Source organism: Eubacteriales bacterium mix99 (assembly GCA_038396605.1).
In the GTDB taxonomy this organism is placed as follows: domain Bacteria; phylum Bacillota; class Clostridia; order Caldicoprobacterales; family DTU083; genus UBA4874.
Genome location: CP121690.1, coordinates 173,015 through 230,685, shown reverse-complemented (window position 1 = coordinate 230,685; position 57,671 = coordinate 173,015). Strand labels below are relative to the sequence as shown.

Genomic DNA, 57,671 nt, shown 5'->3' with positions numbered 1-57,671 from the left:
AGCTGAAAAACGATTCCGGTCTCCCGGACAGCGTGCAGAAGAAGGCTATGGTGATCTATCAGCAGAGTCAGCGAATGAGCAATCTGATCTGGGATCTGAATCTTGCTTCCAAACTGGAATATAATATGCAGCCTGTAAAGCAGAAAAGAGAAAACGCTGTGGCACTGGTCCGGCAGGTGGTTGTGGATTTCATGAATGCCGATATTGAAAAGAAATACCCGATGGAATGGGAAACGGAGGATACCCTGTCTTCCTGTTTTGTCAATGCGGACCGGGACTTACTGAAGCGGGCCGTATCCAATCTGATCCAAAACTGCATCAACCATAATGAGAGTGGCTGTACAGTGTATGTTTCGGTTCAGTCAACGGAAAAGAGCTGTAACATCTGTGTGGAGGATGACGGGATCGGGATTTCCGAAGCAGAAAGGAAAGTGCTGAATACAGCACCGCATTATGTGGTCTGTGATACCAATACAACGGGACAGCGTCATGGGCTTGGTCTTAAGATCGTAAAGCAGATCGCAGCTTCCCACGGAGGCAAAACCCTTGTGGAGCACAGTTCCCATGGCGGTCTCGCCGTAAAAATGATCCTGCCACGGCTGCAATGAAGGGCGGGGGTGGAGGATTGTATAAATTCAAAGGGGTGGGGACACTCACATATCTTTTCTTTCTGTGCCATTTGAAAAGGACTATTGCCTGATGATTTACACCAGTATATAATACTTGCCAGTATACACCAGTATATAATGCTTGCCTGGCAGTACAAACCAGTATATAATGGGCCATGTAAATACAGGCCGGTCATACAAGCTATGCAGGATATCAATCCCGGGACAGCGGTAGATGATACCTGGTCGGATCCAATGAGTCAGTATCTGGCCTATACCGCGGCGGATGAAGTTTACCGGTTTCTTGGGAAGGAGGGCTTTGTCCATCGGGTATCACACATACGGAAAAGAAAACTTTGCACGCGGGGCAAGAATTATCCGGCTGAGAGAGGGACAATCGGAGGTGGAATCCTGGCTGAGACTGGAGGATGGCACGGTTCTCCGGAATCAGCCCATGCATCGGCCGGAATTACCGGAATCCTGAGAAGCAGCAGATGTCTGCCGGAGCCTTGGAAGAAAACGCATCGGCCCGGATTGACTTTCTTATGATTTGGCTATTTCAAAAAACGGCTCATCCGGAGAGGGATGGGCCATTTTATAAATTTTAATTGGAGTTTTAATCGGTCCGGATTTTGTCAGGGAATTCCCGGAAGCCTATATTGCGCTGGAAGGATCACAATCAGTCAATCCCATGAATGGTATGGGTAAGGTCCTGAATCGATTGATCCAGGTTCTTCAGCTGGTTTTCGATCCGGACCAGCAGATACACAGAAATCACAATGGGAAACCCTACATTGGCAATCAAGCCGACCAGTTCTTCCATATCCTTGCCTCCTTTCCATACAACGGCTTACGGGTTTGTCAGGAATGGAAAAGGGGGAAAAGGCGACTCCCCCCTTGTTTCGTCAGGCAAATTCCAGGACTTCCGTCTGGGTGGTTACGAGCTGCGCACTGTCGATTTCCGCCAGGCCGCCTTCCACTTCAAAAACGTCCTTGCCGATAACCGTTTCCATGGCTGCCTCGACTTCGGCAGGGTCCAGATCTTCCCTGGGACTGTCAAAGGTGACCCGGAATTTCTTACCCAATCCGGTTGCAAAAATCATCTCCAGCATCGTTTCCATACTTTCATCTCCTTTCCTCTGAAGTTGGGCCTTTCATTGGCTGCTGCGGATCCGTTACCCATTGATCAGGTCGGACTGTTCCACTTTGCGGATTCCGGCAACCGGGTAGCTCTGAAGGGCTGCCAGTGCGGAAGCCACATCAAAGATATCCTGATCAGGGGCATCCGTTTTGATGTTGTTCAAAGACTTTGCCCTGGTCCGTTCCCTGCCGTTTTCACCCAAGCCAAGGCTCAAACGAATCTGCACCCTGGTGCTCAGCGGCTTTTTTACCAATGCCATACGAAACACCTCCTTTCCCGATGAATTGGCAAGGCAATCAAACATTTGTTCGCCTTACACTATATAGATTTCATCGGAACAGGAGGAGTGGACACGGAAAAGAAAAAAGCTTGACTTTCCCTGAAAGGAGGTCAGGAAATGAGCCTGTCCAGCGCCAGGGCCACCGAGCCCATAATGGGAGCGCTTTCGCCAAAATCGGAAATTTCCACAGGCACATATTTATATTTACTGCTGAGTGTTTTGTCCTTCAGATATGCTTCCAGTGCTTCCGTTGCCAGACTGCCGGCAAGTGCTATATCATGACCCAGGTAAATGGTGTGGGGATCAAACAGATTGATCAGGTTCACAAGCCCGATGGAGAGGTATAGGCACTGCTTGTCAATGAGCTTCCGGGAGAGTGAATCGCCGGATTTTGCCTGTTCCACGATATCTGTCCATTCGATCCGGCCGATCCCTGCAAGGGAGGAATCCATGCCCAGCGAAATGGAGTTTTCTGCCTGGGATACCACTTCCGGGATACCGGCATAAAGCTCCAGGCAGCCGGTATTGCCGCAGGCGCATTTCGGGCCTTCAAAGTTGATCGTCGTGTGACCGATCTCGCCGCGGAACCCCATATCGCCGTGAAAAATGGCGTTGCCAGAGTCAGGAAAAACAATTGGCATGTCACTGCTGGCTACGGATCAGGACGGGAACGGCAACTGGGGCCAAATTATGTGGCATGGGGATGGTGACGACCAGGCTAGGTGGGCGGCTATGTTAATTCAAAGGAATTATATCGCCATAGATCTGATGTCATCTTCAGACTTCTGCAATAGTATTGGGTTCCAGAGTGATCGTTATCTCTTTTCCGTTTCGATCTGTTATCTTTCGGGTCACTTTGCCATCTGTTACATTCAACAGAAGCTTATGGTCCTCCATTTGCGCTGCATAAATAAAATCAAGCACGCCATCCATAACATGGTATTCGTTTTGTTGCAGGAATTTCGTCATGGGATCGCATAAATTCTGTTGATAGTATTCCATGTCCTTCACAAGCGGTTTGTCGGGAAGTTCAGAGCGTGATATGACATCCAGTAAGTGATCCGAATTTATCACAACAGGAAGGTACAGAGATTTTCCCGCTCCGATTTTTTTCTCACCGCCTTTTCTGTTGAAGAATTTATCCCAATAATTCCTGTTGTCCTCCAATGCCCGGAGTTCCTGAACCTGATATCCGATCAATAGTCCGCCCTTTTGTAACCAGTTCCATAGGATATCCAGTGTTTTCCTGCGGAACATTTCTCCCGTACCAATGATCAGATAGTGTAAGTCTTCCAGTATGCCATCTCCCACTGTTCTGTCGTCAATGAACCGAAAATCCGAATAGTCTCTTAGCAGTCCAAAGTTGATCATGACTTCCGCTGGAGTTACTGTGTCGAGGACAATAGAAACATCCGGATAAAAGACGCCTATATCTTTTCTGGGCCTGCGTTGATGCAGGTATTTCAGATTTTTTATAAAGAGATCCGCTTTTTCTTCTCGATCGAACAGGTTTTCTTCATAGAAATGCAGTTCTTCTGCTCCTGTGGCCGCCGCGTTATATATCCGGCAGACCACTCCTTTCTCTGTCACCTTGCCTGCCGGCTCAAACCCAAAGGCTACCTGGTAAAAGCTGCCGGCGGAAGAAATCCAATTGGTCAGGCAGAAGTTTTCGGCATATATGGAAGCTTCGTTGGTGATTCGTATACCGCAATGGCAGCGGGCGGCGGTTTTACATTGGTCCGCAAAATTTGATCCGTGATTCGATACCGCGTTCCCACCGGTACATAAATAAATAGGATGGTCAGGAAAATATTTTCTGGCAGTCTTCATCCAAATTCCCGCATAGTCTGTCATCGAACCCCTGTACCAGTCAATAAAATCCACCCAGCGCTTTCTGGATGAATTACTGTTTTTTTTGAACTTGCCGGCTTCGGTATGCTCGTCAACACGAAAACCTTCCAGCCCATCCACGGTAATTTCGGGGAAGGAAACAGAGGAAAAGGCAGGGAAATTCGTCTCCCATGTCCGATTCAACCGGGATATTTCCTGGTATTTTTCATTCATTTTTTTCCGGAAATCTGCTAAAGCAAATTTGTCATTACACCAATAGCCCGCATGGGAATGGTATAAACCCGGTATCTGTGTTGGCCAATTGCCATGCCAATCAGGGAAAATAGCCTCTCCGAAATCTCCGGTAATCCCAAGCAGCAAGGATTCGATCACACCGGAATCCCTGTATCGGTCCGCGAACTTTTTCAGGAATCTTTCGATATAATAATAGAATTCATGATCCCATATGCTCTGAATCTTTGTCTCAATATTATGCTCAAGACATCGCAACCCTTCAAAATGCCTGCTCTCCCGGTACCAATCCGGTAGTGCGTAGGCTGGACCTGCAATAAGAAACGGGACCCATTTCAAACCAGCTTTTTTTATGATTTCCACTTGTGCATCCCATACCGAGAAATCCCAGGAATTTTCTCCACAATTTTCCACAGTTTCCCACGTTACATATTGTTCCACACTGGTAAATCCCAAATTTCTGATGTGAAGCGCACGTTTCTCTGTCAGCATCTTTACCCCTAAACAAAGCTTTGTGTCATCCTTCAAAGCAACCTGTACCGTATCCAATTTCCTTGTCCAATCAGGGGATTGCGTCTCTTCTTCCGAAGAAATTGCAATTGCGTGGACGTCTTCCGAAGCGATTACCGGTTCATGACAGGCTTCAATATCCTTTACGCATCGGAATCCTATGCTGATCAGGCCCTGCCCGCCCAGAACCTTTCTTCGCCTCGATATCCGTAAGTCGAATATACTGCTGTGATAGCAACCACCGCGGCAAACCCTGTATCCTCCCCATCCGTCCCGGAAGGATTCCGTATCTTTTATTTTGTCGGTGTAGTCAAAGAACCAGTCTGCCGTCCATTCCCATATATTACCAGCCATATCATATAATCCATAACCGTTCGGCTCGTAGGACCCTACAGGGGAAGTGTATGGATAGCCGGTGGAATGGCGAAAATCCCTCCAGGCATATTCGGTATTCCGATCGGCATAATTTGCTTTATTCTCCCGGGGCTCTTCCCTTCCCCATGGATAATCGGCTTCTTTCAGGCTACCGCGGGAAGCATATTCCCATTCTTCTTCGGTGGGAAGTCTTTTTCCTGCCCACTCTCCGTATGCCTTTGCCTGTTCCCATGATATGTTGATCACCGGGTACTCGGGATAATTCGTGAAATAGTTTGGCATGTTCGGCCATCTGGGATTTTCCGGATAACCTGTTCCGGAAGCATCACAATACGCCTTATATTCTTTGTTTGTGACGGGGTATTTGTCAATATAGTAGCTTTTCAGGGAAACCTTATGAACAGGCTTTTCTTCGTGATATCCGGATTCACTTCCCATAAGGAATTCCCCGGCGGGGATAAGTACCATTTCTTTATTGTCTCTCGCCCTTATCTCATTCACTTTCTCATTTGTCATATGGATTTCCCCTTTCGGATGATCTCTCATATTTTGCGGCATGTCCAGGCAGGATATACTCCGCTGTGCCTGTTTGCTCATTTGCTGTAAAAAGCAGATTCCGCGTTAAGATGCCCACTTATACAACCCTTTCAATCGTAGGCTGAACATGGGAAATAATAAGTGGTTCCGGATAATGATCCGATATTCACGCTGAAACACTGTTTCGGGCTCCAGTGTCTGAATTCCTTCTTTCCTGATCAAATCATAAGAATTCCCATGGAAGGAACCATGCCATACCTGGCTTCCATGCAAACAAAGGGATTTTTATATTCCCGGCGAGGTCTATTCTGTGTAACATAATTCATTGCAATATATTTGTCGGAAATTGTCCATGTGTCGGGCAATTTGGGATAGAATAGAGGAAGAGCAACAGAAACAGTAAAAACAGTGGGAGGGACAGTATGCCTGTGCATGTAACAAATGAAATCGGAAAATTGAGAAAAGTCATGCTTCATCGTCCGGGTGAGGAACTGGAGCACCTGGTGCCGGGAGAGCTGGAACGGTTATTGTTTGATGATATTCCCTATCTGAAAACGGCCCGGCAGGAGCACGATGTTTTTGCGGACATTCTGAGGGATCAGGGGACGGAAGTGGTATATCTGGAGGACCTGGCGGCAGAAACATTGCGGATTGGACCGAAGGTCCGTGAAAATTTTATCTGGCAGGTGATTGCGGAAGGCGGAAGCCTGGCAAAGGAATACAAAAACGAGCTGTTTGATCTGCTGAATGGGATCGAAGATGAAAAGGATCTGGTGCTGAAAACCATGGCGGGAGTCAGCACGAATGAAATGAAGGATGCGACTTACAGTCCCCTGGCAGATCTGGTGAAGTCCGGCGGCCGTTTTGTCCTGGATCCCATGCCCAATCTTTATTTTACCAGGGATCCGTTTGCCAGCATTGGCAGGGGGGTCAGCTTAAACCGAATGTATTCCGGGACCAGAAGGCGGGAAACGATTTATGGGAAGCTGATTCTGGAAAACCACCCGGATTTTGCAGGCAAAGTGCCTTTCTATTACAGGAGAGAGGATCCGTTTCACATGGAAGGCGGAGACGTTCTGAATCTGAGTCCCAGGTCTCTGGCCGTGGGCATTTCCCAGCGTACCACTCCGGAAGCCATTGAAAAGCTGGCACAAAACATTTTTGCGGACAGGGACTCGGAGATAGAGACCATCCTGGCACTGGATATTCCAAATGTCCGGGCCTATATGCATCTGGATACGGTACTGACGCAGATTGATTATGATAAGTTCACCATTCATCCTGAGATTCTGGGCAGTCTGAGGGTATACGAAATCTCACGGGGCGACGGGAAAGATTCTCTGTCTGTGAAGGAGCCGGATGGCACCCTTTCCGAAATATTGGGGGACCATATGGGCCGGGATCCGGTCACCATGATAAGTTGCGGCGGTCAGGACCGGGTGGTTTCGGAACGGGAACAGTGGAACGACGGATCCAACACTCTGTGCGTTTCTCCCGGAAGGGTCATTGTATATGACCGGAACTACATTACCAACCGGATTCTCCGGGACTGCGGCGTGGAAGTGCTGGAGATGCCTGGCTCCGAACTGGCCAGGGGCAGAGGCGGTCCGAGATGCATGAGCATGCCGCTGATTCGGGACGATATATGACAACCTGATGTTTGGGTGCTGCAGGTTTGTGTATTAATAGCTGTATGTACTGCGCCGGCTGATCAGATGGGGCGGGCAACTTGACAGAATCCACAGCCCTTCCCGGAAAAAGGATAATGGGTGCCTGAAGGCAAGGAGGACGCGTATGCAATATATTATGCTGTTTTTGGAAGGAATCGTTACTTTTATATCGCCTTGTCTTTTGCCTATGCTGCCTGTCTATATTTCCTGTTTCGCAGCAGGCGGGATCAATAAAAGAAAAAAATCCCCTAATGCATAGTGTTGCTTTTCTGTTGTTCGTATGATATGCTTTCGTCATACGGAAATGCAGGAGGGATAGAATGGAACGGGCGAAATCACGCAGGAAAACGCCATGGGAAGGGACTGAAAACATGACTGCGACACAGAAATTTTTGCAGGGACGCTACATTGCCAGCTACGAAAGCCGCCATCAGAAGGTTGCCGATAGTTGCGAAGCCGAGATGATTAATTCCCACATCCCCGCTAAATGCCCATACTGCGGGGCGGAAGGCTTTAAGAAGAGCGGCCATACGCGCAGCGGGGTGCAACGCTATATGTGCATCTGCGGCAAAACCTTCCTGCCCACTACGGGCACGATTTTCGATGAACACCGGATCCCAATCAGCGAATGGACTGACTACTGCTTAAATTTATTCCACCACGTAAGCATCACCGCTGACTCCTGGAACAACAAAAACGCATTCAGAACGTCCAGATACTGGCTTCAGAAGCTCTTCTTGACGCTCGAAGGGGTGCAGGACGGGGTCGTCCTGTCGGGCGACATCTGGCTCGACGAAACCTTCTATTCCGTCCGGGCGGAAGACATGGTGCGGAAGGACAACGGCGACAAGCTGAGAGGGCTGTCTGTGAACCAGCTCTGCATTGGCGTTGCCACAGACAAGAAAAACAGTGTGGTTCTGCTGGAGGGCACGGGCAAACCTTCGCAAAAGAGGACATTTGAGGCATTCGGGGAACATATCAGACAAGGGTCGCTCTTAATCCATGACGGCGACACCTCGCACAGCCGCCTGATTAAGAAGCTTTCGCTGAAAAGCGTAGTGCATCCTTCTAAATCCTTAAAAGGGATGCCTGACAATGTGAACCCTATGAATCCGGTCAACCGCGTTCACGCCATACTTAAAAACTTCCTGAATTCTCACAGCGGCTTCAAACGCGAGGACATACAAGGATATCTGAACTTGTTTGCGTTTGTCACAAACCCGCCAGCCGAATTGTTGGAAAAAGTAGAGCGTGTGATAAATTTGGGATTTCAAAATCCCAGATTGCTAAGGTATAGAGAATTCTATGCTACTAATACTGATGTTGAAACGTAATCAAGCAACACTATGCATTAGGGGATTTAAAGAAAAACGCTTGCCAATTCCATCGGCTTTGTCCTGGGTTTCACCATTGTCTTTCTTGTCATGGGCGCCTTCATGGGATCGATTGGGAAGCTGCTGCGGGAATACGCAGTGGTCCTGAATCTTGTGACAGGACTGATTGTCATGATATTTGGACTGAATTTCATGGGCGTTTTCCATATAGAATTCCTGAACAGGACCTATCAGAAAACCGCGTATGTCGAAAGCCCTGGCTTTTTGTCCTTTGTGCTTCTGGGGATTGTTTTTTCCATCAGCTGGACCCCATGCGCAGGGGCATTTCTGGGTTCGGCCTTACTGACTGCTTCCCTGGGCGGCTCGACCCCGCAGGGTATTTTCATGTTGCTTGCTTTTTCCATGGGGTTGGGGATTCCGTTTGTTTTCAGTGCGCTTTTAATCGATCAGATGAAAGGGACATTTGACTTCATTAAAAGAAATTACAGGATCATCAACAGGATATCCGGCGGGCTGCTTGTTATTCTCGGAATTCTCATGGCAACGGGAACGATGGGTCATTATCTTTCCAATCTGGCGGTTTAGGAGGTACAGGCATGAGTAAGAAAGCAAAAACAATGGTATCCTTCCTGGCATTTGCATTGTTTATCGGAATTGCAGTTTTTGCATACAACCGACTCAGCAAGGAGGTCGCTCCCCAAAGCAGGCATGATAAAGTGGAGGAAAAGGGAGAATCAGAGCCATCTCCCCATTCCCAGGAATCCCGGGTTTCCCAAAATCCCCCCGAAGTCTCACGGAAGCCTTCCCAGACACCGTCTCGGACGTCCCGGCAGCAGCAAGCCCCTGATTTTACAGTGGAGGATATGGAGGGAAATTCAGTAAAGCTGTCCGATCTGCCTGGCAAACCTATTGTTTTGAATTTCTGGGCAAGCTGGTGTCCGCCATGCAAAAAGGAAATGCCCGAATTTGAGCAGGCCTATAAACAGATGGGAGAAGACATTACATTTATTATGGTGGATCTGGTGGATGGAAGAGATGAAACCAAAGCAAAGGGAGCGCAATATATAGAGGAGAAAGGCTTTTCCTTTCCTGTATACTTTGATGTGGAACAGGAGGCGGCGTATGCATACGGCATTTCGTCCATTCCCACCACCTTGTTTATTGATAAAGACGGCTTTATCGTGACAGGCGCCTACGGAATGCTGGACAGCGAAAGGCTGCAGGAGGGCATCAGCCGGATCAGATAGTTCTGCCTTGAAAGTTACAAATCAGGATTTTCCGTAAATGGGAATTTATGCTTTAGGCCGCATCAATATCGCCCCCATATTTTTTCAAATACTTATCCCGGATATTGCCACATATACATAAAGGAGAGAAAGCTGCGATTTCTTACAATGATATGGAGGTGTAAAAAGTGAAAAAGAGCCGATTGGTTTGCCTGATTGCCATTGTTCTGGCTGCTGTTTTGCTGTTGGTCGCCTGCGGGGAAAGCGGGTCCGATAAGAAATCCCCGAAAAGCACTGACAAAACGAAAGCTTTCGACTCCACGGATTCGAAAACAAAGGACAAAGCAGGGGAAGAGGATCTTACGCCTTATACTTTTACTCAATATTACAATTATGAGGGCTGGAACCTGAAGGAATGGGGCAAGGATGAAGTATCCAAATATCTGAAGGATAAGTTTCAGATCGATATTGAATTCTCCAAACCGGATACGGATGCACAGGCAAAATTGAATACCATGATTGCTTCCGGGGATTTGCCGGATTCCATTTTCATGGATCGGAATCCGGACTATCTGAGGATGATTGAGCTGGGCTTGCTGCAGCCTTTGGAGCCCTATATGGGAAAGAATCCGGCGATGGAGCAGAATCTACTGGAATCCACCCGCGAAATGCTGAAGGTGGACGGCAAGCTCTATATTATTCCGCAATGGGTCGATTCCTATCACACCGGAGGAAACATGGCGTGGATGTATGTGGACAGCATCTATAAAAAGCTGGGCAGTCCCAAACTGGAAACCTTTGATGATCTGTATCATTATGCCTGCAGGGTGCGGGACGAAGTACCGGAGACGGAGGACGGTCTGAGCGTGACCCCGGTACAGTTCTCGGCAGGCGGAAACGGCGGAGTATTGCTCAATGCCTTTTACCGGTCCTTTGGCGGCGTGCGAACCGGATGGTATACCGTGCTGGACGGCAAATATCAATTGGTTTTTCGGGATCCCCTATTACGGGAAGTTGTTATGGAAGTCAACAAATGGTGGAGAGAGGGCCTGATTTCCGAAACCCAGTTTACCGACAGCAGCGATCAGGTTCTGGAAAAAATGGCAGCCGGACGAAACGGACTGTCCTTCTATGATCAATCCATGGATGATGAGAACAAATTCCGAAAAATCTATATGGAAAATCATCCGGGAGACTCCTATGAAATGGTCGTGCCCAATCTGTTCCCGCCGGCAAAGGGATTATCGCCTGACGACCTTTACGGGGAATGGAGCAATACGATTGGCTCAAGCGGTATCGTCATTACCACAAAAGCGGAAAAGCCTCAGAGGATATTTGACTTCCGATCGTTCTTTTATACACCGGAAGCAGCGCAGTTGTTAATGTATGGTCCCCAGGGACATTTGTGGGACGAACTGGACGAAGACGGCCTGCCCATTCTGAAAAAAGCGGAGAATGAGCTGACGCCGGATGAAGTCAATGCATTGGGTTTATGGTTCTGGATGGAGCCGGGGTTTGCCGATACCATTGACAAGCTGAAATTTGCCATGAATGAGAAGATGCCTCCGGACAGGCAAAGCTGGGTTGTCAGCAACCAGGCCAACCTGCAGACGCCAACCAAATGGAGCACGGATGAATTTGTCGGAGTGACCGATGGCATCAAGCCTACGGACCCGGAAGGGATCAATAAGACCCTGGTGGAGGATTATATCGACGAACAGCTGCCAAAAGCGATGATGGCGGACTCCGAAGAAAAAGCGGAGGCCATGTTTGATGATATCCTGAAGTTTGCCGAGGATAACGGAATTGCAGCCGTGGAGGAAACAGCAGATACTGTCTACCAGGCCAATGTGAAAAAAATCGGAACGCAGCTGACAAAAGGCCGGTATGCCCAATAGCCGATCCGGTCCCGTTACCATATAAAGGGAAGGCAGCAGCAGGACATGCCGGAAGACAGCGTCTTGTCAGAAGTAATTTATCAAACAGTAATAACCGCAATGACATCCTTGCCGGTCCGGCCGTTTATGGTGTCATTGCGGTATATCCCATGGTTGTTGTCTTACGGAAACAGATCTGTCTTTATGCTTTCAAAGTCTGTGTATCCAGGAAGCCAACACGGTTCAGCCACTGAAATATCAAAGGCACTTGATCCTGTCCCGGAAGCGTTCCATAAAGCGGTTGTTCCACTCATCCCCGCCGGGTGCGTTGCCGCTCATCCAGACAGGAGGCTTGATTCCTTCGTTGTTCAGGATATTGATGGTTTCGATCACCATGCTGTTGAGCACATAGGCATTGGCAAAAGTGCTCAGTGCGCCGATCTTCTGTTCAAAGCCAGGCAGTTCGATAACAGCGTCTCCCACCTTTACCTTGCAGTCCACGGTGTAGTCCACGATTTCGTGGAGATTCCTTTTGGACGGATGCCTTGCCACATGATCTTTCGGACAGTTGTTGGCGTGTTCATGGGAACTGACGCCGATTACCGCTGCCCCGTTTTCCTTTGCCTGCAGGGCGGCATCGATGGTGGCGGAGTTGATGCCGTATGCGTTGACAACGATCAGCAGATCCCCTTCGCCGATACGGTAATCGTTTACTACGATACGTCCATAACCGGGCAGCCGTTCGGTCTGCATGGATTTCAGCGCCCCTGCACTGAGCATGGTTTCCTGATTCAGCATCGCGCTGACGTGCATTAAGCCGCCGGCACGAAAGAAAATTTCCATGGCAGCCAGGTTGGAATGCCCGCCCGGCCCGAAAATATAGATCAGTCTGTCTTTCTTGATCTGCTCCGCCATAACGTGAGCCGCAGCGAGAATGTGATCCTTTTCTTCATCGTGAATTTTCTGGATGATACCGAATACCTCCGTCAGGTATTGATCCATAACTTTGCCTTCCTGCATAATGATAAAAGCCTCCTTTAATGGCACTGGTTCAATTCGGATGCGCTGTCTTTGTCAAGATACATCCGGCAGCCTTTTTGCTGTCTCAGAATACTTGCAGGGCAGCTTTCACTGATTTCTCCGGTCAATGCTGCTGCCACTGCCCTGGCTTTCAGCTTTCCGGGAACAATACAGAACTGGTAAGGAGCATGGACCAGGGTGGGTATGGTCAGGGTGAAGGCCTGCTTTGGCACATCTTCCAGCGAGGGGAAGCATTTATCATGTACCTGCTGTAGCCGGCAGGTTTCGTCCAACGTTACCACTTTTATGATCCTGGGGTCATGAAAGTCGGCGACACTGGGGTCGTTAAAGGCAATATGGCCATTTTCCCCGATGCCCATGAAAATAATATCCGGTGGTGCGGCCTTCAGCAGGGCAGTGTAATGCTCACATTCCTGACTGGGATCAGCATGACCGTCAATCAAATGAACCGATGCAAACGGAACGCGGCGGAAGATTGCTTTGCTCAGGAATTCATTGAAGGATTGGGGGTGCCCCACTTCAAGTCCCACATATTCATCCATGTGATACGCGTGAATTTTTTTCCATGGGAGGTCTTCCCGGGTCAGAGCGGCAAGGAACTCATTCTGGGACGGGGCAGCTGCAAACACACAATGGATCTCGCTTTTTTGCTGCAGCAGCGTGCGGATTTGCTTTGCTGCTTCGTGAGCTGCAGCTTCTCCCATTTTCTCCCGTGTTTCAAAGATCTTTACTTTCATTTTTCCGTATGTAGTTTCCTGCATATTATAGCACTTCTCCTTTTTGGATATTGTAATGGATTGGATTTTTGATGATTGGGCCGAAACCGTACTTTTGAGTTTTTGTGTGGCCACCTCACTATTTAGAGTTAAGGAAACCTAATGAAAGACAAATTACAATTCATAGATTATCAGAGGGCTTATTGCCTGTCAAGATGCAATGCGTGCCATGCGCAGAAATGGATGCAGCAGACCGGAAAAGTTGTCCGTAAGCAGACAGTTGTTTTAGTGAAACAGGAAAGGTTATATATAGGCGTTATAATGAGTGTCGTACCGAAATAATGATGAAGCTTTTGATGAAAGCAGAGAAAAGTTGACCGGCACACTAAACTTACTGAATGGATAACCGATAGATATAATATGGGCAATGATATCTTTGATGGAAACCACTAAGTTAGGAAAGGGAAGAACATGAAGAAACGAAACGGGAAAGCAGAGAAAATTAACATTCCTACCGACAAGGAAATATTGGAGACAATTTATCGTTTTTATTATGATGATTTTATGAAGTATACAAAGGAAAATCCGGTACAACACACAAGGATTTATGTGCCTATTGATATTCAGCGTATTGCAAATGAGCTGAGCGTGGACAGAGAAGTGATTTTTGGAATCCTGTATTACCATATGGAAGACAAATATGGCTATACCGATTCGGACGGCAGCAGGGTTCATTTCTTTGCACTGCAGGCCGATAAGGAGAAGGATTGTGTCAATTTTCCCTATCTTTCTTCTGTCCTGGCCGAATTGCGGGATCGGGAGGAGAAATGCCCATACGGCAAAAAGGTGAACACATGCAGCAGGATTCTTATAATTTTTTCCCTGGTGTTCTCCATTGTCGCGGTTCTCGTATCCCTGAATTTATAGATTATCTTTTGCAACCCCCAAAAGATAAAAAACAGCAGAAACGCTTCAGTGTATACTGGAGCGTTTCTGCGTTTTCCGTGGATCCCTTTGTCTTTCAGGATAGACATTCTGCTTCCCCTGATCCATTTTCAGACTGTCATTTCGGATGTTCCGTTCGTGTGTTTTGGATAGCAGCAGAGTTATTATAACTTTTCCCTTTTGTTCTTCATTGCCTCAGTTCCCATATACCTGTTACGGGCTGTCTTTTGCAATTCGCACCTGGTATTCCGAGGGCGTGCAGCCAACCTGCCGGGCAAATATTTTTGAGAAATGTCTTACGCTGAGATATCCTACCAGATTCGCCACCTTACTCACAGTGATGCCGGGGTCCTGACAAAATAGTCGTTTGGCGTTTGTCACCCGGATCTGTATGAGATAGTCCATGAACTTGCAGCCGACCCGTTCATGGAAGAGGCGGCTGAGATAATTAGAGGAGATGCCTAAAATGCGGGCGATGGATCCGATATTAATATCTTTCATGTAATTCTTCTGAATATAGGACTTGATCCATTCAATTTCGTTTTGCTGGATATTTTGCTTTCCGCTTTGATACATTTGATCTGCACAGGCCTGCAGGCCAGAGTATAGGTCGGAGAAACGATCCGTGTGAATGTTGCAGCCCAGATATAGATTGAGATATCGGTTGAGGCTGTCCTGCCCGATAAGAGGGTAGAGCCCGGAATACGATTCTGTATCCATGTGTTGAAGAACTTCACGATAATTCAGTTCCTTGCAGTGGGAAAAGGCATCACACAAATTCTGGACATCGATAGCGAACGGCACAAGTTGATTCATCTTTCCTTCCAGAGTTGTATTCCAGTGAATGAATTGACCACAGCCACAAAACATGCGGGTTTTTACTGCCAGATCCAATCTGTGACAGTAAGCAGGAAAGTTACGGATCGCAATATTCCGTGCGTGGATGCAGGTCACACATTCGTGTTTTTTTGGTATCAAAGTATACAAATCGGGTGGCTCCGCCGTGGAGACGAGGCAAAGCTGATCTTTTGAAACGGGAAACAATGCATAGTAAAGGCCTGTATTGTTTCCCTGGAAGTTGGCAAGAAGTGTGTCATAAAGTTCTTCGTATTGCCTTCGGCGCTCTTTATCGGAGGCATGCTCCGGAATGATCAATGTAATAAACAGCTTTTGAATCCCCGGAATCATGTTCTGTTCTTCGTTCTTCCCGTTCCTCTGCTCTTTGTGATACGATGCAATGATATAATTGGAAAAGATACGATTGTTTTTCCATCGCTGATTCTGCAATCTATTGGAAATAGTTTCCATTTCCTTTTGCAGATCATCAAGGCTGACAGGTTTCAACAGATAGTCCAGTGCCCCGATGCGTGTACTCTGACGTGCATATTCGAAATTCGGGTAACCGGTCAGAATCAGATATTGTGTGTAGGGGGAGACTTTTTTGCACTCTTTTAAAGCAGTCAGTCCATCCATGTGCGGCATTCGGATATCAACAAAGGCAACATCGGGCAAAAATTCCGCAGCGGTATGAAGCATTTCATAACCGTTTTTTGCTTCGCGATATATATGCTGTCCCGGATAGAGTTCATCCAGCATGCTGATCAGCCCCAGGCGTACCATAAGTTCATCGTCGCAAAGAAGAATTTTCATGAATTCATTCCTCCCGATGATTGATCCGGCCGGGATGATTGTTCCGGTAAAATAATGTGAACCCAGGTACCGGAACCGGGTACGCTTTTTATTTGAAAAAAGCTGAAATCCTGAAACAATTCAAGACGGTCCGCCACGTTTTTGATGCCGATACGTTTTGTGTCCGGCAAATGCTTTGCATCAAATCCGACGCCATTATCCGCTATCGTAAAAACCGTTAGCATACCGAATATTGGATGGCCTATGCGATCAACGCTTACTTCCAGCATGAATTCCCTGTCCGAGGGCTCCATACCATGGATAATGGAGTTTTCCACCAGTGGCTGTAACAGCAGCCGTGGAATAACGATCGGATCCTGCAGGGTATTTCGCCTGAGTATTACGAAGCAGCTAAAATTGACGGGGCAAGTGGCTGGCAGCGTTTCCGTCATATCACCATGCCCCTGCTTTCCCCCACACACATGTTTGTTCTGATTACCTGTGTAATCAATAGCTTCCGTTCCTTTGATCTTATCTATGTCATGACCAAAGGTGGTCCGCTCAATGCGACCAAAACCCTGGTGGTCTATGTCTATGATATGGCGTTCAAGATGAACCAATTTGGTCAGGCATCTGCTGCAGGAGTGGTTTTGTTTCTGATTCTTCTGGTATTTACGATGATTCGGATAAAGAGGGAAAAGGAGGTGATATAAAAATGAAATCTGCAGTTTTTGGCATGTCTGAAAAGGGGAAAAACCATCGGATGAAGGGGATCATTTATGTTGTCATGACCATTATCACAATTTTCATGCTGTTTCCATTTTACTGGATGTTGGTGACTGCTGTGAAACCGGTCAATGAAATCTTTGCATTTCCACCAAAATTATGGCCATCGGAGTTTCATTGGGAAAATTTCAGGGAAGTCCTGGAGCTCAGGGACTTTGGTACCTATTTCAAAAACAGTGCCATTGTGACGCTGATTGCTACGGTGATTACCGTCTGCATCAATCTATTGGCGGGCTATGCATTTGCGAAATACCAATTCAAAGGAAAGGAATTTCTCTTTCTCATTGTATTGAGTACGTTGATGATCCCGCTTCAGGTCATTATGATCCCGAATTTCATTATTATTTCAAAACTTGGGATGATCAATACCTATCAGGGTTTAATTCTGCCACCCTGTGCGGAAGCGTTCGGACTGTTCCTCTCCCGTCAGTTCCTTTCCACACTTCCGGATGCCCTGATTGAATCAGCACGTATAGACGGTGCGAGTGAGTTCCATATTTTTCGTAGCATTATACTTCCTAATTCCGGAAGCCTGCTCAGTGTTTTGATTATCTTTACTTTTATGTGGCGGTGGAATGATTTTCAATGGCCGTTGATCATCCTCTCAGACAGCGGTATGTACACGGTACAGCTCGGACTGTCCATGCTCAATGGTTCGAACTATGTCAACTGGAACCAATTGATGAGTGCTTCCTTGCTGTCTATACTGCCGGTGATTATAATTTTCTTCATTTTTCAGAAACAGTTTGTTCAGGGTATTGCGACCACTGGTATCAAAGGCTGACGTATATCCTGTATGAATTTTTTGATTCCGTTGAAGATTGTCTTGCTCACGTGTAATGAAAACTTTGATTGGAGGAATTTCTGTGAAAAAATTCATTCGTATTTTAACTGCACTGTTGATTATACTTCTTGTTGCACTCCCTGTTTCCTGCTCTGGAGATTCCACTTCCTCAAAGCCGGCAGCTAATTCCGCAGCTCCGTCCGGAAAGGAAAGGAAGGGCAATGGCAAAGAAAAAAAAGGTAAAGATGCGACGGTTGAATTTACTTATTGGGAGTCTTCTCCTTCAGATAAGGCTGGATTTGACCTTATGATCGGGAAGTTTGCAGAGGATCATCCGGAAATTAGGCTGAAGCCGCAGATCTATCCGGATAATACATATCTGGATCAACTGGATACCCGAATCGCGGCAAATGACTGGCCGGATGTGATACGGTATACTTATCAGCGCCTGGGCAAATTCAAGGAAGGCGATGTGATGCTGGACCTGACGGACAAGGTCTCCCGGGAAAATGTGGACGCGCTTGTCCCTGCCTATCGTTCTGCTCTTACCTATAACGGAAAGCTGGTTGGCATGCCGCACCATACGGATACCATCGGTGTTTTTTACAACAAACGGATGTTTAAAGAGTCCGGCATCCGCATACCAAAAGATGCCATGGACGGCTGGACGTGGAAGGAACTGACGGAAATCGCTGAAAAGCTCAAAAAGGATCATAAACTGGATTATGCATTCACCGGTATCTGGGAAAACCGATCCGGCTATCGCTATCTGCCTTTCCTGTATATGAATGGCGGCAGTGTGCTGAGCGATGATCAGGAAACCGTTACCATGGATTCCCCTAAAAATCTGGAAGCCGTCAAGCTCTTTGAAAAGTGGCGAAAGGAAGATCTGGTGGTAAAGGGCGGTTTTACGCAGGAACAACAGGCAAATATGTTGTTTGTAGCGGAAAAGATCGCATTTGTTTTTTCCGGCAGCTGGCATTGTTCCTATATGGAGGAAAACATGGCCGGAAACTGGGGTGTGACATATATGCCGCAGAAAAACGGAAAGACCGGTTCGGATATGGGTGGCAATGCATTGTTTGCCTATAAAGGGACGGAATGTCCCGAAGCCTGCGGCAACTTTATCGACTATATGACATCGAAGGATAATGTCCGCGAATTCTGCGAAGCAGGCAACTTTATTCCTGTCCGTCAGGATGTTATTGATGATGGCCTGAAATATTCTGAATTCCAGGAGGAAATGGATACCTTCCTGGATATCGTCGGCACCATTGATCCAAAGATGGCTGAAGACGAAACCTCCTCACACTTTCAGCAGTTGAATACGATCTGGTCAGAGGAAATGGACCCGTTGGCAGTGGATGGCTCTGCCAGTGCAGAGCAGGTGCTGCAGAATTGTCAGGCCCGTATGGAAAAGGAATTTACCAAATAACTGTCTGCCTTTTGAAGAATAAAAACACAGAAACGCTCCAGTATATACTGAAGCGTTTCTGTGTTTTCCGTAGTATTCCTTTGTCTTTCGGGATAGTATGATATCTCAATATACATATGTCCATCGTATTTACCTAACCAATGCCGGCTTTTTGGAATCAAATTTCCAATCAGGAATCAAATATTGCATGGCGAGAGCATCATTCCTGTCGTGATCATTCATTTTGTTGTAAAGAGCGTTTGCCGCCATGATTCTTTCCATATTTGGCTGAATTCCAAGCCCGGGTGTTTCCGGAACTTCAAGATATCCATCTTCTATTTTGGGTGTGTTTTCACAGAGGTTCTGCCCGTCCTGCCAAATCCAATGGGTATCTATTGGAGTGGGATTCCCAGGTGCTGCTGCAGCTACATGGGCATAAACTGTCAGTGTGATATCAAAATGATTGTTTGAATGAGATCCCCATGTCAGACCCCAGTCATTCAGGATCTGAGCCATTTTTACGGTGCCGTTCATACCCCAGAAATGAGGATCTGCCAGCACAATATCAACGGACTTGAGTGCCGCTGCATGATAAAACTGTCTCCAGTCGGTCGCGATCATATTCGTCGCAACAGGGATAGGAGTTGCGTTTTTAAACTCGCACATTATTATGTTAACCCGCTGCTGGGGCAGGTAAGTAATACAATATAAACTGTTTTTATGCCAAAGTATAAAAATAAAAGATATAGAACTTATATAAGAAGCGTCCGGACTCCATTTCATTGTGAAGCCCGGACGCTTCTTAAATGGTGCATGCATTACCCGGCAGGCTTTGTTTCCTCTTCCTGTTCGGTTTTTTCTCCATCCTGCCCGGCCTTTTTCTGTTCTTCCCGGAGGAGTTTCATGAATTCCTCGCCGGTAATATTTTCTTTTTCCAGCAGGTATTCTGATATTCTGCTGAGAGGCTTTCTGCTTTCCTCCAGCAGTTTCGTGGCCTTTTGCTGACATTCCGCCAGGATTCTGCGCACCTCGTCATCGATGGCAGCGCCGGTCTGTTCGGAACAATTGGAGATATTGCGCCCATTGAGATATTGATTCTGGGTCTGCTCCAGTTCCATGGGACCGAATGTATCGCTCATGCCATATTGGGTCACCATGTTCCGTGCCAGTTTGGTGGCCCGCTCGATGTCGTTGGAAGCACCGGTGGTAACCTCGCCGAACTGAATGGATTCCGCTGCACGTCCTCCCAGCAGGGCGGTAATCTGTGCCAGTAACTCCGAGCGCGTCATCAGATAACGTTCCTCCTCGGGTACATTCATGGTGTATCCCAGGCTGCCCATGGTCCGTGGCACGATGGTGATTTTCTGGACCGGCATGCCATTTTTTTGCAGAGCGCTGACCAGTGCATGCCCGACTTCATGATAGGCAACCATCTGACGCTCTTTCGGATTCATGACCCGGTCTTTTTTCTCCTTGCCGGCAATGACAACTTCCACTGCTTCCATCAGATCTGCCTGCGTCACGGCGGACCGCTTATCCCGAACTGCCACCAGTGCTCCTTCGTTGATCATGTTGGCCAGATCTGCGCCGGTGGCGCCGGACGTTGCCAGAGCAATATCGTGCAGACTGACATCGGGATCCATCCTTACTTTGGCGGCATGAACCTTCAGGATGGCTTCACGTCCTTTCAGGTCCGGTCTCTCTACGATAATGCGCCGGTCAAACCGACCAGGCCGCAGCAGTGCCGGATCCAGTACCTCCGGCCGGTTGGTGGCAGCCAGGACGACAATGCCCAAACCGCTTCCGAATCCGTCCATTTCCGCCAGAAGCTGATTCAGCGTCTGCTCCCGTTCATCATTGGAGCCAAGCTGGTTATCCCGACTCTTTCCGATGGCGTCAATTTCATCGATAAAGATAATGCAGGGTGCTTTTTTCTTGGCCTCTTCAAACAAATCCCGCACACGGGAAGCACCCACGCCAACAAACATCTCCACAAACTCACTTCCGGAGATGAAGAAAAACGGCACTCCGGCTTCTCCGGCCACGGCTTTTGCCAGCAGGGTTTTCCCCGTGCCGGGAGGGCCGACCAGCAGCGCACCTTTTGGCTGCTTCGCACCGATTTCCTGATATCGTCCTGGGTTATGCAGAATATCCACCATTTCCAGGAGACTCTCCTTGGCTTCATCCTGACCTGCCACATCACTGAATCGGACGCCGCTGTCCTTTTCCATATGATATTCCCTGGCTTTGCTTTTGCCTGCGCCGAAAATACCCCCGCCTACTCCCGGGCCCCGGTCTCCGGCCCGTTTCATGAATCTCCGTACCACGAAGAAGTAAATCAGGTACAGGACCAGGGTGGGAAGGATCCATACGGTAATAAAGTACTGAAGCAGGGAAGGACCGGAGGAGGTGTCGGTTTTATAAAAGGCAACATGGTTGGCGTTCAGGCGTTTTACCAGATCGGGATCCTGAACGGTCACGGTGACATATTCATCTCCGGCAGAAGGTGCCTTGCCTTTTTTCCGTCCTTCCGGATACAGGATTTTCTCCACTTCGGAAAGATCCGCATCTTTTGCAACGGTTATTTGTATTTCCTCTTCACTCAGCTGGGCCCGGCTGATATTGCCGCTTTCCACCAGCTGTATGAACTGGCTGTATGCGATTTCGTACTTCGCTTTCTGTCCTCTGTTTGCAGAAAAAATATTGATCAGGGAGGCAATCAGAAACGCGATCAGCAGGATATTGAACAGATTGGGACCCTGCGGTGCCCTGGATCCGGGGCCTTTGCCGGAATACCCGGTGTTGTTTTTGCCATTGTCCGGACCAGTTGATTTCATCTGATTCGGGTGATCCTGTTTTCCATTCTCTTGTTTCCTTGAGAATTTCATTTTTTGCTCCTTTCTCAGAAGGATAATGCCTTGCCTTTCATTCCTTTCTGGATCCGTTTTTACCGGATCTGTAAGGTACTGGTACTATTATACCATAGAATTGATGGATTTTAACATAAAAAAGAAGCCGGCGGGAAAGCCGGCCCAATTTATTCTATTTATTCTATGAAATTTGGGGCGTTCTGGTATAGTGCAACGGCTGCCGAAGCACTCCAGGCAGTTGTTTTGTCACTGTCCCGGGTTTTCTCAGCCCATCGGGTGCCGGTGATCCCTGATTCACTTCGATTTTCCCATGCCGTGCGGGCATTTCGCTGCAGCCACTGTGCGTATTGCGGGCTGGGATGAACTTCCAGGAAATGGTTCAGCCATCTGGTCAGGATTCCCTTGAATCCAGGTAAATCCGGCCCGCCTTCCTCGTTGTTCATGACTTCGCCCCGATACATGGTTTCCATTGCGTAATTGGCGGCTCGGTCTGCATCTTTTATATATTGCTCGTTTCCGCTGTGTTCATACAGTAAGGTGCACATTCCGATGAATGTTCCCTGGTTATAGGTGGAAGCCCATGTATTCTTTTCTCCGTGCACCGGGTAAGCATCGTCTACATGCCCCGTATCCGGCTCATAAAGGTTTGCCCTTTCCCACGCATAAAGATTTTCCGCTTTCTCAAAATAACTTTTCTCCTGCAAAGCGGTGCCGAGCAAACAGGCTGCAATGGCTCCCGGTCCGTTCACGCAGGCGTTTTTGGTCCGGTTATCCGTTCTCCACCACAATCCGCCGCCCAAATCGATACTCCACGCCCTGGTAAATGCATTGTCAAAGTTTATTTTCGCAGTGTTCAAATACTTCCGGTCTCCGGTTTCCAGATACATTCTTGCACAGGCAATCACCATCCACATGATATCATCGTTGTAGGCGTTTTTGGCCCACCATCCGTTTTTTTCCTGATGCCTCCAGTCCACCAGAAAGCCTTCGTAAAGGCCGTCCATTATTTTTCTATAGTGGTCTTCCCCAGTACGGTGATACGCATCCACAACGATTTCAATCATTTCGGCTTCTGTCCAGAAATTCCTGGCGAATCGATGGGTGTGTCTTCTGGAATCATAGGTATCGTATTGATTCATAAATGCGTTAAATCCATCACAGGCTGTTTTATCAAAATCCAACTCATCTTCCGTTGCCCGGACAAATTCTGTTTTCTGTTTCATCAAATCACTCCTTGGTGTCAGATGCATCAACTTATATAACCTATTATAACATATATGTAATCATATTTTATATGATATGTCAATATATACTTTTCCGCTTTTGAACAAACCATTGCCAGGAAAGAAAGTGCAGTACAAAAAATATTGCAGTACTACAACGAGAGAAGAGGATAGCAAGAGAGGAAGATAGCAAGAGAGGAAGATAGCAAGAGAGGAAGATAGCAAGAGAGGAAGATAGCAAGGGAAAAAGAAAGATGGGGAAAAGGAAGGAGAGAAAAAAGAAAGAGAGAAAAAAGAAAGAGGGAGGAGTCCGGTCCGGACTCCTCCCCGGCATACATACTGTTATTTGGCATACCGGCCTTTTTTGAGTTCTGTTCCGATTTTATCCACGTTGGCCTGGTAGACAGCGCCCGCCTTTTCTTCCACGGCGGCGATCCCGTTGTCATCGGCAAACTTCAGGATATCGTCAAACATGGTTTCCGCTTTCTCTTTGGAATTTGCCATTATGGCTTTCGGCAGCTGCTCGCCGATATATTCCTCCACCAGGGTTCTGTTGATCCCTGCCGGATCGGTGGGCTTGATATCGTCGGTCAGTCCGACAAATTCATCGGTGATCCATTTGATGGGTGTCTGCAGATTGGCCTGGTTGCTGACAATCCAGCTTTGTTTGTCGGGAGGCATCTTTTCATTCATTGCATATTTCAGTTTATCGATGCTGTCGGCAAATCCCGGCTCCATCCAGAACCATACACCCAATGCATTGACCTCATCCGCCGTCAGCTCGTTTTCTGCCTTTTTCAGGATGGGAAGGCCGTTTTCATCCAGTTCATCCCACAGGTGTCCCTGGGGCCCGTACATCAACAGCTGTGCGGCCTCCGGTGTGAAGAAAAACGATCGAAGATCAAATATCCTCTGCGGCTTTTCTGCTTTTGTGGTAATGACGATCCCGCTTCCTCCCACGGTATTGCTCCATTCCCCGTAAATATCATTCGGAGACAATCCCTTTGCCGGCGGGAACAGATTGGGCAGGACCATCTCGTAGGAGTCCCCCGGATGGTTCTGCATGTAGATTTTACGAAATTTGTTGGTATCGTCCTTGGACTGATCATAGAACAACAGTCCGTTGCGTCCGGCCACCATTTTTTCCAGAACCTGATCGCCGCTGTCGGTAAACTGGGTTTCGGAGATCAGGCCGTCTCTCCACCATCTGTTGATTTCCAGGACAGCCTCCTTAAACAGGGGATCCCGGAAAAGCAGCTGATATTTGCCGTCCAGCACGGTATACCAGCCGTTTCGTACACCGCCATAGGATCGGTAGAAGGCATCCAGCAGCACACCCCCGTCTCCGCCTTCTGCGAACTGTACCGGAGTCACGCTCAGGCCGTCCGCCGTCTTGGGTACTTCATCCCGTACCCTGCATGCGTATTGGTAGAGGTCATCAAAGGTCTCCAGCCTGGGGCTGCCCAGTTTTTTATAGATGCTGTCCACATACATCCATGCCATGTTTCCTCCGGTGTGATCGGACCTGGCCCACTGCGGGATGATGTAGAGCTTTCCGTCCACCTTCAGCATTTCACGGGTGGATTCCAGGAGATTCTGCTCCAGCGTTGGATTTTTTTCCATATAGGGCTCCAGCGGCTGCAGCAGGCCCAGCTCGATCATCTTCAGATAATCCTGGTTCCGGTCCATGAAAATGGAATCCGGCAAATCCCCGGAAGCGATCATGGTATTCAATTTTGCCTGCGCATCGGTATCCGGTTTGGAAAACTCAATGTTGATATTGAATTTTTTCTGCATGTATTTTGAGACTTCATCCTTGCCCCATTCCTTCAGATTCCACCAGTCATAGTTGTAATAATGGGTATAGGTGTAGGGCGTAACGTCCTCTTCCTCCGTGTTGTCCTTCGTTTTTGCATCCGTGGAATCCTTTGTTTTTGCCTTGCCGGTACCATCCGGGGACTTTTGATCGGGCCCGCTCTTTCCGCAGGCGGCAAACATCAGGACGGCAGCCAGAACAATGGCGGTCAGACAAACCAATCGACTTTTCTTCATTTCCTTCACCTCCAGATTTTTTGCAGAAATCACAGCATCCGGCGATACCGGTTTTCCGCCTTACCCCTTCAGCGATCCGACCATGATTCCCTTGATAAAATAGCGCTGCAGGAATGGATACACCAGGATGATCGGCACTACGGTAACAATCATGGTTGCCATGGTAATGGACCGCACATTGACCTTTTTTCCTTTTGCCACATTGGAAAGATCCACGCCGCCGCCCTGGTTGGCTGCCTGTGCCAGCTGTTCGGCGAACTTTGCTTCATTGATGATGTTCATCAGAACGGACTGCATCGGCTTCAGTTCCTGTTTGGTAACATACATGGCGGCATCATACCAGGAATTCCAGTGAAAGACTCCCACAAAAAGCGCTATGGTTGCAACAATCGGAGTGGAAATGGGGAGGATAATCCTGAAAAATACCGTGATGTAATTGGCGCCGTCGATCCGGGCCGACTCTTCCAGGTCCGAAGGGATTCCCTGAAAATAGGACCGCATCAATATCATATTCCATATATTTACCAGGTTTGGAATGATGTAGACCCAAAAGGAGTTCATCAGCCCCATGGAGCGCAGCAGGAAATAAAAGGGGACCAGACCGCCGCCGAAGTACATCGGAATGATGCACAGGACGGTATAGAACTGTCTTCCTTTCAGGTTGCGATGGGCCATGCCAAACGCAAACAGGGAAGTCAGGAGCAGTCCGCCCAGGGTTCCGATTACCGTTCTGGCTATGGTCACCAGATATGCCGTATAGATTTTGTCATTGGTAAACACCAGTTCATAGTTTCGTGTGGTCGGCACTCTCGGGAAAAATGTGATTCCTCCTCTCACTGTATCATCCGCATCGTTCAGGGATATGGCCAGGGAATTGACAAACGGATAAAGTGTGACCAGGAGGACCAGGATCATAAGAATGACGACAAGAATATCAAATAATGTGTACCATATATTGGTCTTTTTGATCACGCAAACCACCTTCCAATCTGTTATTTACAGCACACTGGTACCCGATATTTTTCCTGCGATTTTATTGGCAGCCAAAAGGAGCAGAATGTTCACGGCAGATTTGAACAAACCGGCTGCGGCACCGAAGGAATACCGGGATTCCCGTAATCCCACCCGGTACACATAAGTGTCCAGGACATCCGCATGGGAACGCAGGAGCGGATTCGTCATCTGATTGGTCAGCATCATGATCTGATCAAAGTTTGCATTCAGCAGGCCGCCGATATTGAAGACAAAGAGCAGTACAATGGTCGGTAAAATAGTTGCAATGGTAATGTGCCACATCCTGGTAAACCTTCCTGCACCATCTATTTCTGCTGCTTCATACAATTGCTCATCCACTGAGGAAATGGCGGCGAAATAGATTATGGAATTCCAGCCAAGCCCTTTCCATAAATCCGTAAGTACGGACATTCCCCAGAAGTACTCCGCTTTTCCAAAGAAATGGATCGGCTTTTGGATGATGCCCATTCCAATCAGCGCGGAGTTGACGGCACCGTTGTCCACGGAAAAGAAGTCGAACATTAAAGTGGCCGCAACGACCCAGGAAATAAAATGCGGCAGATAACTGATGGTCTGTACAGCTTTTTTAAAATACTTCCCCACCAACTCGTTCAGCAGGACCGCAAAAAGAATGGGAGCGGGAAAATTGATCACTGTCTTCAAAAGGCTGATCACCAGCGTGTTTCGCATCACGAGGGGGAAGTTCGGATCCTGGAACAGGGTCTTGAAATGCTGGAACCCCACCCAGGGACTGAGGCCCGGGAAATCCCCAAGCTGAAAATTCTGAAATCCCATCAATACGCCATACATGGGAATATAGGAAAAAATCACAATAAGAAGGATCGAAGGGATCACCAGGATCTGAAGGTCCGCCTGTTTGAAAAAATCCCTGAAGAAGCTTTCTCCTTCTTTCGTATTCCGGTTTCTGTTTTCCTTTCCAGTCAATGGATTCTGTAGGACGGATTGTTTGTTTGCCATGGGAAACCTCCTTCCTTTCTGCTCCTATACGGGAAATAATTTTAACTGGGATAAATCATTTGATATCACCTCTCTTTCATGTATATGTAGGAACTGCTGTTATAGTACGTGAATGGAAGGCGACCTGTGTTATAGTACGTGAATGGAAGGCGACCTGTTCGTTATAAAAACAGATTGGAACGGCTGATGATATCCAACACCATTTGATGCATGGAAAGAAGGAAAAGAAACGGGAAAGACAGAAGATAAGAAGCAGAAGGAAAATAAAAAATGGAGGATTATCATATATCGGAGACGGATCTTATGAAAGAATGGTAACAAAACGCCGGTATACAGACCGGCATAGCTTATCGGAAATAGGGTTATCCTATTTTAAGTCTTATCATTCACAGGAACCATCCGGGAAAGGAAGGAATCAGGATGCGAATTGCCATCGTGACAGGTGCGTCCAGTGGTTTGGGGCGTGAATTTGTCCGACAGATAAGTGAAAGGGAAAAGTCAGACGAGATCTGGATCATTGCCAGAAGGGAGAACCGTCTGCAGAAGATTGCGGAGGAATGCCCTTTGCCGGTACGGTCTCTGCCGCTGGATCTGACAAAGGACAGTGCCTTTGACAGCCTGAAGGCGCTGCTGGAGGAGGAGCAGCCGGACGTCCGGCTGCTGATCAACGCCGCAGGATTTGGCAAAATGGGAAATTATACGGAGGTATCCGTTCAGGACAGCAACGATATGCTGGATCTGAACTGTCGTGCCCTGATGAACATGACGCTTACTGTTCTGCCCTACATGCAAAAAGGCGCCCGGATTCTGGAAATTTGTTCTTCCTCTGCCTTCCAGCCCCTTCCGGCTTTGAACGTTTATTCCGCCACAAAGGCATTTGTGCTGAACTACAGCCGTGCCCTGCGCTGGGAGCTGTTTGGAAAAGGGATCCACGTGACGGCTGTCTGTCCGTATTGGATCAGGGACACGGAGTTCATCGGCATTGCAAAGGACTCCCGCAATCCCCGGGCCATCCGCCATTTTCCCCTTGCATCCCATGCTGCCTCCATAGCGGGAATCGCACTGCGGGACAGCAAATGGAATCTTCCCGTATCCACACCGGGCATCGTCAGCTTTCTCCAGCGCCTGCTCTCGAAATTCATCCCCCGTGAGCTGATCATTGCCTGCTGGCAGGGCCTTCGCCGGATTTAAAGCATTGAAATCAAGAAAATGTCAGCTGCGGGCGAATATTTTGAATTATTGATTATTTTTGCTCTTGTGCGATGGATGGCTTCTGTATTATAATAAACATATCCTCTATTTCAATTTTTTTAAATATATAGGAAGATTACGTCAAACTCAGGATAAGGATGCATTCTTTCAGGGAATCAAGATGGATGAGCTATTCCTTTAAAGGCTTTCTGTCGAATGGAGGCACTGTATCCTTTTTCGGAAGGATTGGATGGACTTATCACCGGGCTGACGAAAGCAAGGGGGTTGTTATATGAAGGCAACGGTGATCGGTGCCGGAAACTCAGGGCTTGCCATGGCAGCACATCTGAGCAGAGGCGGGAACAGTGTTACACTTTGGAACCGGTCCGGTTCCACCATTTCCAGGATCAGCAGCACGCATGTGATTCATTGTGAAGGAGAGATTCAGGGAGACATCCGGATTGATACGATTACGGATGATATCCGTCTGGCACTGAAAGATCCGGATATTGTACTGGTTACCACACCGGCCAATTCCCACAGGGAGCTGGCGGAGTTAATCGCCGGAAACATCCGCAAATCAACGGTAATCGTCCTGAATCCCGGACGAACCCTGGGGGCCCTGGAGTTTCGCAGAACCTATGACAGGTATAACATGGAGTATCCACAGACCATTGCCGAGACCCAGACGATTATCTACACCTGCCGGAAGACTGCGGAGGACTCCGTTCATATCATGGCCATGAAGGATTCGGTCCTGATTTCAGCACTGGATGCCCGGATGAACAAGGATATTATCCGTTATCTGCCCGAGTGCATCCGGCCATATTTCATTCCCGCCGAATCCATCATTCAGACATCCATTGGAAACGTGGGCATGATACTGCACTGTGCTCCGCTCCTTTTGAATGTGGGAAGGATGGAAGGCGCCGCAAGCCACTACAAGTATTACCATGAAGGCATTACCCCGACGATAGCGCGGTTTCTGGAACGGCTGGATCAGGAAAGGGTCCGCGTTTCGGAGGCTCTGGGATACCGGGTGGAGTCGGCAAGGGAATGGATGATGCGGACATATCATGTTTCCGGGGGCAGTCTGTATGAATGCATTCAGAATAACGATGCCTATAAGGAGATTGATGCTCCCACCACATTGCATCACAGATACATTTTTGAAGATGTCTCCTATGGTCTGGTTCCCCTGGAAGCCATCGGAAAGAAGCTGGGACTGGATATGAAGAATACCACGCTGATTGTGGATCTGGCCTGCCGATTGCTGGAGGAGGACTACAGGGAGAAAGGATATCAGTTGGATTATTCTGCAGGTGAGATTACCTGGCTGAAAGAGACAGCCGCCCATCTTGTTCCGGACAGGAGTGGTAAAAATGAGTCCGAAATATCGTTTTCATGACGGCGAAATCAGATATGGTTTTATCAAGCCGGCCATTGACGCCCATACTCTGGGGATCAACGCCGCAGCAGAGCTGCTCCGCACGTGCGGCTGCGATGTCATTATCGCGGAGGATTCCGTTGCGGAGGCAATGAATGATTATTTATACGAGGTAAAAAGGCAGGTCGCTGTCGACTGGATGATACGTGAGAACATCAACCGGCTGGGCATCAGCTACCGGCTGGACAAGAACGATGCGGTCCGCATGATGGGATACCTGCTGGAGGAGATGCGAAAGAACAGGCTGCTGCATTACCAGGGAGGTCCCGTGGATGCCGTCTGTTTTGCCGGCCTGCCGGAGGCATGCCGGCTGATGGAGCAGGAGTTCGATGGACTGGTGACTGTGTTTCAGGGCGGGGAATCGGACCGGGAGACTCTGGGTATGCTGGGAGTGCCGGAGGAGAAAATCCCTATGGAAATTCGGGAAGGCAGCCGATACGATGAGGCACGGATGGGGTTTGGCAGACAGATCGTTGCCTCCCGGGAATACCGGAAATGGGAACCGGCGGACCCGCCGGACTACCCGGATTACGGGACGGAACGGGATACCGTGGAAAAACGCCTGAATGCGCGGAAAGGTGCTCGGGGCTCCGTACCGCTGACCAGGGCGCATGTGGGACCGTATTCCTCCGAAGTCAGCCGGGAGGAAAACGTAAAGGAGTTTTTGTCCTGGGTCAAAACACTGGCCGGCGATCGATATCTGGATATCATTTCCATAGGAAGCTCGCAGCTGACCCAGTCGGACTTCGGAGGGGACTGGGATAGCAAGGTCAACGGAGGCGGGGTTCCCATCCATTCCCCGGAGGAATATCGGATGGTCTGGGAGGCTTCCCGGCCGCTTTTTCTGAGAACCTATGCCGGGACGAGGGATATCCCGGCTTTGGCACGCATGTACGAGGAGACCATTCATATCTGCTGGCACGCCCTGTCCCTTTGGTGGTTCAACCGGCTGGACGGGAGAGGCCCCTACGATGTCTATACCAATTTGAAGCAGCATATTGAAACCATCCGGTACATTGCCGGGACGAACAAGCTTTTTGAGGCAAATGTTTCCCATCATTTTGCGTTCCGCGGCGCCGATGATGTGACCTATATCGTTTCTGCCTACCTGGCGGCCAAGCTGGCAAAAAAGCTGGGCATCCGGACGTTTGTCCTGCAAAACATGCTGAATACTCCCCGATCCACCTGGGGCATCCAGGACCTGGCAAAGTCCCGGGCAATGGTCAAACTGGTCCGAAGCCTGGAGGATCGGAACTTCCGGGTGATTCTTCAGCCACGGGCCGGTCTGGACTACTTCAAACCGGATATGGAGGAGGCCAGGATGCAGCTGGCTGCCGTGACAGCGCTGATGGATGATATCGATCCGCACAATGAAGCGGATCCGCCCATCATTCATGTCGTAAGCTATTCGGAAGCTTCCCGGCTGGCGACGCCGGATATCATAAAGGAAAGCATCCGGATTACCCAGCATTCCCTGCAGAAATACCGGGAGGAAAGGCGGATGGGAAAAGTGGAGGACATGAGCCGGAACCGGAATGTGGCGGAACGATCGGCCGGGCTTCTTCAATCATCCGGGGAACTGCTGACGGCAATGGAGGAAACCTTTGACGATCTTTATTCGGCGGAAGGGCTCTATAAAGTGCTGGCAGCCGGATTCCTGCCGGTGCCCTGGATCTGGGGGGAAACTGAAGAATTCCGACATGCCAGGGACTGGATCACCAAACCGGTAAAGGGCGGAGTTGCCGTGGTGGATGAGAACCATAAAGTGATGAGCATGGAGGACCGGATTGCCATTGCCCGGACCAACTGCGGGGATGCGGAATATTATCTGAAACAGAGGATGCAGAGAGGAGGAATCCTTTATTAAGCAGCTTCCTGTTTCCTCATTGCTTCCTCATTCAGACAGTATTTCTTCATTGCCACCTCATTCAGGCAATTATCATGGCTCATTGGAAGGATAAAGGAGTCCGTGCAGGAAGATGCGGTCTGTGAGGGAGGGAGAAGTGCTCAGAAGGGGAGAACGCCGCAGAATGGATTTGTGGGTACGCCTAAAATCTGTTATAATAAGGAAGCAGGTATTGAAATTACCTGCTTTTTTCATTGGAAAGAGAAGGTTACCAGACGAAATCCCGGGAGGCGTGATCAAAAAATGTGGGGAATGGATCTGTTAATCCTGTTGATATTCATGATTCCAACATTGGATATGGAAGTCCGCAGAAGGGGAAGCTTCGACAGCTACCTGGAGCCCCGGCAGACAGGACAGCTAAAAGGGTTGTTTGCTCTCCTTGTAATTGTGCATCATTTGGTGCACCGGACAGAAGATGGGATTGGATTCCCTTATTTTGGAAATATTGGTTATCTGGCCGTCAGTTTCTTTTTCTTTATATCAGGCTATGGGCTGATGGTACAGTACATGAAGAAAGAAGACGGTTACCTTGAGACGTTTTTGTCCAACCGGCTGCCGAAGGTTGCGGTACCCTTTGCTGCGGGAATGGTGATCTATTATGTGGCAAACCGGACCCTGAATTCGGATTTTTCACTTGGCACGGCGCTGCAGTCCTTCGTAACCGGCAAGATATATGTTTCGTTTTCCTGGTATGTGATTGCCATCATTCTTTTTTATCTTATCTTCTATGCAGCAGCCAGGATCAGCAAGGACCATTACAAACATCTGATGTTCCTGATAGCAGTCGGTCTTCTGGCTTACAGTCTTTTTTGCCATGGCCTGGGGTTTCAGAAACATTGGTATAAAACCTGTACGAATTTCCTGCTGGGAGCCGTATGGGGGGGGTATAGCGAACGAATTTCCAGATGGCTGGATAATAAATGGTTGCTAACGATAGGTTCCAGCTTTTTCGGGTTTGTGTTCTTTTATATTCAGGTTGTGCAGAACAAAGCTCAGTCCATGGGGTATTTTCTTCTCATTCATTATCTGTCTTCCGCATTTTTCTGTATCATGGTCGCAGCCATTGGGAAAAAAGTGCAGCTGAACAGCAGGCTGCTCACGTATCTGGGGGATATTTCCTATGAGGTCTACTTAAGCCAGGGACTGGCCATTCTGCTTTTTCGAAACGATCTCTGGTATCAGCGCAGCGATTATTTATTTTCGGTCGGCGTTTTTCTGGGTTCCGTGCTGATCGCTGCTTTGTTCCATAGAATCAATACATTTTTGATCGGACCGAAAAAACGTCGAAGGTATGCAGTTTCCTTTGTCGAATTACTGAAGGACAAGCAATGAGTATCGGGACTATGTACGATCAGGGAGGAAAAAATCAATGCAGAAGGAATACAAAGCGGATGTGGTGATTCTGGGCGGAAGCCTGGGGGGATGCGCATCGGCACTGGCATCAGCCCGGATGGGGAAAAAGGTAATCCTGACCGAAGAGACCGGATGGATCGGCGGCCAGCTCACCAGCCAGGCCGTTCCGCCGGATGAGAACCGGTGGATCGAGCAATTTGGCTGCACCCGTTCCTACCGGCAATTGCGGGACGGGATACGTTCCTATTACAGGGAGCATTTGCCCCTGACGTGGCAGGCCAGGAATACATACCATCTGAATCCCGGCAACGGAGGGGTGAGCCGGCTGTGCCATGACCCGCGGGTGGCAGTGGCAGTATTGAAGGAAGCAATGGCTCCTTATACCCTGAGCGGGCGGCTGATTCTGTGGAATCATCATAAAATCCGGAAGGTGGATACGGAAGGAGACCGGGTCCGGGCCGCGGTGGTACAAAGCCTGGAAACCGGGGAAGAAAAGGTGCTGCATGCTTCGTATTTCCTGGACGCCACGGAATGCGGCGATGTGCTGCCACTGGCCGGTGCGGAATATGTGACCGGTTCGGAATCAAAAAAGGAAACCGGGGAGCTTCATGCGCTGGACGGCGAAGCGGATCCTCTGGACATGCAGTCCATCACCTGGTGTTTTGCCATGGACTATCTGGAAGGCGAGGATCACACCATAGACAAGCCGGAGCAGTATGAATTCTGGAAAAACTATCGCTGTGATTTCTGGCCGGGGTCCCTTTTGAGCTGGACGACCTGTCATCCCGTTACCCTGGAAAGACGGGAAAATACCCTGTTTCCCGTGGATCAGCGCAATTCCCTGTGGAACTACCGGAAGATTACGGATCACACGAACTTTGCCCCGGACCTTTTTGAAAGCGATGTGACCCTTGTAAACTGGCCGCAGAACGATTACTGGCTGGGCCCGGTTTATGAGGTGGAGGAGACGGAAATCAAGCGGAATCTCAAGGGAGCCAGGCAGCTGAGCCTGTCCTTCTTATACTGGATGCAGACGGAAGCGCCCGGACCGGACGGCGGGATCGGTTATCCGGGACTTCGGCTGAGGCCGGATGTTGTCGGAACGGAAGATGGGCTTGCCATGTATCCCTATATCCGGGAATCCAGAAGAATTATATCGGAATTCCCCATTCTGGAGCAGTACGTCAGTCCGGCCATGCGGGGCGACAAGGCCGCAGAAAAATTTGAGGATACGGTGGGCATCGGGCATTACCGTATGGATCTGCATCCCAGCACCGGGGGGCGCAACTATATCGACAATTCCGCCCATCCTTTCCAGATTCCGCTGGGAAGCCTGATTCCGGTACGGATGGAAAATCTTCTTCCCGCCTGTAAGAATATCGGGACAACCCATGTTACCAACGGGGCATACCGGCTTCATCCGGTGGAATGGAACATCGGGGAGGCGGCAGGGCTGCTGGCTGCTTATGCCCTGGATCATCATACGACACCGCGGGCGGTACGGAACGAAAAAGAAGAACTTGCCGATTTTCAGAAACTGCTGTTCAGTCAGGGAATCGAACTGGACTGGCCGAAGATTTGATCCCTTCTGCCGGGACCTTGAAGGGATTTCAGAAATGCAGCAGCGCAGCCAGGGATTTCAATGCCTTGTCCCTGCGGCGCAGGACTGTTTTATAACAGACGCCCTGATCCCTTGCAATGGATTTCAGGCTCTTTCCCTGATAATGGTGGAGCAGGATGATCTGTTTCTGTACGGGATCCAGTTGATCCACCGCAGACCGCACGGCGGTTTTTTGCTCCCTCTGCAAAAGATCGCCCGGGGGGTCGGCGGACTCGTCAGCGATTCTGTCCAGGGGGTCCTGCCCGTCTTCTTCCGTGGCGATGTTCCGGGACCAGATAACCCGCTGCTTTCTGGATTGATTGTAGATGTGAAAGGCCAGCCTGTGCTTCAGATAAGCCAGGAAGGGAACTCCGGTGGATTCCTTGTAATCCCGGACTGCTTCCAACACTTCCAGACTGGCCTCCTGCATCATTTCCTCCCAATCCATTCCCCATGCGTAGCGTTTCAGGGTAAAAAGGAGGAGCGGCTTCAACCGGTCCAGCAATTCCATCTGTGCAGTCGGACTTCCGTCCCTGGCATCTTCCACCAGGTTTTTCAGTTTGTAATTCATGGGAATCCTCCTTTTCTTTTCTGCTGTCTTCCTGCTGTGTTTTTATTTCTCTCCGGCATTTCCCCGAAGGTTTTCATTTCCCCGGAAGGTTTTTATAAATCGTTTTTCGGTTGATTCTGCTTTTACATGCTGTTATAATTACTGTATGCGAACATCTGTTCGTATTTCATTATAACAACGGATTTGCCGTTTGTCAAATATATTTCTAATATTTTCAAAAAAATTGCCAAACGGTAAATTATCGGATATAATAGTCCTGAGGGAGTGAGAAAGTATGAAATTCGGAGAATACCTGAAGGATCTGCGGAGAAAGAGCCATCTTTCCCAAAAGGAACTGGGTAAGCTGGCGGGTTACAGCAATGCGGAAATATCCCGGGTGGAGTCCGGAGACAGGCAGAAGCCGTCGCCCGTTTTGCTGAAAGCCGTTGCGCCGCACCTTGGTGTTTCCTACGAGGAGCTGCTGAAAAAGGCCGGGTATCTGGAGGAAGTGATTGACCATTCCGGATACACGGAGCATGTCTACACGGATGAGGAAGGTAAGCTTGCCGATATCGTCAAACAGGCAAAGGAAATGCAGGAGGCGGACAGCGACTGGGCCGGCATCGCTTACCGGGTATCCAGGGAATTGTCGAGGAAGGATATGGAGGCCATCAAGGCCGTTGCCAATTCCCTGCTGGACAAGGCAGGCAAGGACCAATGACCGCGGAAAGGCCCGTCGTCAAGCCCCGCCTCCCTTCGATTCCGGATTATCGATCGGGCTATATCGATTTGAGGCTGCAGGAATTTCTTGATTCGCTGGGCATTGCGCAGTGGCCCATCGATTGTGTGAAGCTTCTCTCCGGAATGAGGGATTCGGATAAGTATCGGATCCGGATTGGATATGCCGGGGAGGAAGTGTCCGATGGTCTGGACGCTGCAACAAATTATGTGCAGCGATTGGGGATGTATCAGATCGTGCTTTCCCGCAGCAAAATCCGGTACCCTTACCGGAAGTCCTCCGACCGCCGGCTGAATTTTACCATAGCCCATGAAATTGGTCACATTGTCCTGGAGCATCTGCTTGTACCAAATCACTGCAAAACAAAAGAAGAGATCCGGATGGAGGATCTGGAAGCGGATGAGTTTGCCGCGCGGCTGCTCATGCCGCAGAAACTTCTTTACTCCTTCAACTATTACTCTGTCAATGCCGTTGCTTCCTTTCTGAATGTATCCAATACCGCACTCCGGATGCGTCTGATTCATCTTGATGCAACTCATCTGATCCGCGCCCGCAAGGTAAAGAGCTGTATCCGCTGCGGCAACACCCGTTTTTCGGAATTTGCGCAGTACTGTGGGGTATGCGGACAGTCCACTGCGCAGGGCTGCAGGGGAATCCGGCGGATTTACTATCCCGATGAATATCCCATTGATTCCTTCAAGAGAGCGCTTGTCTGTCCGAAATGCCACAGGGATATCCGTCATGGAACCGGAGACCGATGTCCTTTCTGCGGAACCTGTATTTTCAATTTCTGCTCTGGATTTTTTGATCCGGGCGGCAGCGTATGCTCCTGTGCCAACCCGGGATATGCAAGATACTGTGAAGTCTGCGGGAGACCGACTTATTATCAGGAAATAAATTGCTTGAAGGATTGGCAGGACTGTTATACGATAGGGATGGCGCCAGATGCAGAACATCGGGATGCAAATTACATAATGAACGGAAAATTCATGAAGGGGAGGAAACAGGAATGAGTTCCAAATTGATTCTGGGAGAAGCACTGCCCAATATTCCATGGGAGGAAAAGCCCGAAAGGTGCCGTGGGGTGGTATGGCGTTCGGAGAAAAATCCCATTATCCCGCGGGATTTGCTCCCGACATCCAACAGTATTTTCAACAGTGCCGTGGTCCCCTACAAGGGGCAGTTTGCCGGAGTGTTCCGGTGTGACGATACCAGAAGGGTCATGCAGCTTCACAGCGGGAAAAGCAGGGACGGGCTGCACTGGGAGATTGACCCGGAGCCCATACACTTTATATGCAAGGACCCGGAAATCGGCCGCTTTGTCTATGGGTACGATCCCAGGGTATGCCGGATGGAGGACCGCTATTATGTCACCTGGTGCAATGGATATCACGGGCCTACCATAGGGGTGGCCTATACCCATGATTTTGAGACATTTTATCAGATGGAGAATGCATTCCTGCCTTTCAACCGCAACGGCGTGCTTTTCCCGAGAAAGATCGGCGGAAAGTATGTTATGCTGAGCCGGCCCAGTGACAGCGGACATACTCCGTTCGGCGATATCTTCTGCAGTGAAAGCCCGGATATGGTGCACTGGGGCTGTCACCGTCATGTCATGTCACCAGGGGGGTCCTGGCAGGCGACAAAAATCGGCGCAGGTCCGGTACCGATTGAAACCACGGAGGGATGGCTGCTGATCTATCACGGCGTACTGACTTCCTGCAATGGGTTTGTTTACAGTATGGGAGCAGCCCTGTTGGATCCGGAACAGCCCTGGAAGGTGCTTTACCGGACCGAGCCCTATTTGCTGTCCCCGCAGAAACTGTACGAATGTGTGGGAGACGTGCCCAATGTTGTCTTCCCCTGCGCAGCCCTGGCTGATGCGGATACCGGCAGAATTGCCATTTACTACGGCGGAGCGGATACGGTCACCTGCCTGGCATTTACCCGGGCAGACGAACTGATCGATTTCATCAGGCAAAATTCCGTGGTATAGGACGGGGATCCATGATCGTATATCAGCAAATTGTGCCGGCACTCTCCGATTCTCCCCTTGCCTTTGCAGTAGATTCCCATGATATGAGGGCCACACCCTAAGCTGCAAACCGGCGGTTCTTGGTAATTGACAGCTCAGGCGGTGATTTCACATCCGAGGGGAGTTTCGCTGTACCTTTTTCAAATGAGTTTCCTGTGCCTTTTTCGGCACCGTTATCTTATTTCCTGGCAGGGACAGCAAAGATATCAGGTCATGATTACGTTTCTGAATTCATAATTCAAATTCTGTCAGGGTCAGGAAACAGCGGGCAGAGAACAATAAAAGAATTCAAAAGTGTAAAAAAAGCTGTACATTTGCATATTGATACATTAAAATAAAGAGCAATATATCTTTATGGAGAAACGGAAGGAAACGGAGAATTTCTAAGGGGGAAAAAGTGTGGAGACAGGGGAGCTGCAGATTCTGATTGCGATGGTTTTGTACATTGGTGTGGTGATTGGCATTGGCCTGTATTATGCCCGGCGCGCCAATGAGAGCAGTGACAATTACCTGATTGGGGGCAGATCCCTTGGACCGTGGGTGACGGCCATGGGAGCTGAGGCTTCCGACATGAGCGGATGGCTTTTGATGGGCCTGCCGGGAGTCGCGTACTGGTCCGGTCTGAGCGGTGCGGTGTGGACAGCGCTGGGCCTGGGCCTCGGTACCTATATCAACTGGCTGCTGGTGGCAAAGCGGCTTCGCAATTATTCCCATGCCGCAGGGGATGCCATAACCATTCCCGATTTTTTCAGTAATCGGTACCGGGAGAACCGGAAAATCATCATGACGATATCGGCTCTGTTTATCCTGATCTTTTTCAGTGTTTATGCAGCAAGCTGCTTTGTAACGGTGGGAAAGCTCTTCAGCACTCTGTTTGATGCTCCGTATCGTATCATGATGATTCTGGGAGCCCTGTTTGTGGTTTTCTATACATTCCTGGGAGGATTTCTAGCCGAAAGTGCTTCGGATTTCATGCAGGGTATTCTGATGGTTCTGGCTCTGGTTGCCGTACTGGTGACCGGCATCCAGCATGCAGGGGGGATGTCTGCCCTCATCGCCAATGCAAAGTCCATACCTGGATTTTTTGATTTCTTTGGAGTGGCACAGCCTCAGGTGAAAAACGGAATGCAGCAGGTTGAAAACGGGGTGCCGCTTTTTGGGAAAGCGGGCAGCTATGGCTTTATGACGGTAATTTCCACGCTTTCCTGGGGACTTGGTTATTGCGGCATGCCCCATGTTCTGGTGAAATTCATGGCAATCCGGCGATCCGATGATTTGAAAGTATCCCGGAGAATCGCCGTTGTATGGGTGATTCTGTCCCTGACTGCTGCGGTTCTCATTGGAATAATCGGCAGGGTGCTGTTTCCGGATGCCCTGCTCACGCAAAGTGCTTCAGAAAATGTATTTATCTTGCTGTCCACCAATTTCTTTTTTCCGATATTTGCCGGACTTGTGATGGCGGGGATTCTTGCTGCCACCATCAGCTCCTCGGATTCCTATCTGTTGATTGCCGCTTCGGCTTTCTCCAAGAACGTGTATCAGGGGATTTTGAAAAGGGAAGCAACGGATCGGGAGGTACTGTGGGTATCCCGGATCACCCTGGTGGTTGTGGCGATCCTTGCCATGCTGATTGCCCTGGATGAGAACAGTATTATCTTTACAGTGGTTTCCTTTGCCTGGGCAGGTTTTGGCGCAACGTTCGGACCTGCTATGCTGTTCTCCCTGTTCTGGAAAAGAACGACCCGGTCCGGTATCATTGCCGGTATGGTTTCCGGCGGAGGAATGGTCTTTTTGTGGAAGCTGGCTCTGAATCCTTTGGGAGGAATTTTCGGATTGTATGAACTGCTCCCGGCTTTTGTCCTGTCCTGTATCGTGATTTTTGTGGCTTCTCTGCTCTCCAGGGCGCCTTCTGAAGAGATTCAGGAAGAGTTTGAAAAAGTGAAGGCAGTATAGGCTGCTATGTGGACGGAGCAGAAAAAGAACAGAAGTGAGTTCTCAGAAATTCGGCCTGATTCATGATATAATGGTACCAAGGTACACTGCGGAATGGAATGGGCGCAGGGGAGGGAAAAGAGCTTGAAAAAGAAACAGGAGGATTATCCCCATGACTTTCGGGATCAGGACACCCCGGAAGTTTCTCTGAAGGCACTGCATCAGTCCGCTCTGCGGCTCACAAAAAGGGCAGAAAGCATGAAGAGAGATCGTGCGGCACGTTTGAGAGACTCCGTTGTTCGGTATTTGAGGCAGAACTATTCGGATGCCAATCTGTGTGCGGCTCAAGTTGCTGTGAAGTTTAATTTATCGGAAAAATATGTGTTTCAAATCATAAAAGCCCATACCGGGAAAAGTTTCGGCGAATATCTGGAAGGGATACGCTTTGAGGAATCCGAGAAGCTGCTTATCCATTCCGGCCTTTCCATCAGCATGATTGCAGAAAAGGTAGGATTTCACTCAGTGAATACGTTTCATAAGGCATTTAAACGAGTGTATGGAATAACCCCGGGAGTATGGAGAAGTCAGCGTTTAAAGATGAATCGGTCTCTCCGGAATAATTGATGGCCTATCAGCTTGAACTCAGATAAAAAAAGATGAAATTCATACTCCATTCAATGTAATGATATCATTTACACATCCTCATTATACTCTAATCCAATCTTTCGAAGTTATTCAAATTGATTATACTGGGCAAAAATGATACTTATATATGGTAGACGCATGAGTCTTTCGGAGTTTCCGAAAGTACTCACAAAAATAAATGGAGGTTGAGTGTATGAGTAAAAGGAGAATGGCTTCTTTGGTCTCTGTTCTGCTCGCAATGTTTCTCGTTCTGAGTGCCTGCAGCACAACAGACACCAGTAAAACATCCGGCTCAGGCGAACCGAAGAAAGCGAATCAGACGAAGGAAAACGCTCCGTCAAATAAAAAATCCAGTTCAGGGGATATTTTAAATGAATTGGGTATGGAGCCCATTGTAAAGGAACCCTATACTTTGACGATTGGACTGCCTCAGAATACCAATGTGGAGGATTATGATACCAATCATTATACTCAGTTACTGGAGAAAAAATCCGGCATGGATATCAAGTTTGAAATGCTTCCTGCAAAGGACGCAAAGCAGAAACTGGCAGTCATGGTTTCCGGAGGCTCTGCTTTGCCGGATATCATCTCGATGGCCCTGAGTGATTCGGAGGTTTATTCTTACGGCTCACAGGGGTACTTTATCCCCCTGAACGATTATTATGAAAACAATTCTTTTTACTTTCAGCAGATTGTAGAAGAGAATGGGCTGGACACGATGCTGAATGATGTTACATCAGCAGACGGGAATATCTATACGGTACCGCTTTACAATCCGGAATACGGAAATGAATGGGATCATCGCGCCTGGATCAACAAAACCTGGTTGAAAGCCCTGGATCTTGATATGCCTGAAACCACGGAAGACTTTTATCAGGTGCTCAAGGCTTTCAAGGAAAAGGATCCCAATGGAAACAATAAAGCGGATGAAATCCCTTACATGGGACATATCAATGGCTGGAACAGCCAGCCTCAGGATTTTTTCATGAATGCGTTTATTTACTATAACACTTCATACAATTATATATTGGCGGACAACGGGAAAATAGATATCGCTGCCAACAAGGATGAATGGAAACAAGGCCTTCAATACCTTAATAAACTGTACAAGGAAGGCTTGATTTCACCGCTGACATTTACGCAGGACAGACCTCAGTTCCAGCAGGCGATTGAAAACCCCGACGCGCAGATCATCGGATCCATAACTACCGGAAGCATGAGTATTTATCAGACGGACAGCAAGAGGAAAGAGGACATGACTGCTCTGCCTCCGCTTACCGGGCCGAATGGGGTTTGCTGGTCCACCAAGCGATATCAGGGCCCATCAAGCAGAGGCTATGTTACAAAAGATGCTAAAAGTCCTGAAATCGCTTTTCGATTGCTGGATCTGATGTGTGATAAAGAATTGTCCATCAACTCCCGTTTTGGAGAAAAGGATAAGGACTGGAAGTTTGCTACGGATGCGGACAAGGGGACCGGCCTTTATGAAAATATGGACATACCTGCGACCATCAAGGTGATTAACAATCATTGGGGACAGCCGCAGAATGCGGAATGGGCGGAGGATACCCAGCCTGCAATCCGTCCTTATCAGTATGGCATCGGTGGTATGACATGGGATGGCAATGAGTATGATTCTCAGTATATGACGGCTCAGGCAGTGCCGTCCTATATCGATAAGGCTCCGGAAGAGGTTGTTCTGAAAGTCCCCTTTACCACGGAAGAAAATGATCGTACATCCGAGATTCTGACATCCCTTAAGACCTATATTGATGAAAGCACCCAGCGATTCATTGTTGGTGATATGCCTTTTTCGGAATGGGATAACTATGTGAGCGAATTGGATAACATCGGATTGGAGGAGTATTTGAAAGTAGTACAAAAGGCATATGATCGTTACAGGAAAAATAAATAGATGATTTGAATTTCATTGTGTCCTTAAAAATCCGGGGGGGGCCTATGGACTCCCCCGGATCTATTGAAAGAGTATAAGAGGAGGGGACGTTCTGTGTCTATTGTTATGCGAACCTTAAAACCTGTCAGACAAAAAAGGTCTGTCCGGAGAAAGGAAATACTGTCCCGCTGGCAGCTCTATTTATTTCTTTTGCTGCCGTTGGTATACATTATTGTTTTTGCCTATGTTCCCATGGCCGGACTCCAGTTGGCGTTCAAAAAGTTTTCCCCGCGACTCGGTATTTGGGGAAGCCCCTGGGTTGGATTGGATCAATTTACGAAATTTTTTAAATCCTATATGTTTGAACGGGTCCTGAAAAATACGATTCGGGTTTCTTTGTACAGCCTGATCGCCGGATTTCCAATACCGATTATTTTTGCCCTGCTTTTGAATTCCATGCGCAACTATAAATTCAAGCGAAGTATTCAAATGATTACCTATATTCCGCATTTTATATCCACAGTAGTTCTTGTGGGGATGGTACTTCAGATGATCAATCCGCGTATTGGACTTTTTGGTATGCTTTACCGGGCATTGGCCGGATCGGATCTTCCCAATCTGATTGGTATGCCGAAAGCCTTCAGTCATTTGTATGTCTGGTCCGGCGTCTGGCAGGGTCTCGGGTGGGGAAGCATTATATACATTTCTGCCCTGGCTTCCGTGGACAGTGAATTGCATGAGGCAGCTGAAATCGATGGCGCCAGCCGATTTCAGCGGGTGCGATTCATTGATTTCCCAAGTATTCTTCCCACAGCAACCATTATGCTGATTTTGAATTCCGGACAGATTATGAATGTTGGGTTTGAAAAGGTGTTTTTAATGCAAAATGGTCTGAATCTGCGTGCCAGTGAAGTAATCTCCACCTATGTTTACAAGGTGGGTATTGCATCCAGCACACAGGATTTTTCTTATGCTACGGCGATTGGCCTGTTTAACTCGGCGATCAATTTTGCTTTGATCTGCCTGGTCAATTCATTCAGCAAACGGGTCAGCGATAACCGGCTTTGGTAAGGAGGCAAGGATATGAATGCAGTAAAAGGAAGTTCCGGATTCCGGCTTTCAAAGGGAGACCGGACCTATTATACCATTGTGAATGTGATTATGTTATTGTTGCTGGTCATTGTAGCGTATCCACTTGTTTATATTATATCGGCGTCCTTTTCCTCGCCGTCTGCAGTGGCATCCGGCCGGGTGGTACTCTGGCCTGTGGATTTCAGTCTGGAGGGTTATCAGGCTGTTTTCAGGAACAAGGATATTGTTGGGGGCTATCTCAATACCTTTTTCTATACATTTGCCGGTACGGCGCTGAATGTTATTATGACAATGATCGGCGCTTATCCGTTGTCGAGAAAGGACTTGAAAGGCAGGGATTTTTTCATGCTGCTTTTCACATTTACCATGATATTCAGCGGCGGCATGATTCCAGGTTATATTCTGATGCAGCAGTTGCATTTGATCAACACTCCCTGGGTGATGATCGTACCCGGTGCCATTTCTGTTTACAATCTGATTATTACCCGTACTTTCATTCAAAGCACAATTCCTTCCGACTTATTGGATGCCAGTCAGATTGACGGATGCAGTGATACAAGATATTTTTTCAGTATTGTTTTGCCGCTTTCCAAATCGATACTGGCGACCATAACATTATTCTATGCGGTTGGGCATTGGAATGCGTATTTCAATGCATTCCTGTACTTGAATGACAGAAAGCTTTTTCCATTGCAGATTATACTTCGTGAAATCCTGATCGCCAATACCATTGATGCCAGTCAGGTTGTTGATCCGGAGTTGGAACAAGCCAAACAGGGAATGGCGGATTTGCTCAAGTATTCGCTGATCGTCGTCTCTTCGCTGCCGGTTATGATTATGTATCCCTTTGTTCAGAAATACTTTGTGAAAGGTGTCATGATTGGAGCCATTAAAGGGTGAGTACGATAATGATGTTTTTCAAATACTAATATATTGATTTTTATATCAGGATAATATACAATACAGACGTATGAACTGGCAAATAATTTTATAAAGGAAAGCTATATTTTCTATTATAAAATTGCTGGTAGAAATCATTCCCGGGAAGCCGTTCTTTCGACAGCGATGTGCTGGCTTTTCGAGCAGGGAGATTGCTTATGGAGCTACAGAAAATTGAATGTGGCAAAGAAGATTATATGAGTATCCTCTTGTTGGCGGATCCCTGTGTCAAGATGATAGAGCGTTATTTAACCGATGGGGATCTGTACATTTGCCGGCATGGAGCGATTACGGCCGCCGTGGCGGTACTGTATCCCCTGGAAGACGGAGGATGTGAGCTTAAGAATATTGCAGTCATAAAGCCATTGCAGGGAATAGGGATCGGAACCCGGGTAATGAAAGAGCTTATGCGTATTGCCTCGAGAAAGTATATCTATATGCTGGTTGGTACTACTTCTCAAACAGAAGGCTTTTATTTGTCACTGGGCTTTCAGTACAGCCATACGATACCAAGTTTTTTTACCGATAATTACCCGAAGACCATTTTGGAAAACGGAATTCCCTGTGTGGATATGCGCTGCTTTACGAGAAAGCTTTAAAGGATTTTGAAATGCAGTATGTTCGTGGGGCGAATTGGAATATACGGAATGCTTTGTACCAATTTTCATTTTTATTTGTGCCGCCTTATAGCGGCAGAATGGAGAATTTATGGAAAAACTGAAAGCAGGGATTGTCGGTGCGGCCGGCCGTCCGTCCGCTTTCCTTTCCGCCTTTCGGGAAAGCGGCAAAGCGGTACTGACAGCAGCTTGCGATTTGAATCGGGAAGCGTTGGACAAGGTGCTGGACGGGATAGACGGAGTGGACCGATATACGGATTATATCGAGATGCTGGAAAAAGGGAATTTGGATATTGTCATTATCGGGACCCCAATGCCATTGCATGTCAGCCAGTCCATCGAAGCCCTGCAGAGGAACGTCAATGTATTCAGTGAAGTGACTGCGGCTGTTTCCCTGGAGGAATGCAAAAAGCTATTGAGAGCGTGCCGGTCATCCCGTGCGCAGTATATGATGGGGGAAAACTGCAACTACAGAAAGCCTTGCATGATCATACGGGAAATGGTACGGGAAGGAGTATTTGGGCAGGTTTTTTATGCGGAAGGGGAGTATCTTCATGACTGCCGCAATCTGCTGTATGAAACTCCCTGGAGGCGTAAATATCAATTCGAAACACGGGGAATCACTTATGGAACCCACAGCCTGGGTCCAATCTTAAGTTGGATGCCGGGGGACAGGGTGGAATATGTTTGCTGTACGGGTACCGGAAGACATAATCAGGATCTTACAGGAAGGGATATCGGCGGAGATGACAGCGCAGTGATGTTGTGCCGGACGGCGGGAGGAAGTCTGGCCAAAATACGGACAGATCTTTCTTCGCCGCGCCCGTATTGCCTAAACTATGTCTTGCAGGGGACGGGGGCGGCCTATGAAGAAAGGTATACAGGGGAGGACCAGAAGGTCAGCCGGATTTGGGTAACCGGGGAAAGCGAAAAGGATAGATGGGATCCCCTCGTCAGGTTTGAAGAAAAGTACATGCCGAAGCTGTGGCGGGATATCAGCGTCAAAGAGGAATCCTTCGGGCATGGCGGTTCGGATGTTTTGGTCATGACGGACTTTATTGACTCGATTTATGAGGGAAAGCGAGTACCCATCGATATTTACGATTCTTTGGATATGACATTGCCAGGACTGATCAGTCAGGAGTCGATACAGCAGGAGGGGATTTGGCTTCCTGTACCGGATCCAAGGCAGTGGCCGGATAAAATGGAGGGAATTTGAAATGTCAAACGGATCTGTCGAGATAAAGAAACCACCGCTGATGATGCTGTACTCTCATCTAGATCATCTTCCGGAGCGGACTGTCCCGGAACCATATGGGATCCGGAGCGAGGGCCCGGGTGACGACAAAGCCTGGGAAAGGATTATAACGGAATCCTTTCAAGTAACATTTTCCTATCGTATGATGACAGAGGATAAAGCCTATCGGCCGGAAAGGGTTCTTTTCGTGGTGGATGGTAAGGACATACCCGTTGCTACCGCTGCCTCCTGGGTTACTTCGGATTATCCCCCGGACTGTGCGGTATTGCATATGGTCGGAGCAATGGCGGAGCATTCCGGGCATCGCCTGGGGTTTTACGTGAGTTTGGCAGCCATGGAGCAAGCCAGGAAAGAGGGATTTTCCAGAATGGTGCTGCGAACGGATGATTTTCGCATCCCTGCCATTAAGACCTATATACGGTTGGGCTTTGTTCCCTGCATTGTGCATGAAAACCATATAAGCCGCTGGCAGGAGATCTTAAAGAAGATAAATCGGGAGGATCCTGCGGCTCTGCTGCCATCGGTCTATGATGGCACCACGACGCATGACATATAGGAGAGGATTATTCATGCCAACCCGCCTTTTTACAGGAGCTGCTGTGCCGGTAATGAAAGCCTGTCAGCCTGATATCACCTCGATGCCTGCATCCCGTATCTGCCTGACAATACCGGGCTCCGCCCCTTTCTCCGTGACAAGTTTATCGATGTCCTTTAAATCGCAGACATAGACAAATCCTTCTTTGCCCAGTTTCTGACTGTCCGCCACAATGACCGTCTCCTTGGCGCGCTCCATCATCATCCGGTCGACCATTGCTTCCTCTGCATGAATTGCTGCAACACCTTCCTCCGGACAGACCCCGTCTATGGAGAGAATGGCATAATTGGCTTTATACCGCTTCAGCTGTTCCAACACATCGTTGCCATAAGTGAAGGAATCCTGCGAATTGGTTTCTCCACCCAGTAAAATGACCTTGAGCGAGGGGCAGGATCCCAGCTCAATTGCCACAGTCAGGGAATTGGTAACGATATTCAGATTCTTATGTTTTTTCAGCTCGATAGCTGTGTAATAGGTTGTGGTTCCGGAATTGATCAATATGGTGTCTCCGTCATGAATGAATCCCGAAACTGCGGTTGCTATTCTTTTTTTAGCTTCCGAATGCTCTTTTTTCTTGCGTAAAAATTCCAGATTATAATTATTGAACGATGTTTGTACTGCGCCGCCCTGTATACGTTCCAGATATCCTGCTTTTTCCAGCGCATCCAGATCACTTCGGATGGTAACCATGGTCGTGCCCATTTTTTTGCTCAGTTGTGATACACGTACCTGCCCGTCCCGATTTAAAATCTCTATAATTTTATTTCTGCGCGTATCGATTTTCAGTTTTTCTGTAGCCATATTTGTACCCTCCGCCCATAAAATAATGAATCATGAGATCCCGGATATCACCCTGTATCCCAATTAGCCCGCCTATTATCATCCTTGCCGGCTTTCCTCTTTCTTTTGATTTAATCGTTCTCCAACAGCCCCGCCCGGATGGATCAGGGCAAATTGTTCGTTTTTGTATCCGGTTTCTTCGATCAGCGCCGTCTGAAGCATATGAAAGATTACGCACAGCGCTGTGGAAGATGTCGTGCCCTGGGAGTTATATCGATCGGTTTCACGGTTCACGTACTGCTTTAAAACGATGTCAGCATTCCGGGCCATCGGTGATTCCAGGTTCTCCGTTACCACTATTCTTGTAACGCCCTTTGCCTTACATATATCCATGATCGGAAGCAATTCCTTTGTCTTCCCTCCGCGGGAGGCAAAGAGCATGACATCGCCTTTCTGTAAAAATCCCAAAGCCCCGTGCACCGCCTCAGCCGGTGAGATAAACCGGGAAGGCCGCTCGATGCAGCATAATAAATGGGCCAGATGTTGGCACATGATGCCGGAATGCCCGCAGCCGGTTGTTCCGATCCGTGCCGCCTTTGCCAATACATCCACCGCTTTGGCGAACGGCTCTTCATCAAAAACAGCCCGCATCTCCCGAATGCACTCCGATTCGATTTCATATACGGCCTTTGCCTGAAGTAAAGCCTCTTTTTTCATTATACCATGACCTCCGTTTTCATGAAAGCTCAAAGCACTGAATTTACCCTTTTGACAGGGCCTTTTCCGCAGACTGGCTTTGAATAGCTTTTCCGATATAAGATAATAATATTTTCTTTTTAAGAATAAATACGATGCATTGTCTCATATATCGTATAATATCCTGTTAAGAAAAGCAATATATAAATATTTAAAAGATATAGTTGACTTTCGCGTTTTATCTGACTATAATAATATCATCCACAAAGCAACAGGATCCTTTTTGTCCGGGCCACCATTGCCGTCATACCCAATCGGCGTTTGCATCGGCGGCCTGTCAATCCAGATCGCCAATCCGACATGTATTATATCATTATATAATGAATCCGGAGGAATGAAGTATGGAATTTAAAGTGTACCAAAAAGAGCTCGAACTCCAGTCCAGAGGATGGATTCCCACTTTTCACGACGTTTCCAGAGAAGTGATGGAGATCGTAAAAGCTTCCGGTATAAAGAATGGCACCTGCTGTATTGCATCCCATCATACTACCTGCAGTGTGATGATACAGGAATGTTCCCATGATATCGATTCTTTTGATCTGGAATATCTGCAGCATGATCTTCTGGATATTATGCGTAAGCTGATCCCTGATTTCACTGAAGAACATCAATATCGTCATCCCGGTCCCATTCATGCACAGTTTGGCCGATATGTCAACGAACCCGGCGACTATACCAGCATGAACACGGACGGACATTTGCGCAGCGCATTCTTCGGCCGCAGCGAAACCTTAACCATCAAGGACGGGGAATTGGACGGCGGAGAATTCGCCCATATTTATTTTGTGGATTGGGATCAGGTCCGCGCCCGTCATAGGCAGCTGAATATCACCGTTATGGGTACAACGGAAGAGGTGGAAGACCGCAGGTGGAATAACGGGGAAGTGGTCAATACTTCGCGCAAATACACGGAAGAAGAAAAAACTTATATGGAACAATTTGATTTGCAGCAGCGAAAGTAGAAGGACAATCGGACGGGTATTCAGAAAAAGGGGCCGCTATGACGTTTTTTAATGAGGGGATGATAAAGAAAATGAAGAATATGGAACAAAAGGTCCTATCCTACATCGATCGGCATGGAGAGAATCTGGATCATCTATTGTCACGCCTGATACGGATTCCTTCCGTCAACTACAGCAGTCACGGGGATGAGGAGAGATGTGAAGGCCTGATTATGGACGAATTCCGGAGCCTGGGCCTGCAGACGGAGAAATATTATCCCGATCATGTACCCGGTGTTACGAAAAGCTCCGGATACCTGCCCGGCCGCGGCACGGACCGGCGGCCGAACTTCAGCGCAGTGTACCATGCCCCTCATGGTACGAAAAGGGTTATGCTGGCATCGCATACGGATGTCATGCCAGCGGGGGATCCGGCGCAGTGGAGCGTGGATCCTTTTGGCGGAGTGATCAGGGATGGCCGGATCTATGGACGTGGAGCCAACGACAACAAATTCGGAATTGCCAGCTCGGTTATCGCTTTGCGGGCAATTCGGGAGTGCGGGATTGAATTGGAAAACGATGTAGTCCTGGAGGCATACTGCGATGAAGAATACGGCGGCGGCAACGGTGCACTGGGGGCGAGTCTGAAGCACCGCTGCGATGCCATTGTCAATACGGACGGCGGCAACTATGAAATCTGGAGTTGTTCCATGGGCGGGCAGATTATGGAAATCAGTGTGGAAGCGCTGCAGCCGCAAGATTCCTCCACGCTGGCAGTGGATGCGCTGCTGGTCGTGCGGGAGGAATTGCGGTTATTTATCAATAATAGATATGCGGAATTGAAGGCGAACCGTTATTTTGCCGGAACAGATATGGAGCGCTCCGCATTTCGGTTCTATGAATTTCTGGCAGGGGACGGAGGCATCGGCTGCAATCTGGAACAGGGCAAGCTGAGTTTTGTGTTTTATACGGACAAACCACAGGAGGAAATCAAGGAGGAGCTGGAGGAAACAACTGCCCGGATCCGGGGAAGATTGGAACGGATGGGCGTCCGAACCGGCGGATTTTATCCACTGACCCGGTTTTTTCATTGCCTGTCCCTTCCCGATGAGGAGGAAACCCTGCAGACTTTGAAACAGGCAGCGGAAGAAGTATCCGGAAGTCCGGTCAGGATCTCCGGTGCCTGTCTCTCCGACCTGTCAGTGTTTCTGAAGTACGGATCGCCGGTAAGCTTAAATTTCGGTCTGGTAAGGGATTTCAGGCTCTATGGCGGCGCTCATCAATTCGACGAATTCGTGGAGCAGAAAGAACTGCGGGAACACTGCAAAGCCCTTGCTTTGTTCCTGCTGCGCTGGTGTGGTGCCCATGAGCAGGAAGGGAATGCCTGAAAAATCCTGCCGCAGAAAGGCGGACCTGCCGTCCTATCGTTTCGGCGGGCCGGGGCTTTGCGGTATTATCATGATTTCTGACAAAAGCAACGGAGAAAGAATGAAAATGGTACAGAAAGGAAGGAAGGTAAAGTGAAGAAGGAATTTGTCTTTGAACCGGCATCCTGGCTGCCTTCCAGAGATGTGGAAATGCTGGAGAGAGTGCGGGGGATCAAGCGGGAGGAGATGGAATATACCAACGAAAACGGTTTTTCTGTCAAAGTGGTGCTGGACCCCACGCTGGTATTGGCACAGGATATTTTTCACCGGATCTATCTGAGTGACGTCATGGACAGGCATCTGACCATGATTTTTCCGAATCAGTGGCCAGGAGTCTATTCCGCTGTGGCGGAAACGATCAACCGGTACAATGTCAGCTGCCGCAATGTGGATGCTTTCGCCATGGACGAATGGGCGGACGGGGAGGGGAATGTTGCGCCCCTGACCTACGGCGCGGGTCTGGGTTATTCGTTCCGCAACCATTTTTACGGAAATATCCGCGAGGATCTTCGTCCTTCCGAAGATCACTGGCATGTTTTTACCGATGAAAACAAGGGAACCGATGTTTATTCCCGGATGATCGAGGAATGCGGCGACGGAGGTGCCGATGTGGTTTATTCCGCTACCGGCTGGCCGGGGCATACGGCGTTTATCGATCCCGGAGCGAAGGAGTTCCAGGCGGATTCCCTGGAGGAATTCTGTAAATTGGGATCCCGTCTCACCACTGAGACACCTCTTACGATCTGTGAAAACTCTCTTTTCGCATCTATGGGAGCTTCCGGCGACGTTTGGGCGGTGCCTCCCAGAGCGGTGACCATCGGTCCCAGGGATATCATCAATGCCAGGGAACGATTTGAAATCCATACCTTCTGCAATCCGGGAGGGGACTCCTGGCAGAGGATGATCTCCCGAATCGAACTGTATGGCCCGATCTCCATGGAATGCCCCGCATCCATCATGCGCCTGGGGAAAGGCGTCTGCTATGTCAGCGAAGCCATTGCCAGGCCGTTTGGCAGCTGGTACAACGGGATCCGGAATCAGGACCTTTAAAATTCACTCACAGCGGGTGAGACTATGATGCGGAAGACGGCGGTGAATGAAAGCCCATGCTTAACGGGAGGAAATCTATGTTTGTGATCGGACTGGATATCGGAACAACTTGTGTCAAGGCTCTTATCCTGGCAAGGGACGGGCGGATTGCCGCTTCCGGCAGCCGGGAATTGAAGCTTTTCAGTAACGGATGCCATATGGAGCAGCGGGCGGAGGATTGGATGGAGGCCGCCACGGCGGCAGTGCGGGAAGCTCTGAGAGGGATTGGCGGCAGTCAGGTGGAAGCCATTTCTCTGTCCACACAGGGCGCTAGCACGGTGGCCCTGGATCGGGACGGCAAAACCATCGGAAACGCCCTGACCTGGATGGACAGCCGTTCGGTTGAGGAAGCTGCTGAGCTGGAGAGAAAGCTTTCCAACGAGTATATTTATGGGGCGACGGGCTGGAAGGCCAATCCTTCCCTGGATGCCGCTAAAATCATGCATATGAAGAAACAGCCCCGGTATGGGAAGGCGTCTTCGTTTCTTTCCACTTTGGAATTCATGAACCGTTTCCTTACCGGCAGTGCTGTGATCGATCCCACCAATGCCGCAATGCGGCAGCTGTATCACATCGGGAACGGGTGCTGGGACAGTAGAATACTGGAGGCATCCGGTATCCGCGAACAGGAACTGACGCCGGTGCTGCCCTCCGGCGCAGAAGTGGGAAAGCTTTGTAAAAACGCTGCGGATCTTATGGGACTGAAAACCGGCATTCCGGTTTTTAATGGCCTGCACGACCAATATTGCGCCGCCGTCGGAGCCGGCGCCGTCCATGAGGGGGACATGCTGCTTTCTGCGGGTACGGCATGGGTACTGCTGGGAGTCGGCACAAAGCCCCTGAAAACAAAAAGCTTTATCGCGGCAGGCAAACACCCCGTCGACGGGCTTTACGGTTCACTGGCGTCTTTGATTTGTTCCGGCGGGTCCCTGCAATGGTATCGGAATCATTTCCTTCGGGAGGATTTTGGAGAGATGGACCGGGAAGTCGCAAAGCGTAAGGATGAGGATCTGTGCTTTTATCCCTACCTGGCGGGAGCGGCGTATCCCATCTGGAACCCGAAAGCCAAGGGCGCGTTTACCGGCATTACCCTGGCCCACGACCGGTTTGACTTTGCCAGGGCCATCATGGAAGGCGTGACTTTCGGCGCAAAACGTGGGCTGGAGGATTTTGCCAATAACGGGTTCGCCGTCCGCCGGCTTATCCTGGTGGGCGGAGCTGCTAAAAGCCGCATATGGTGCCAGATGATATCGGATATTACAGAGACTCCGGTCCTTCGTCTGAACCAGACGGAGTTGTGCGCCGTCGGCGCCGGTATGATTGCCGCCTGCGGCCTGGGCTGGTATGACGGATATGAAACCGCAGCAAAGACGATCACTCATGTGGAGCATGTGTATGAACCGATTCCGGAGAATCTGCCGTATTATGAGAAAAAGTATACAAAATTCCGGAAGATGCGGGATGGTATGCAAAACGATTCGGAAGGATCAGCTGGGTAAACGGAAGGAGAATTCTCCATGCGATACGATTATTTTCACTATACGGAGCGGGACCGAAGATTCTACGAGGAGCATCTGAAGGATAGAATGCCCCGGGAATTTATCGATGCCCATACCCATATCAATTTGCCGGAGCATATTGCCGATGTACCCGGGGAACGTATTCGGGACGACTGGGCACTGCAAAGCGGCATGCATATGACGGCGGAAGATGCGGCGTATTATTATGATACGCTTTTCCCGGATCAGAAATGGAGCCTGACCGCTTTCCCCTTTCCGATCCGCGAGGTGCATATGGAGGCCAATAACGACTATGTTTCCCGCTGCGCGGACACGGGTAAAATCGCATACGGTCTGATGTGCATCAAGCCCGAATATTCCGTCGAATACCTGGAGCGGGAATTGACGGAAAAGAATTTTTCCGGGGTAAAGCCTTATCCGGACATGGTTTCCGGGAAGAAGGGGGCGGATATCGGCATTTTTCAGTTTATGCCCCATTCTCAGCTGGCACTGGTAGAAAAGCTGCGCCTGCCCGTTGTGATGCATCTGCCCCGGGCAGGCAGAATGCCGGATGACGCCAACATCCGGGAACTGAAGGAAATCCGCCGGAAATATCCGGATCTGAACATGGTGCTTGCCCATTTTGGCCGGTGCTTCACGCCATATTTCTTTGAACAAGCCATTCGGAAAATGGGCGGGGATATCCACGGATTTTATTTTGACACCGCGGCGGTATTGAATCCGGAAGTGCATCGGATGGCTCTGCAATTCTTAAGTCCGAAGCGCATCCTGTTCGGGACGGACGAGCCCATCTTTTTATGGCATGGGCGCAGAAAATGGACGGAGACTTCCTATATCAACCTCGCCAGGGAAAATTTTATGTGGAACAGGAATCATCATGAATCCGGAGAAACGGAGTCGGGATATACCTTTTATGTCTATGAGCAGATCCATAATATGCTCAGTGAGATGGAAAAAGCGCACTTAACCCGGCAGGATAAGGAAGATATCTTCCGGAACAACGCAAGAGAGGTTTTCGGCCGAGTGCCACGGTAAAACGGTTATTGCTTTGCCGGAGTTCATACAAACGGGAACGAAAAGACAGAAGGAAACCGATAGGAATGATATAATAATGAGAGGTAAAAAATGATATGAAACCTGTAATCCGAACACCTTATTTTGAGATTGGAACCAAAAATTATATTTATGGCGATACGGTTCTGGAGTATGCAAAAGCGGCCGACGCCGCCGCGGAAAAGTATGATATCGATGTATTGTTTACTACACCTTCCACAGAAATCCGCATGGTGGCGGAGAACACGAAACATGTGATCCTCCTGGCCCCCTATATGGATACGCTCCGTCCGGGACGCGGCATGGCGGATATTTTGCCGGAGGGGCTGAAGGCCGCCGGCGCCAGGGGAGTTGTGGTCAATCACTGCGAAAAGCCCATGGCCTTGCCTGCGGTCAGGGCAACCATGGACCGGGCCAGAGAACTGGATTTCCTGGTTTTTGCCTGCGCGGATTCCATTGCCGAGGCCAGGGCCATCGCACAGCTGCATCCGGATATCATCAATCCGGAGCCGACGGAGCTGATCGGCGGCGCCGGCAGCGGCGTCAGCGATATGGGCTATGTCCGGGAATCCATCCGATCCATCAAGGCCATCTACCCGGATATTCTGGTGGAACAGGCAGCAGGTATCACCAACGGGCAGCAGGTATATGATTTTATCATGGCCGGTTCCGAAGCTGCCGGAGCAGCATCGGGCATTATGCAGGCAAAGGACCCCATCGCCATGATCGACGAGATGATCGGGGCAGTCCGAAGGGCTGCGGATGACCTGAAAAGACAGGACAGATAGTCCATTTGGCAACAGGAGGGATCGGCTTGAAAAACGTTTTCTCTCATCGGTTTGCGCCGCCGGTGCCGGCGGTGGGAAGGAGATTTACATGGTATATCGGGAAACTTTTTCGGTACAATCCAACAACCGGGTCTGCACATTCCATAATGTGACCGCTCAAACCAGGGTTATTGCGGCAAGATCCGGCATCCGAAACGGCATAGTCGTTGTTTATTCCCATCATACGACCTGCAGCGTCATTACGCAGGAATGCGCCTTTGATCTGTCTGTGACAGGGCTGGAGACGCTGCAGCAGGATCTGGTGGACGTGATGGAGAATCTTGTCCCCACATGCTGCAGGGAGGGAATATATCTGCATCCCGGCCCCAAAGCCCTGAAATTTGCGAAAGAACATGGGGAGGACGCCCGGGGATGCCATAATACGGATGCCCATATTCGTTCCTCCATTATCGGAAGGAACGTGACCGTGGTGATGATCGACGGGAAATTGGATCTGGGAGAATATGGATTTATATACTTTATTGATTTTGACCAGACACGTGCCCGGGAACGGACGGTACAGGTAATGATTATTGGCGACGCCGGGTGAATGCACTGCCTGCCGAAGCTGGCGGCTTATCGAAGCACGGGCAGTTTCATTTTTGATAAACCAAAAAAGAATAAAGGGGAGAAGGATTTATGCGGAAGAAGGATTTGATGTGGGCTTATCTGATTCATATAGGCTATAACATGTGGGCGGAACAGGATGCCGAATACCGGTCCCTGTCGGATGGCTATGCCGAGGATTATTTCAATGCCAGCGATAAGCTGCGCTTTGACCGGGACATATGGGAATTGCTAACGAACCAAATGCGAAAAGCGGGGATCAATACCCTTGTCATCGATCTGGGAGAAGGGATCCGTTATGAATCCCATCCGGAACTTGCCGTGGAAGGTTCCCTGAGCAAAGAGGAGTTCGGCGGGATGCTGGCAAAGCTTCGGCAGAACGGCATCGCTCCTGTCCCCAAGCTCAATTTTTCCGCCTGCCATGACGAGTGGCTGGGTAAGTATGCCCGGTGTGTGGGAAGCAGGGAGTACTATAATGTATGCCGGGATCTGATGGATGAAGTTGCGGAATTGTTTGACAAGCCGGCTTATTTTCATCTCGGCATGGATGAGGAGACCTATGGGCATCAGTCCAGCTATCGATATGCGCTGGTACGCAACGGGGGTCAGTGGTGGGATGATTTGTTCTTTTACGCCAAAGCGGCTGAGAAAAATGGTGCCCGTCCCTGGTTCTGGTCCGATCGGATCTGGAATCATGAAAAAGAGTTTTTGGAAAGGATGCCGAAAGAATTCCTGCAGAGCAACTGGTATTACGGCGGGGCCTTTGATCGCGATAGTGAATGGGTGAGGGCATATAACATATTGGATGAGCACGGCTATGAACAGGTCCCTGCCGGCAGCAACTGGAGCTGCCAGTGGAATTTTGAAGGTACCGTCAACTATTGCAGCAAGACCTGCAATGCTGAAGATCTGACAGGATTTCTTCAAACGGTTTGGCGGCCTACCGTGAAAGCAGTCAAATATCGGCATTTAGAGGCGATCGACGCGGTGCGTCGTGTTCGTGAGGAGTTTATTGCGCGTTGAAATCCTGTACAATGATCATAATTTTTACAGTAAAAATATATAGGTACAAACAGGGAAGAGGGAATAAAAAATGATCTATTTGCTGGATACAGCAAATATCAAGGATATAGAACGGCTGACAGACCTGTATCCTATAGAAGGAGTAACTACAAATCCAACCATTGTATCAAAGAGCAATTTCAAGCTCAGAGAACTGATCCGGGAAATCCGACGTGTGATCGGTGAGGAAAAAATGCTTCATGTGCAGACGATCAGTGATAAAGCAGAAGATATCATCCAGGAAGCTTTGCATTTACGGGATTTGGCAGGCGGCAACTTTTATGTAAAAATACCTGCTACACCGCAGGGTATCAAAGCCATCCGCCATTTGAAAGAGATGAATTTTCATGTAACGGCAACAGCAATATTTACCCAGCAGCAAGGATTGCTTGCCGCCAGGGCAGGTGCGGATTATATCGCTCCGTATGTAAACCGGCTGGACAATATCTCATCCCATGGAGTGGATGTTGTCGCGGATCTGGTACATTTATTCCATTTTTATGGGCTGAGAGCGCAGATACTGGCAGCAAGCTTTAAGAATGTCGATCAGATTTATCATGTCAGCATAGCTGGTTCCCATGCCGTCACCATCCGTCCGGAGCTGTTTGACCAGATGATGTATCATCCTTTGACGGAACAATCTGTAAATCAGTTCAAAAAGGATGCTGAATCATGTTATGATATCTTTCCACAGAAGCGGGTAATTTTATAACTACCCGCTGGTGACCCCTGGCATGAGTGATCTTCCGTGACCCTGGACACAG

General features: G+C 48.8%; 53 protein-coding genes and 3 pseudogenes (1 of these 56 cut by a window edge). 38 read left to right on the top strand and 18 right to left on the bottom strand.

Going from position 1 to position 57,671, the window contains the following annotated elements:
* On the top strand, positions 1-608 hold the 3' portion of the coding sequence (locus tag QBE55_00915) for a HAMP domain-containing sensor histidine kinase (protein WZL78765.1). The gene continues 298 nt to the left of window position 1, outside the view; 608 of the gene's 906 nt are visible here — the last part of the coding sequence; its start codon lies beyond the left edge, outside the window; the stop codon is at positions 606-608.
* A 319-nt stretch (positions 609-927) separates the two neighbouring features.
* Positions 928-1,092: a hypothetical protein gene (locus QBE55_00910; GenBank protein ID WZL78764.1), complete on the top strand. Its 165-nt coding sequence runs from the start codon at positions 928-930 to the stop codon at positions 1,090-1,092.
* A 195-nt stretch (positions 1,093-1,287) separates the two neighbouring features.
* Here QBE55_00910 and QBE55_00905 read toward each other — a convergent pair whose 3' ends face one another.
* The 5 genes from QBE55_00905 to QBE55_00885 form a co-directional block, all read right to left on the bottom strand.
* A complete protein-coding gene (locus QBE55_00905) occupies positions 1,288-1,431 on the bottom strand; it encodes a YvrJ family protein (GenBank protein ID WZL78763.1) in 144 nt (47 codons plus the stop codon).
* 82 nt (positions 1,432-1,513) lie between these two features.
* Positions 1,514-1,729 carry a DUF2922 domain-containing protein gene (locus tag QBE55_00900; GenBank protein WZL78762.1) on the bottom strand — a complete coding sequence of 72 codons (216 nt, stop codon included), beginning with the start codon at positions 1,727-1,729 and terminating at the stop codon, positions 1,514-1,516.
* 54 nt (positions 1,730-1,783) lie between these two features.
* Entirely contained in the window at positions 1,784-2,008 is a 225-nt protein-coding gene (locus QBE55_00895) for a DUF1659 domain-containing protein (protein ID WZL78761.1), read from the bottom strand.
* Positions 2,009-2,139: 131 nt separating this feature from the next.
* Entirely contained in the window at positions 2,140-2,670 is a 531-nt protein-coding gene (locus tag QBE55_00890) for an ROK family protein (GenBank protein WZL78760.1), read from the bottom strand.
* Positions 2,671-2,806: 136 nt separating this feature from the next.
* The gene (locus QBE55_00885) at positions 2,807-5,512 is read right to left on the bottom strand and encodes an SUMF1/EgtB/PvdO family nonheme iron enzyme (GenBank protein ID WZL78759.1); all 2,706 of its coding nucleotides are present in this window, start codon (positions 5,510-5,512) and stop codon (positions 2,807-2,809) included.
* Between the two features lie 443 nt (positions 5,513-5,955).
* On the opposite strand from QBE55_00885, the gene arcA reads away from it, so the two are divergent.
* From arcA to QBE55_00855, 6 genes and pseudogenes are all read left to right on the top strand, one after another.
* A complete protein-coding gene (gene arcA, locus QBE55_00880; protein ID WZL78758.1) occupies positions 5,956-7,182 on the top strand; it encodes an arginine deiminase in 1,227 nt (408 codons plus the stop codon).
* Positions 7,183-7,327: 145 nt separating this feature from the next.
* Positions 7,328-7,444: pseudogene (locus QBE55_00875) on the top strand (cytochrome c biogenesis protein CcdA).
* A gap of 79 nt (positions 7,445-7,523) precedes the next feature.
* The gene (locus tag QBE55_00870; GenBank protein WZL78757.1) at positions 7,524-8,537 is read left to right on the top strand and encodes a transposase; all 1,014 of its coding nucleotides are present in this window, start codon (positions 7,524-7,526) and stop codon (positions 8,535-8,537) included.
* A gap of 33 nt (positions 8,538-8,570) precedes the next feature.
* Positions 8,571-9,122, top strand: a pseudogene (locus tag QBE55_00865) (cytochrome c biogenesis protein CcdA).
* 11 nt (positions 9,123-9,133) lie between these two features.
* Entirely contained in the window at positions 9,134-9,784 is a 651-nt protein-coding gene (locus QBE55_00860) for a TlpA disulfide reductase family protein (protein ID WZL78756.1), read from the top strand.
* 167 nt (positions 9,785-9,951) lie between these two features.
* The gene (locus QBE55_00855; GenBank protein ID WZL78755.1) at positions 9,952-11,661 is read left to right on the top strand and encodes an extracellular solute-binding protein; all 1,710 of its coding nucleotides are present in this window, start codon (positions 9,952-9,954) and stop codon (positions 11,659-11,661) included.
* Positions 11,662-11,898: 237 nt separating this feature from the next.
* On the opposite strand, the gene QBE55_00850 is transcribed toward QBE55_00855, so the two are convergent.
* Both QBE55_00850 and QBE55_00845 read right to left on the bottom strand, forming a co-directional pair.
* A complete protein-coding gene (locus tag QBE55_00850) occupies positions 11,899-12,660 on the bottom strand; it encodes an SIS domain-containing protein (protein WZL78754.1) in 762 nt (253 codons plus the stop codon).
* Between the two features lie 17 nt (positions 12,661-12,677).
* Entirely contained in the window at positions 12,678-13,442 is a 765-nt protein-coding gene (locus tag QBE55_00845; protein WZL78753.1) for a glucosamine-6-phosphate deaminase, read from the bottom strand.
* A 426-nt stretch (positions 13,443-13,868) separates the two neighbouring features.
* On the opposite strand from QBE55_00845, the gene QBE55_00840 reads away from it, so the two are divergent.
* On the top strand, positions 13,869-14,324 hold the full coding sequence (locus tag QBE55_00840) for a hypothetical protein (protein WZL78752.1): 456 nt from the start codon (positions 13,869-13,871) through the stop codon (positions 14,322-14,324).
* Positions 14,325-14,555: 231 nt separating this feature from the next.
* On the opposite strand, the gene QBE55_00835 is transcribed toward QBE55_00840, so the two are convergent.
* Both QBE55_00835 and QBE55_00830 read right to left on the bottom strand, forming a co-directional pair.
* Positions 14,556-15,992 (bottom strand): helix-turn-helix domain-containing protein, encoded by a 1,437-nt coding sequence (locus tag QBE55_00835; protein ID WZL78751.1) that lies wholly within the window; start codon positions 15,990-15,992, stop codon positions 14,556-14,558.
* Positions 15,989-16,423: a hypothetical protein gene (locus QBE55_00830; GenBank protein ID WZL78750.1), complete on the bottom strand. Its 435-nt coding sequence runs from the start codon at positions 16,421-16,423 to the stop codon at positions 15,989-15,991. The genes QBE55_00835 and QBE55_00830 overlap by 4 nt, the downstream gene beginning before the upstream one ends.
* Here QBE55_00830 and QBE55_00825 point away from each other — a divergent pair.
* The 3 genes from QBE55_00825 (at position 16,388) to QBE55_00815 (ending at position 18,976) form a co-directional block, all read left to right on the top strand.
* Positions 16,388-16,684 carry a sugar ABC transporter permease gene (locus QBE55_00825; protein WZL79826.1) on the top strand — a complete coding sequence of 99 codons (297 nt, stop codon included), beginning with the start codon at positions 16,388-16,390 and terminating at the stop codon, positions 16,682-16,684. The two genes, QBE55_00830 and QBE55_00825, sit on opposite strands and share 36 nt — an antisense overlap.
* Before the next feature lie 2 nt (positions 16,685-16,686).
* Positions 16,687-17,541 carry a carbohydrate ABC transporter permease gene (locus QBE55_00820; protein ID WZL78749.1) on the top strand — a complete coding sequence of 285 codons (855 nt, stop codon included), beginning with the start codon at positions 16,687-16,689 and terminating at the stop codon, positions 17,539-17,541.
* Between the two features lie 82 nt (positions 17,542-17,623).
* A complete protein-coding gene (locus QBE55_00815; protein WZL78748.1) occupies positions 17,624-18,976 on the top strand; it encodes a sugar ABC transporter substrate-binding protein in 1,353 nt (450 codons plus the stop codon).
* A 129-nt stretch (positions 18,977-19,105) separates the two neighbouring features.
* On the opposite strand, the pseudogene QBE55_00810 reads toward QBE55_00815, so the two are convergent.
* From QBE55_00810 to QBE55_00785, 6 genes and pseudogenes are all read right to left on the bottom strand, one after another.
* Positions 19,106-19,624 (bottom strand): annotated as a pseudogene (locus tag QBE55_00810) (enolase C-terminal domain-like protein).
* Between the two features lie 149 nt (positions 19,625-19,773).
* Entirely contained in the window at positions 19,774-21,843 is a 2,070-nt protein-coding gene (gene ftsH / locus QBE55_00805; protein ID WZL78747.1) for an ATP-dependent zinc metalloprotease FtsH, read from the bottom strand.
* Positions 21,844-22,001: 158 nt separating this feature from the next.
* Positions 22,002-23,048: a glycoside hydrolase family 76 protein gene (locus tag QBE55_00800; protein ID WZL78746.1), complete on the bottom strand. Its 1,047-nt coding sequence runs from the start codon at positions 23,046-23,048 to the stop codon at positions 22,002-22,004.
* A gap of 342 nt (positions 23,049-23,390) precedes the next feature.
* Positions 23,391-25,100 (bottom strand): extracellular solute-binding protein, encoded by a 1,710-nt coding sequence (locus QBE55_00795; GenBank protein WZL78745.1) that lies wholly within the window; start codon positions 25,098-25,100, stop codon positions 23,391-23,393.
* Between the two features lie 60 nt (positions 25,101-25,160).
* Positions 25,161-26,072, bottom strand: a complete 912-nt coding sequence (locus tag QBE55_00790; GenBank protein WZL78744.1) for a carbohydrate ABC transporter permease — start codon at positions 26,070-26,072, stop codon at positions 25,161-25,163.
* A 24-nt stretch (positions 26,073-26,096) separates the two neighbouring features.
* Entirely contained in the window at positions 26,097-27,092 is a 996-nt protein-coding gene (locus QBE55_00785; protein WZL78743.1) for an ABC transporter permease subunit, read from the bottom strand.
* Positions 27,093-27,512: 420 nt separating this feature from the next.
* Between QBE55_00785 and QBE55_00780 the strand changes: the two genes are divergently transcribed.
* From QBE55_00780 to QBE55_00760, 5 genes are all read left to right on the top strand, one after another.
* Positions 27,513-28,283: an SDR family NAD(P)-dependent oxidoreductase gene (locus QBE55_00780; GenBank protein WZL78742.1), complete on the top strand. Its 771-nt coding sequence runs from the start codon at positions 27,513-27,515 to the stop codon at positions 28,281-28,283.
* A gap of 292 nt (positions 28,284-28,575) precedes the next feature.
* On the top strand, positions 28,576-29,691 hold the full coding sequence (locus QBE55_00775) for an NAD/NADP octopine/nopaline dehydrogenase family protein (protein ID WZL78741.1): 1,116 nt from the start codon (positions 28,576-28,578) through the stop codon (positions 29,689-29,691).
* Positions 29,666-31,597 (top strand): cobalamin-binding protein, encoded by a 1,932-nt coding sequence (locus QBE55_00770; GenBank protein ID WZL78740.1) that lies wholly within the window; start codon positions 29,666-29,668, stop codon positions 31,595-31,597. Before QBE55_00775 ends, QBE55_00770 begins: the two co-directional genes overlap by 26 nt.
* 282 nt (positions 31,598-31,879) lie before the next feature.
* Positions 31,880-32,968: an acyltransferase gene (locus QBE55_00765; GenBank protein WZL78739.1), complete on the top strand. Its 1,089-nt coding sequence runs from the start codon at positions 31,880-31,882 to the stop codon at positions 32,966-32,968.
* Positions 32,969-33,005: 37 nt separating this feature from the next.
* Positions 33,006-34,571, top strand: a complete 1,566-nt coding sequence (locus tag QBE55_00760) for an FAD-dependent oxidoreductase (protein WZL78738.1) — start codon at positions 33,006-33,008, stop codon at positions 34,569-34,571.
* Between the two features lie 28 nt (positions 34,572-34,599).
* Here the strand turns inward: QBE55_00760 and QBE55_00755 are convergent, their stop codons facing one another.
* On the bottom strand, positions 34,600-35,160 hold the full coding sequence (locus QBE55_00755; protein ID WZL78737.1) for a sigma-70 family RNA polymerase sigma factor: 561 nt from the start codon (positions 35,158-35,160) through the stop codon (positions 34,600-34,602).
* Positions 35,161-35,434: 274 nt separating this feature from the next.
* On the opposite strand from QBE55_00755, the gene QBE55_00750 reads away from it, so the two are divergent.
* The 11 genes from QBE55_00750 (at position 35,435) to QBE55_00700 (ending at position 46,846) form a co-directional block, all read left to right on the top strand.
* On the top strand, positions 35,435-35,860 hold the full coding sequence (locus QBE55_00750; protein ID WZL78736.1) for a helix-turn-helix transcriptional regulator: 426 nt from the start codon (positions 35,435-35,437) through the stop codon (positions 35,858-35,860).
* A complete protein-coding gene (locus tag QBE55_00745) occupies positions 35,857-36,891 on the top strand; it encodes an ImmA/IrrE family metallo-endopeptidase (GenBank protein WZL78735.1) in 1,035 nt (344 codons plus the stop codon). Before QBE55_00750 ends, QBE55_00745 begins: the two co-directional genes overlap by 4 nt.
* A complete protein-coding gene (locus QBE55_00740) occupies positions 36,888-37,874 on the top strand; it encodes a glycoside hydrolase family 130 protein (protein WZL78734.1) in 987 nt (328 codons plus the stop codon). Before QBE55_00745 ends, QBE55_00740 begins: the two co-directional genes overlap by 4 nt.
* A gap of 471 nt (positions 37,875-38,345) precedes the next feature.
* Positions 38,346-39,866: a sodium/proline symporter gene (locus tag QBE55_00735; protein ID WZL79825.1), complete on the top strand. Its 1,521-nt coding sequence runs from the start codon at positions 38,346-38,348 to the stop codon at positions 39,864-39,866.
* A gap of 123 nt (positions 39,867-39,989) precedes the next feature.
* Complete coding sequence (locus QBE55_00730) at positions 39,990-40,469, top strand: AraC family transcriptional regulator (protein ID WZL78733.1); 480 nt, start codon at positions 39,990-39,992, stop codon at positions 40,467-40,469.
* 214 nt (positions 40,470-40,683) lie between these two features.
* Positions 40,684-42,405, top strand: coding sequence for an extracellular solute-binding protein (locus QBE55_00725; GenBank protein ID WZL78732.1), 1,722 nt, complete (start codon positions 40,684-40,686; stop codon positions 42,403-42,405).
* A gap of 93 nt (positions 42,406-42,498) precedes the next feature.
* On the top strand, positions 42,499-43,455 hold the full coding sequence (locus QBE55_00720; protein ID WZL78731.1) for an ABC transporter permease subunit: 957 nt from the start codon (positions 42,499-42,501) through the stop codon (positions 43,453-43,455).
* A gap of 12 nt (positions 43,456-43,467) precedes the next feature.
* Positions 43,468-44,376, top strand: a complete 909-nt coding sequence (locus QBE55_00715; protein WZL78730.1) for a carbohydrate ABC transporter permease — start codon at positions 43,468-43,470, stop codon at positions 44,374-44,376.
* A gap of 197 nt (positions 44,377-44,573) precedes the next feature.
* Positions 44,574-45,014, top strand: coding sequence for a GNAT family N-acetyltransferase (locus QBE55_00710; protein WZL78729.1), 441 nt, complete (start codon positions 44,574-44,576; stop codon positions 45,012-45,014).
* Between the two features lie 109 nt (positions 45,015-45,123).
* Positions 45,124-46,251 carry a Gfo/Idh/MocA family oxidoreductase gene (locus QBE55_00705; GenBank protein ID WZL78728.1) on the top strand — a complete coding sequence of 376 codons (1,128 nt, stop codon included), beginning with the start codon at positions 45,124-45,126 and terminating at the stop codon, positions 46,249-46,251.
* Between the two features lies 1 nt (position 46,252).
* Positions 46,253-46,846, top strand: coding sequence for a GNAT family N-acetyltransferase (locus QBE55_00700; protein WZL78727.1), 594 nt, complete (start codon positions 46,253-46,255; stop codon positions 46,844-46,846).
* A gap of 63 nt (positions 46,847-46,909) precedes the next feature.
* On the opposite strand, the gene QBE55_00695 is transcribed toward QBE55_00700, so the two are convergent.
* Positions 46,910-47,686 carry a DeoR/GlpR family DNA-binding transcription regulator gene (locus QBE55_00695; protein ID WZL78726.1) on the bottom strand — a complete coding sequence of 259 codons (777 nt, stop codon included), beginning with the start codon at positions 47,684-47,686 and terminating at the stop codon, positions 46,910-46,912.
* A gap of 78 nt (positions 47,687-47,764) precedes the next feature.
* Positions 47,765-48,382, bottom strand: coding sequence for an SIS domain-containing protein (locus QBE55_00690; protein WZL78725.1), 618 nt, complete (start codon positions 48,380-48,382; stop codon positions 47,765-47,767).
* 380 nt (positions 48,383-48,762) lie between these two features.
* Here QBE55_00690 and QBE55_00685 point away from each other — a divergent pair, with 380 nt between their 5' ends.
* The 10 genes from QBE55_00685 to QBE55_00640 all read left to right on the top strand — a co-directional run bounded on the left by QBE55_00685 (position 48,763) and on the right by QBE55_00640 (position 57,619).
* Positions 48,763-49,383 carry a YjbQ family protein gene (locus tag QBE55_00685; protein WZL78724.1) on the top strand — a complete coding sequence of 207 codons (621 nt, stop codon included), beginning with the start codon at positions 48,763-48,765 and terminating at the stop codon, positions 49,381-49,383.
* A 71-nt stretch (positions 49,384-49,454) separates the two neighbouring features.
* On the top strand, positions 49,455-50,750 hold the full coding sequence (locus QBE55_00680) for a M20 family metallopeptidase (protein ID WZL78723.1): 1,296 nt from the start codon (positions 49,455-49,457) through the stop codon (positions 50,748-50,750).
* Positions 50,743-50,886 carry a hypothetical protein gene (locus tag QBE55_00675; GenBank protein ID WZL78722.1) on the top strand — a complete coding sequence of 48 codons (144 nt, stop codon included), beginning with the start codon at positions 50,743-50,745 and terminating at the stop codon, positions 50,884-50,886. The genes QBE55_00680 and QBE55_00675 overlap by 8 nt, the downstream gene beginning before the upstream one ends.
* A complete protein-coding gene (locus tag QBE55_00670) occupies positions 50,883-51,839 on the top strand; it encodes a hypothetical protein (protein WZL78721.1) in 957 nt (318 codons plus the stop codon). The genes QBE55_00675 and QBE55_00670 overlap by 4 nt, the downstream gene beginning before the upstream one ends.
* A 77-nt stretch (positions 51,840-51,916) precedes the next feature.
* The gene (locus QBE55_00665; GenBank protein ID WZL78720.1) at positions 51,917-53,377 is read left to right on the top strand and encodes an FGGY family carbohydrate kinase; all 1,461 of its coding nucleotides are present in this window, start codon (positions 51,917-51,919) and stop codon (positions 53,375-53,377) included.
* An 18-nt stretch (positions 53,378-53,395) separates the two neighbouring features.
* Positions 53,396-54,433 carry a TatD family hydrolase gene (locus tag QBE55_00660; protein WZL78719.1) on the top strand — a complete coding sequence of 346 codons (1,038 nt, stop codon included), beginning with the start codon at positions 53,396-53,398 and terminating at the stop codon, positions 54,431-54,433.
* Positions 54,434-54,528: 95 nt separating this feature from the next.
* A complete protein-coding gene (locus QBE55_00655; protein ID WZL78718.1) occupies positions 54,529-55,239 on the top strand; it encodes a triose-phosphate isomerase in 711 nt (236 codons plus the stop codon).
* An 88-nt stretch (positions 55,240-55,327) separates the two neighbouring features.
* A complete protein-coding gene (locus tag QBE55_00650) occupies positions 55,328-55,828 on the top strand; it encodes a secondary thiamine-phosphate synthase enzyme YjbQ (GenBank protein ID WZL78717.1) in 501 nt (166 codons plus the stop codon).
* Positions 55,829-55,917: 89 nt separating this feature from the next.
* Positions 55,918-56,868 (top strand): hypothetical protein, encoded by a 951-nt coding sequence (locus tag QBE55_00645; protein ID WZL78716.1) that lies wholly within the window; start codon positions 55,918-55,920, stop codon positions 56,866-56,868.
* 70 nt (positions 56,869-56,938) lie between these two features.
* Positions 56,939-57,619 carry a fructose-6-phosphate aldolase gene (locus QBE55_00640; protein ID WZL78715.1) on the top strand — a complete coding sequence of 227 codons (681 nt, stop codon included), beginning with the start codon at positions 56,939-56,941 and terminating at the stop codon, positions 57,617-57,619.
* Positions 57,620-57,671: the final 52 nt, after the last annotated feature.

Bases quoted from the DNA above. Each gene is read 5' to 3' on its own strand.
- QBE55_00905 (WZL78763.1), bottom strand. From the start codon at position 1,431: ATGGAAGAACTGGTCGGCTTGATTGCCAATGTAGGGTTTCCCATTGTG.
- QBE55_00900 (WZL78762.1), bottom strand. From the start codon at position 1,729: ATGGAAACGATGCTGGAGATGATTTTTGCAACCGGATTGGGTAAGAAA.
- QBE55_00895 (WZL78761.1), bottom strand. From the start codon at position 2,008: ATGGCATTGGTAAAAAAGCCGCTGAGCACCAGGGTGCAGATTCGTTTG.
- QBE55_00890 (WZL78760.1), bottom strand. From the start codon at position 2,670: ATGCCAATTGTTTTTCCTGACTCTGGCAACGCCATTTTTCACGGCGAT.
- QBE55_00885 (WZL78759.1), bottom strand. From the start codon at position 5,512: ATGACAAATGAGAAAGTGAATGAGATAAGGGCGAGAGACAATAAAGAA.
- arcA (WZL78758.1), top strand. From the start codon at position 5,956: ATGCCTGTGCATGTAACAAATGAAATCGGAAAATTGAGAAAAGTCATG.
- QBE55_00870 (WZL78757.1), top strand. From the start codon at position 7,524: ATGGAACGGGCGAAATCACGCAGGAAAACGCCATGGGAAGGGACTGAA.
- QBE55_00860 (WZL78756.1), top strand. From the start codon at position 9,134: ATGAGTAAGAAAGCAAAAACAATGGTATCCTTCCTGGCATTTGCATTG.
- QBE55_00850 (WZL78754.1), bottom strand. From the start codon at position 12,660: ATGCAGGAAGGCAAAGTTATGGATCAATACCTGACGGAGGTATTCGGT.
- QBE55_00845 (WZL78753.1), bottom strand. From the start codon at position 13,442: ATGCAGGAAACTACATACGGAAAAATGAAAGTAAAGATCTTTGAAACA.
- QBE55_00840 (WZL78752.1), top strand. From the start codon at position 13,869: ATGAAGAAACGAAACGGGAAAGCAGAGAAAATTAACATTCCTACCGAC.
- QBE55_00835 (WZL78751.1), bottom strand. From the start codon at position 15,992: ATGAAAATTCTTCTTTGCGACGATGAACTTATGGTACGCCTGGGGCTG.
- QBE55_00830 (WZL78750.1), bottom strand. From the start codon at position 16,423: ATGACGGAAACGCTGCCAGCCACTTGCCCCGTCAATTTTAGCTGCTTC.
- QBE55_00820 (WZL78749.1), top strand. From the start codon at position 16,687: ATGAAATCTGCAGTTTTTGGCATGTCTGAAAAGGGGAAAAACCATCGG.
- ftsH (WZL78747.1), bottom strand. From the start codon at position 21,843: ATGAAATTCTCAAGGAAACAAGAGAATGGAAAACAGGATCACCCGAAT.
- QBE55_00800 (WZL78746.1), bottom strand. From the start codon at position 23,048: ATGAAACAGAAAACAGAATTTGTCCGGGCAACGGAAGATGAGTTGGAT.
- QBE55_00795 (WZL78745.1), bottom strand. From the start codon at position 25,100: ATGAAGAAAAGTCGATTGGTTTGTCTGACCGCCATTGTTCTGGCTGCC.
- QBE55_00785 (WZL78743.1), bottom strand. From the start codon at position 27,092: ATGGCAAACAAACAATCCGTCCTACAGAATCCATTGACTGGAAAGGAA.
- QBE55_00780 (WZL78742.1), top strand. From the start codon at position 27,513: ATGCGAATTGCCATCGTGACAGGTGCGTCCAGTGGTTTGGGGCGTGAA.
- QBE55_00775 (WZL78741.1), top strand. From the start codon at position 28,576: ATGAAGGCAACGGTGATCGGTGCCGGAAACTCAGGGCTTGCCATGGCA.
- QBE55_00770 (WZL78740.1), top strand. From the start codon at position 29,666: ATGAGTCCGAAATATCGTTTTCATGACGGCGAAATCAGATATGGTTTT.
- QBE55_00765 (WZL78739.1), top strand. From the start codon at position 31,880: ATGTGGGGAATGGATCTGTTAATCCTGTTGATATTCATGATTCCAACA.
- QBE55_00760 (WZL78738.1), top strand. From the start codon at position 33,006: ATGCAGAAGGAATACAAAGCGGATGTGGTGATTCTGGGCGGAAGCCTG.
- QBE55_00755 (WZL78737.1), bottom strand. From the start codon at position 35,160: ATGAATTACAAACTGAAAAACCTGGTGGAAGATGCCAGGGACGGAAGT.
- QBE55_00750 (WZL78736.1), top strand. From the start codon at position 35,435: ATGAAATTCGGAGAATACCTGAAGGATCTGCGGAGAAAGAGCCATCTT.
- QBE55_00745 (WZL78735.1), top strand. From the start codon at position 35,857: ATGACCGCGGAAAGGCCCGTCGTCAAGCCCCGCCTCCCTTCGATTCCG.
- QBE55_00740 (WZL78734.1), top strand. From the start codon at position 36,888: ATGAGTTCCAAATTGATTCTGGGAGAAGCACTGCCCAATATTCCATGG.
- QBE55_00735 (WZL79825.1), top strand. From the start codon at position 38,346: ATGGTTTTGTACATTGGTGTGGTGATTGGCATTGGCCTGTATTATGCC.
- QBE55_00725 (WZL78732.1), top strand. From the start codon at position 40,684: ATGAGTAAAAGGAGAATGGCTTCTTTGGTCTCTGTTCTGCTCGCAATG.
- QBE55_00715 (WZL78730.1), top strand. From the start codon at position 43,468: ATGAATGCAGTAAAAGGAAGTTCCGGATTCCGGCTTTCAAAGGGAGAC.
- QBE55_00710 (WZL78729.1), top strand. From the start codon at position 44,574: ATGGAGCTACAGAAAATTGAATGTGGCAAAGAAGATTATATGAGTATC.
- QBE55_00705 (WZL78728.1), top strand. From the start codon at position 45,124: ATGGAAAAACTGAAAGCAGGGATTGTCGGTGCGGCCGGCCGTCCGTCC.
- QBE55_00700 (WZL78727.1), top strand. From the start codon at position 46,253: ATGTCAAACGGATCTGTCGAGATAAAGAAACCACCGCTGATGATGCTG.
- QBE55_00695 (WZL78726.1), bottom strand. From the start codon at position 47,686: ATGGCTACAGAAAAACTGAAAATCGATACGCGCAGAAATAAAATTATA.
- QBE55_00690 (WZL78725.1), bottom strand. From the start codon at position 48,382: ATGAAAAAAGAGGCTTTACTTCAGGCAAAGGCCGTATATGAAATCGAA.
- QBE55_00685 (WZL78724.1), top strand. From the start codon at position 48,763: ATGGAATTTAAAGTGTACCAAAAAGAGCTCGAACTCCAGTCCAGAGGA.
- QBE55_00680 (WZL78723.1), top strand. From the start codon at position 49,455: ATGAAGAATATGGAACAAAAGGTCCTATCCTACATCGATCGGCATGGA.
- QBE55_00675 (WZL78722.1), top strand. From the start codon at position 50,743: ATGCCTGAAAAATCCTGCCGCAGAAAGGCGGACCTGCCGTCCTATCGT.
- QBE55_00665 (WZL78720.1), top strand. From the start codon at position 51,917: ATGTTTGTGATCGGACTGGATATCGGAACAACTTGTGTCAAGGCTCTT.
- QBE55_00660 (WZL78719.1), top strand. From the start codon at position 53,396: ATGCGATACGATTATTTTCACTATACGGAGCGGGACCGAAGATTCTAC.
- QBE55_00655 (WZL78718.1), top strand. From the start codon at position 54,529: ATGAAACCTGTAATCCGAACACCTTATTTTGAGATTGGAACCAAAAAT.
- QBE55_00650 (WZL78717.1), top strand. From the start codon at position 55,328: ATGGTATATCGGGAAACTTTTTCGGTACAATCCAACAACCGGGTCTGC.
- QBE55_00645 (WZL78716.1), top strand. From the start codon at position 55,918: ATGCGGAAGAAGGATTTGATGTGGGCTTATCTGATTCATATAGGCTAT.
- QBE55_00640 (WZL78715.1), top strand. From the start codon at position 56,939: ATGATCTATTTGCTGGATACAGCAAATATCAAGGATATAGAACGGCTG.